45 protein-coding genes and 1 tRNA gene (1 of these 46 only partly in view) are annotated in these 41,777 nt (G+C 43.0%); 13 read left to right on the plus strand and 33 right to left on the minus strand.

The features are described 5' to 3' along the window. The 4 genes from GC098_RS16385 to GC098_RS16400 form a co-directional block, all read right to left on the minus strand. On the minus strand, nt 1–237 hold the start of the coding sequence (locus GC098_RS16385; RefSeq protein WP_171644206.1) for a YycH family regulatory protein. Its footprint begins 1,053 nt before the window's first position; the window shows 237 of its 1,290 coding nt (coding positions 1–237); the start codon lies at nt 235–237; the stop codon falls past the left edge of the window. After that, a complete protein-coding gene (walK, locus tag GC098_RS16390; RefSeq protein ID WP_171644207.1) occupies nt 234–2,066 on the minus strand; it encodes a cell wall metabolism sensor histidine kinase WalK in 1,833 nt (610 codons plus the stop codon). The genes GC098_RS16385 and walK overlap by 4 nt, the downstream gene beginning before the upstream one ends. A gap of 2 nt (nt 2,067–2,068) precedes the next feature. Next, the gene (gene yycF / locus GC098_RS16395; RefSeq protein WP_029196128.1) at nt 2,069–2,788 is read right to left on the minus strand and encodes a response regulator YycF; all 720 of its coding nucleotides are present in this window, start codon (nt 2,786–2,788) and stop codon (nt 2,069–2,071) included. 211 nt (nt 2,789–2,999) lie between these two features. Then, complete coding sequence (locus GC098_RS16400) at nt 3,000–4,544, minus strand: M23 family metallopeptidase (RefSeq protein ID WP_171644208.1); 1,545 nt, start codon at nt 4,542–4,544, stop codon at nt 3,000–3,002. A 272-nt stretch (nt 4,545–4,816) separates the two neighbouring features. Between GC098_RS16400 and GC098_RS16405 the strand changes: the two genes are divergently transcribed. Next, nucleotides 4,817–5,077, plus strand: coding sequence for a hypothetical protein (locus GC098_RS16405; protein WP_171644209.1), 261 nt, complete (start codon nt 4,817–4,819; stop codon nt 5,075–5,077). Here the strand turns inward: GC098_RS16405 and GC098_RS16410 are convergent. The 11 genes from GC098_RS16410 to rpsF all read right to left on the minus strand — a co-directional run bounded on the left by GC098_RS16410 (nt 5,074) and on the right by rpsF (nt 14,637). Further along, entirely contained in the window at nt 5,074–5,736 is a 663-nt protein-coding gene (locus GC098_RS16410) for a hypothetical protein (RefSeq protein WP_171644210.1), read from the minus strand. The genes GC098_RS16405 and GC098_RS16410 overlap by 4 nt on opposite strands. Nucleotides 5,737–5,906: 170 nt before the next feature. Further along, nucleotides 5,907–7,193 carry an adenylosuccinate synthase gene (locus GC098_RS16415; protein WP_171644211.1) on the minus strand — a complete coding sequence of 429 codons (1,287 nt, stop codon included), beginning with the start codon at nt 7,191–7,193 and terminating at the stop codon, nt 5,907–5,909. Between the two features lie 442 nt (nt 7,194–7,635). Continuing rightward, nucleotides 7,636–9,000 (minus strand): replicative DNA helicase, encoded by a 1,365-nt coding sequence (gene dnaB / locus GC098_RS16420; protein ID WP_029196133.1) that lies wholly within the window; start codon nt 8,998–9,000, stop codon nt 7,636–7,638. Between the two features lie 357 nt (nt 9,001–9,357). After that, nucleotides 9,358–9,807: a 50S ribosomal protein L9 gene (gene rplI / locus GC098_RS16425; protein ID WP_056838752.1), complete on the minus strand. Its 450-nt coding sequence runs from the start codon at nt 9,805–9,807 to the stop codon at nt 9,358–9,360. Further along, a complete protein-coding gene (locus tag GC098_RS16430; protein ID WP_171644212.1) occupies nt 9,804–11,774 on the minus strand; it encodes a DHH family phosphoesterase in 1,971 nt (656 codons plus the stop codon). Before GC098_RS16430 ends, rplI begins: the two co-directional genes overlap by 4 nt. An 18-nt stretch (nt 11,775–11,792) precedes the next feature. Next, complete coding sequence (locus GC098_RS16435; RefSeq protein WP_171644213.1) at nt 11,793–12,707, minus strand: DUF2232 domain-containing protein; 915 nt, start codon at nt 12,705–12,707, stop codon at nt 11,793–11,795. Between the two features lie 6 nt (nt 12,708–12,713). Further along, entirely contained in the window at nt 12,714–13,025 is a 312-nt protein-coding gene (locus GC098_RS16440) for a MazG-like family protein (protein ID WP_029196137.1), read from the minus strand. A gap of 73 nt (nt 13,026–13,098) precedes the next feature. Beyond that, nucleotides 13,099–13,437 carry a cupin domain-containing protein gene (locus tag GC098_RS16445; RefSeq protein ID WP_171644214.1) on the minus strand — a complete coding sequence of 113 codons (339 nt, stop codon included), beginning with the start codon at nt 13,435–13,437 and terminating at the stop codon, nt 13,099–13,101. Between the two features lie 81 nt (nt 13,438–13,518). After that, entirely contained in the window at nt 13,519–13,806 is a 288-nt protein-coding gene (gene rpsR / locus GC098_RS16450) for a 30S ribosomal protein S18 (RefSeq protein WP_029196139.1), read from the minus strand. Between the two features lie 23 nt (nt 13,807–13,829). Continuing rightward, nucleotides 13,830–14,315 carry a single-stranded DNA-binding protein gene (ssb, locus tag GC098_RS16455; protein WP_029196140.1) on the minus strand — a complete coding sequence of 162 codons (486 nt, stop codon included), beginning with the start codon at nt 14,313–14,315 and terminating at the stop codon, nt 13,830–13,832. Between the two features lie 34 nt (nt 14,316–14,349). Next, the gene (gene rpsF, locus GC098_RS16460) at nt 14,350–14,637 is read right to left on the minus strand and encodes a 30S ribosomal protein S6 (protein WP_028557223.1); all 288 of its coding nucleotides are present in this window, start codon (nt 14,635–14,637) and stop codon (nt 14,350–14,352) included. 241 nt (nt 14,638–14,878) lie between these two features. Here rpsF and GC098_RS16465 point away from each other — a divergent pair, with 241 nt between their 5' ends. From GC098_RS16465 to GC098_RS16475, 3 genes are all read left to right on the plus strand, one after another. Further along, entirely contained in the window at nt 14,879–15,067 is a 189-nt protein-coding gene (locus GC098_RS16465; protein ID WP_057304405.1) for a YjzC family protein, read from the plus strand. 33 nt (nt 15,068–15,100) lie between these two features. After that, a complete protein-coding gene (locus GC098_RS16470; protein ID WP_171644215.1) occupies nt 15,101–15,373 on the plus strand; it encodes a hypothetical protein in 273 nt (90 codons plus the stop codon). Between the two features lie 142 nt (nt 15,374–15,515). Then, a complete protein-coding gene (locus tag GC098_RS16475) occupies nt 15,516–16,874 on the plus strand; it encodes a right-handed parallel beta-helix repeat-containing protein (RefSeq protein WP_171644216.1) in 1,359 nt (452 codons plus the stop codon). Between the two features lie 162 nt (nt 16,875–17,036). Here the strand turns inward: GC098_RS16475 and GC098_RS16480 are convergent, their stop codons facing one another. The 5 genes from GC098_RS16480 to GC098_RS16500 all read right to left on the minus strand — a co-directional run bounded on the left by GC098_RS16480 (nt 17,037) and on the right by GC098_RS16500 (nt 19,144). Next, the gene (locus GC098_RS16480) at nt 17,037–17,468 is read right to left on the minus strand and encodes a hypothetical protein (protein WP_171644217.1); all 432 of its coding nucleotides are present in this window, start codon (nt 17,466–17,468) and stop codon (nt 17,037–17,039) included. 161 nt (nt 17,469–17,629) lie between these two features. Beyond that, a tRNA-Ser gene (locus tag GC098_RS16485) sits at nt 17,630–17,717 on the minus strand. Between the two features lie 69 nt (nt 17,718–17,786). Next, on the minus strand, nt 17,787–18,002 hold the full coding sequence (locus GC098_RS16490; RefSeq protein WP_029196148.1) for a DUF951 domain-containing protein: 216 nt from the start codon (nt 18,000–18,002) through the stop codon (nt 17,787–17,789). A 47-nt stretch (nt 18,003–18,049) separates the two neighbouring features. Beyond that, nucleotides 18,050–18,889 (minus strand): mechanosensitive ion channel family protein, encoded by an 840-nt coding sequence (locus GC098_RS16495; protein ID WP_312880167.1) that lies wholly within the window; start codon nt 18,887–18,889, stop codon nt 18,050–18,052. An 18-nt stretch (nt 18,890–18,907) separates the two neighbouring features. Next, on the minus strand, nt 18,908–19,144 hold the full coding sequence (locus GC098_RS16500) for a putative Se/S carrier protein (RefSeq protein WP_171644218.1): 237 nt from the start codon (nt 19,142–19,144) through the stop codon (nt 18,908–18,910). 97 nt (nt 19,145–19,241) lie between these two features. Here GC098_RS16500 and yyaC point away from each other — a divergent pair, with 97 nt between their 5' ends. Then, a complete protein-coding gene (gene yyaC / locus GC098_RS16505; RefSeq protein ID WP_171644219.1) occupies nt 19,242–19,865 on the plus strand; it encodes a spore protease YyaC in 624 nt (207 codons plus the stop codon). Here yyaC and GC098_RS16510 read toward each other — a convergent pair. The 12 genes from GC098_RS16510 to rpmH form a co-directional block, all read right to left on the minus strand. Continuing rightward, complete coding sequence (locus tag GC098_RS16510) at nt 19,840–20,331, minus strand: DUF4446 family protein (RefSeq protein WP_171644220.1); 492 nt, start codon at nt 20,329–20,331, stop codon at nt 19,840–19,842. The genes yyaC and GC098_RS16510 overlap by 26 nt on opposite strands. A gap of 15 nt (nt 20,332–20,346) precedes the next feature. Continuing rightward, nucleotides 20,347–21,507 (minus strand): aminotransferase class V-fold PLP-dependent enzyme, encoded by a 1,161-nt coding sequence (locus GC098_RS16515; protein WP_171644221.1) that lies wholly within the window; start codon nt 21,505–21,507, stop codon nt 20,347–20,349. A gap of 127 nt (nt 21,508–21,634) precedes the next feature. Next, entirely contained in the window at nt 21,635–22,507 is an 873-nt protein-coding gene (locus GC098_RS16520) for a ParB/RepB/Spo0J family partition protein (RefSeq protein WP_171644222.1), read from the minus strand. Then, nucleotides 22,504–23,262 carry a ParA family protein gene (locus GC098_RS16525; protein WP_029196154.1) on the minus strand — a complete coding sequence of 253 codons (759 nt, stop codon included), beginning with the start codon at nt 23,260–23,262 and terminating at the stop codon, nt 22,504–22,506. Before GC098_RS16525 ends, GC098_RS16520 begins: the two co-directional genes overlap by 4 nt. Before the next feature lie 161 nt (nt 23,263–23,423). Beyond that, on the minus strand, nt 23,424–24,239 hold the full coding sequence (gene noc, locus GC098_RS16530; RefSeq protein ID WP_171644223.1) for a nucleoid occlusion protein: 816 nt from the start codon (nt 24,237–24,239) through the stop codon (nt 23,424–23,426). A 337-nt stretch (nt 24,240–24,576) separates the two neighbouring features. Next, complete coding sequence (rsmG, locus tag GC098_RS16535; RefSeq protein ID WP_171644224.1) at nt 24,577–25,305, minus strand: 16S rRNA (guanine(527)-N(7))-methyltransferase RsmG; 729 nt, start codon at nt 25,303–25,305, stop codon at nt 24,577–24,579. 3 nt (nt 25,306–25,308) lie between these two features. Then, entirely contained in the window at nt 25,309–27,204 is a 1,896-nt protein-coding gene (mnmG, locus tag GC098_RS16540; RefSeq protein ID WP_171644225.1) for a tRNA uridine-5-carboxymethylaminomethyl(34) synthesis enzyme MnmG, read from the minus strand. A gap of 46 nt (nt 27,205–27,250) precedes the next feature. After that, on the minus strand, nt 27,251–28,627 hold the full coding sequence (gene mnmE / locus GC098_RS16545; protein WP_171644226.1) for a tRNA uridine-5-carboxymethylaminomethyl(34) synthesis GTPase MnmE: 1,377 nt from the start codon (nt 28,625–28,627) through the stop codon (nt 27,251–27,253). Between the two features lie 71 nt (nt 28,628–28,698). Beyond that, a complete protein-coding gene (gene jag, locus GC098_RS16550) occupies nt 28,699–29,316 on the minus strand; it encodes an RNA-binding cell elongation regulator Jag/EloR (RefSeq protein WP_171644227.1) in 618 nt (205 codons plus the stop codon). Next, nucleotides 29,313–30,080: a membrane protein insertase YidC gene (yidC, locus tag GC098_RS16555; RefSeq protein WP_376769379.1), complete on the minus strand. Its 768-nt coding sequence runs from the start codon at nt 30,078–30,080 to the stop codon at nt 29,313–29,315. The genes jag and yidC overlap by 4 nt, the downstream gene beginning before the upstream one ends. A 71-nt stretch (nt 30,081–30,151) precedes the next feature. Further along, on the minus strand, nt 30,152–30,511 hold the full coding sequence (gene rnpA / locus GC098_RS16560) for a ribonuclease P protein component (RefSeq protein WP_171644228.1): 360 nt from the start codon (nt 30,509–30,511) through the stop codon (nt 30,152–30,154). 147 nt (nt 30,512–30,658) lie between these two features. Next, nucleotides 30,659–30,793: a 50S ribosomal protein L34 gene (rpmH, locus tag GC098_RS16565; protein ID WP_029196162.1), complete on the minus strand. Its 135-nt coding sequence runs from the start codon at nt 30,791–30,793 to the stop codon at nt 30,659–30,661. Nucleotides 30,794–31,424: 631 nt separating this feature from the next. On the opposite strand from rpmH, the gene dnaA reads away from it, so the two are divergent. The 8 genes from dnaA (at nt 31,425) to GC098_RS16605 (ending at nt 41,494) form a co-directional block, all read left to right on the plus strand. Further along, the gene (gene dnaA / locus GC098_RS16570; RefSeq protein ID WP_171644229.1) at nt 31,425–32,789 is read left to right on the plus strand and encodes a chromosomal replication initiator protein DnaA; all 1,365 of its coding nucleotides are present in this window, start codon (nt 31,425–31,427) and stop codon (nt 32,787–32,789) included. Nucleotides 32,790–32,968: 179 nt separating this feature from the next. Beyond that, complete coding sequence (gene dnaN, locus GC098_RS16575; protein WP_060645524.1) at nt 32,969–34,111, plus strand: DNA polymerase III subunit beta; 1,143 nt, start codon at nt 32,969–32,971, stop codon at nt 34,109–34,111. A gap of 12 nt (nt 34,112–34,123) precedes the next feature. Continuing rightward, the gene (yaaA, locus tag GC098_RS16580; protein WP_047684005.1) at nt 34,124–34,339 is read left to right on the plus strand and encodes a S4 domain-containing protein YaaA; all 216 of its coding nucleotides are present in this window, start codon (nt 34,124–34,126) and stop codon (nt 34,337–34,339) included. Between the two features lie 28 nt (nt 34,340–34,367). Continuing rightward, nucleotides 34,368–35,486: a DNA replication/repair protein RecF gene (gene recF, locus GC098_RS16585; protein WP_171644230.1), complete on the plus strand. Its 1,119-nt coding sequence runs from the start codon at nt 34,368–34,370 to the stop codon at nt 35,484–35,486. A 5-nt stretch (nt 35,487–35,491) separates the two neighbouring features. Next, nucleotides 35,492–35,740 carry an extracellular matrix regulator RemB gene (gene remB / locus GC098_RS16590; protein ID WP_047683999.1) on the plus strand — a complete coding sequence of 83 codons (249 nt, stop codon included), beginning with the start codon at nt 35,492–35,494 and terminating at the stop codon, nt 35,738–35,740. Between the two features lie 152 nt (nt 35,741–35,892). Then, nucleotides 35,893–37,809, plus strand: a complete 1,917-nt coding sequence (gene gyrB / locus GC098_RS16595) for a DNA topoisomerase (ATP-hydrolyzing) subunit B (protein ID WP_171644231.1) — start codon at nt 35,893–35,895, stop codon at nt 37,807–37,809. Nucleotides 37,810–37,855: 46 nt separating this feature from the next. Further along, the gene (gyrA, locus tag GC098_RS16600) at nt 37,856–40,345 is read left to right on the plus strand and encodes a DNA gyrase subunit A (RefSeq protein ID WP_171644232.1); all 2,490 of its coding nucleotides are present in this window, start codon (nt 37,856–37,858) and stop codon (nt 40,343–40,345) included. 81 nt (nt 40,346–40,426) lie between these two features. After that, nucleotides 40,427–41,494, plus strand: a complete 1,068-nt coding sequence (locus tag GC098_RS16605; protein WP_171644233.1) for an HD-GYP domain-containing protein — start codon at nt 40,427–40,429, stop codon at nt 41,492–41,494. Between the two features lie 100 nt (nt 41,495–41,594). Here the strand turns inward: GC098_RS16605 and GC098_RS39565 are convergent. Then, nucleotides 41,595–41,777 (minus strand): hypothetical protein (locus GC098_RS39565; protein ID WP_216625304.1); only part of this gene is annotated, 183 nt, incomplete at its 5' end.

Genomic DNA, 41,777 nt, shown 5'->3' on the forward strand with positions numbered 1-41,777 from the left:
GTAGTAATTGTTAGGATACAGAACAGAGTGCTGCTGATTACCTAAGTGAACAATGATTTGATCAGGGAACAGCATGTCATGCAGCTCCAATTGCTTCCCTAATGTCTCCGTCTGAACATAATTACTTTGTTGAATAGGCTCAATCTTCGGCGGGGTGTAAGAAGCAAGATAGAAGCTTTGGTACAAGCTCGTCCCAATCAGGACAACAAGAAGGATGGATTTCAGACTCTCGATCATAGCTCATCTTCCTCCTCTTGCTGAATCGGCAGTGTGAACACAACACGAGTTCCTTGTCCCAGCTCCGATTCCAAAATGATAGAGCCGCCATGTGCTTTTACTATTTCCCGGGCAATTGAAAGACCTAACCCCGTACCGCCCATATTGCGTGAACGCGCTTTATCCACCCGATAGAATCGGTCAAAAATACGAGACAAATCTTTCTTCGGGATACCAATTCCGTTATCCTGAACCGAAATTTCCAGAACATCCTTCTCGATCTTCCTCGCTTCTAGCCGAATGGCCCCTTCATCACCCGTATACTTAATCGCATTCGACACGAGATTGTCGAGTACTTGATCAATTTTATCTCGATCGAGCAGTAAGCTGGTCACGCCCTGCTCCACATGAATTAGGATCTGAATCTTCCGCTGCTGCAGCTGGAAAGAGAAGCGGTCGGCCACCTCCTCCAGCATTTCGCTCACAAGCGTCGAGGATTTACTCATCATCGATTGCTTGGAATCAAGCCTCGATAGATGCAAAAGATCCGTCACTAAGCGGATCATCCTCTCCGTCTCACTGCGGGTAACGCTAATGAAGCGTGAAGCCAGCTGCGGCTCCTCGATCGCGCCATCATCGAGCGCTTCCAGATAGCTCTTGATCGTCGTCAGCGGCGTACGCAGCTCATGCGACACGTTCGCTACGAACTCACGCCTTGCCTGTTCTAGCTTCTCTTGATCCGTTACGTCTTGCAGCACCGCAATAATCCCGTTCTGCCCCTCACCTCGACGATGAATCGGCGTGAACGTGATACGTACGGATAACTGCTCATCGTCATCGGGAAGATTAATATCCAGCAGCGTCGTACTAACATGACCCTGGAGGAAACCGCGAATCGTATCCATCGGAATACCGAGTACCTCAGATATGTCCAGACCAAGCGTCGTTTCCTCTTCCGTTTGTAGAATCTGTTTCGCCCTGCGGTTAAGCACGATGACATGGCCTCTATCGTCCGTCGCAATGATTCCGTCATTCATATTCGTTAAGATCGAAGCGAGCTTCTCCTTCTCTTCTTCATTCAGCGAGAGCGCTTCTTTGAGCCTATTCATCATAAAATTAAATGTATGACCGAGCTGCCCAATCTCATCGGTCCCTTGAATAATAACCTGTTGATCAAAGTTGCCTTCTGCGACAGCTGTCGCCTGCTTCGTAATCTCTTTGATCGGATTCGTTATCGTACTGGTAAGTAGCACACCAAGAATAGCGGTTAGCCCCAGAGCGATCAAGGTTCCCGAGATGAGAATGCGGTTAATCGATCGGATCGTTTTATAAACATCTTCCATGGAAGCGATAATGTATACCGCACCCAAGACACGAGCACCGCTACCTACCGGCTTGGCGATAATGACCTTCCGATAACCATCCCCATCTGTGAAGATCCGTTGGTTATCCTTAATCCCTTGCAACGCTCTGATAACTTCGGGCTGCGTGTTTTTTTGTTTCAAATGATTAGGAACTGATGTGCTGATGACATTCCCATTCACATCTATAATTTGAATTTCCGCATTATTAATAGAAAATAAATTGCTGACGAATTCGTTCAAATCCGCATACGTCTTCTTGCCTTCGGCAGCGTTCTTGCTATCCTGATCCCCGGTGAGGTATGGACCCACAAAGCCGGCCAGCAGCGTCACCTGACTGTTGCGTGAAGCCAAAAAGTCATTCTTAAAATACGTCTCAACTGTCTTATAGAAATACACGCCAATGAGCTGCATCGCGATCAGAATGAGTAAGACATAAATAATAATCAGCTTCGCTTGAATCGATTGAAAGAAGCGGATGCCCTTCATGCTCAGAAGCCTCCGGCCTTAGGACTGCGCATTAAGTAGCCAAGGCCCCTGCGCGTCATAATATACTCCGGACGGCTCGGGTCCGTCTCCAGCTTCTCGCGTAAGCGCCGAATCGTTACATCGACTGTTCGTACGTCGCCGAAATATTCAAAGCCCCACACAGCCTGCAGCAGGTGCTCGCGTGTCATCACTTTGCCTGAATTTTTGGCCAAATACTGAATAAGCTCGAACTCCCGATGCGTCAAATCGAGCGGTGTGCCATCTTTATACACCATGTACATGTCGTTATCGATAAACAGGGCATGAATACGCATCCCATTCCGCTGCGTGTCAGACTCGCTTGGAGCCGACTGCGCTTTCGTCTGTCTGCGCAGGTGCGCCTTCACCCTTGCAAGCAGCTCCCTAGTGCCGAAAGGCTTGGTCACATAGTCGTCTGCGCCCATCTCTAGGCCAAGCACTTTATCCAGTTCTGTATCTTTCGCTGTGAGCATAATGATAGGAGTATTCAGCTTCGAGCGAACCTCTCGGCACACATCCATCCCATCCTTCACAGGCAGCATGAGATCCAGTAATATCAGATCGGGCTGCTCAGAGAAAGCAAGCTCTACCGCGCTTCCGCCGTCATACGCACAGATGACCTGGTAGCCCTCTTTTTCCAAATTAAATTTCAAAATATCTGCAATCGGTTGTTCGTCATCCACCACGAGAATTTTACCAAACAAACCTACCACCGCCTACTCAAGGATAAATGACTACGTCCTACAAGGACGAGCATGTAAAGTCAGTCTATTTCCTGCATACTACCCTCTATTTTATCATACATTCAAGTGAGAAACCCTCTACCCGATGCAAATCGAAACTTATTCTTTCTATTGTGGAAAAAAGAGACAAGGCCCCCCGAATTGTCCGGTTTGACCTTGCCTCTATCTATAATTAGCGGTTTAAATACTTTAAAGGATTTTCTAAACTACCACTTCTGTGAATCTCAAAATGCAAGTGAACACCCGTGGAGTCGCCTGTACTTCCCATAATACCGATTTTATCGCCCTTTTCGACGATTGTACCTTCGGTGGTGGTGATTTTGCTCAAATGACCATATAACGTCTCGTAACCGTTCAAATGATTAATAATAATATAATTGCCGTAATCGGATTTATAACCGGTTTCCGTGACTTTGCCGTTATCGGCCGTCATGATATTCTTATTGCCTGTGATATCAATCCCTTTGTGAAGCTTACCCCAACGCACGCCGAACGTACTTGAAATACTTGGGGAAATGACAGGCCACGCGAACTTCCCTGAGCCTTCACCTTGAACCACTTTCGTTCCTTTTTTCACCTTAGCCATAACAGGTTTATCAATGATCTCTTCATTCACAAGCTTCTCTTCGGTCATTAAACCGTCGACCTTCGTCACTTGAATCGTAACCTTCTTCAGCCCATTCTTTCCAGCCGTTATCGGTTGAACTACACCTACACGAAGTGAATCATCTTTCACATACTCCGTGTCGTATTGAATCTCCTGATTCTGTACAACCCGTTCTGTTGTCTTAACAGAGAGCGTTGGTTTGAGCACCGTCACATCAAGTTGGTTGCCAATTTTCAGCTTATCATCTTGAAGTCCGGGGTTCTTATCATAAATGAATTGCTTCGTAATCCCTAATTTTTTCGCGATACAGGAGACACAATCTCCTTCGACAACCGTATACTTGGCAGGCTGTACATCACCGGTCTTGAGCTTCTTAACGACATCATCCGGTTTAGCCAAATCATCTGGTTCGATAGGAACTTCCTTAGTATCGACTTGCTGAATAAACTCTACTTTCTCGAGTTCCGATGGTGCTGTTGTGATATCCTCACCCAACTCTGTTGATAGCGCAGCTACCTTAGCGGTTTCCTTGGCTTTAGGCGCGAAGGGTGCACTTACTTGTTCAAGAATCCGATCAGCCGTCAGCTGATCCTTCACAATTGCGATGGTTTTCCCATCTACCTTCAATTCAATGCCGACCGGTTGCGGCACAAGCAGCTTATCAAGTGTTGCCAAAACAACTGAATCATCGGATTTTACGTTGAAAGCCTTTTCAGACTCATAGGTAACTCCGTTAGTTTTCAGCACGACATGCACATCTGGGAATTTTTGTTGAACTTCTTGCGGTTTTCTTTGCTTATATTCATCAATAATCTTATTGTCACTTACAATACCTATTTCTTGGCCATCCAGCTTAACATGATACACATTCACCATGCCTGCCTCTACATATTGATGTCCAGTAAACGTAATTATCCCAGTTAGAGCGATTGCACTAACTCCCAGAGCAAGGGACCATTTATGTCGTTTCATTACCGTTAGCGTCGTTGTTGTCGTTGATTCTTCCAGCTGCTTGTCTGATATTGATTCATTTCCGGTCAAGCTTTCTCGCTTAGGCGTGAATCTCTTGATGAGATCCATGACAAAGCGCATTCCCCTGAAACCTGTCATGATCTTCTCCCTTTGAACGGTTTTGCATCCGAAGATACATAAATAAACCTTGATTAGACATAATATCCATGAAGGATGTCTTCCTTTTGTTAAATTTAACACACTTTCTCTGCCTATTTCAACAAAATACTCGATATCCATGTGATAGATTCGTGTCCATCACCAAAAGAAGGCGCTAAAAATTCATTTTTTTGTATGAAAATCCAAGAGAATATGCGCACTGCTACAAGGATTGACGAATTAGCATGAAAAATTGAAAGGGGACATCAACGATGGAAATTAATTTGTCGGCTACATTCCAAAATAGGGATAATTTAGAGCAAGCGGCGGAAGTACTTAAATTGCAAGGTGTACTAGATATCAAATTCGATAATAGCGTAGTGCCTAATTCTGATCAACAAGCTGACAGCTTCATTCAATCCGTAGACAGCTTTGCTGCTGAGTCCTCCTTTGCACTCATGGTAAGTGTTGAGAAGTCACGCTATCGCCAAGCTGAGGATACGATTATCAAATACGGCGGACAACTCCATTAATACTTGCTTAGGATATCTGTAAGCTGCTTCAATTCCTTCTCACTTAAGTACTTTTTAAGCGTGTCATTGACCTGCTTTAACTCTTCTGTGGTAATCCCATCTTCGAGCAAAACGGATAGATTCTGCACGTCACTTTGCGGCAGCTTGGCAACAACTAGAGAAAATATTTTCATCTTATCGTCGCTAGACAGTGCTTCTTTCTTTTTGGCAAAATCCTCCGTCGACATGACGAGTTCCTTTTTCTGCTCGTTCGCTTCACTTCGCGCTCTTCCCATAACGGCTACGGCATCATCCTTGGCTCCTTGGGAAGCATCTCCACCGTCATTAGAACTAACTCCACTTGTGGGAAGTTGATCGTTTGAACTAGGGTTAGATAGGCTTCCAGACGGGTTGAGACTAGGAACAGGCTTCGTTGGTGCAGGGCTTTCAGATGGGGCAGCTTGCTTCCCCCCGTCTCTACGCATAACTATATTCAGCTCACCCGCCAATCTTGCAGCAAATTCGTTAAATTGAACCTTTTTACCCAAAGCTGGGATCTGATATTGTCGAAATATATCCTCCACGTACATGTTTACAACATACCATGTCGTAAACATCGTAATCGATGTAATCAGGACTGTTCCAATGACGATCTTACTTAACCATGCTATTAATTTCATTCTCATTATCACTCCTGGCGCATAATCATGTTCCTCCCTCCCAGTATTGACGAAATCATCTCCATTAAATCCCTTTTTGATAAAAAAGAAATCCTCTAAGCCGCAAACAGCCTAGAGGATTTCTTAAGTTATTCAGGAAAAAGCGAACATTACGCCTCATTTGGTTATAATTATGCGTAGATTGGACGAACCAGGTTCGTTTGCTCACGGTTACGACCTACGGAGAAGATCGCGATTGGAATACCTGTCAGCTGAGAAACACGCTCCACATAATGTCTGGCATTCTCAGGCAGATCGCTCAGCGTACGTGCGCCGGATACGTCTTCTGTCCAACCTGGAAGCTCTTCATATACAGCTTCACACTCGGAGATAGCTTTCAGGCTAGCCGGGTAGTGCTCAATCAACTCGCCGCGGTACATGTAGCCTGTGCAAATTTTTACCGTTTCAAGACCAGTCAGAACGTCAATGGAGTTAAGGGACAAGCCCGTGATTCCGCTAACGCGTCTTGCGTGACGAACAACAACGCTGTCGAACCAACCAACACGACGTGGACGACCCGTTACTGTACCGTATTCAAAGCCTTTTTCACGAATCCAAGCGCCGATTTCGTTGTCCAGCTCCGTAGGGAACGGGCCATCTCCAACACGCGTCGTGTAAGCTTTTGCCACACCAATGATGTTGTGGATTTTCGTTGGGCCTACGCCTGAACCGATACATACACCGCCTGCGGTTGGGTTCGAGGAGGTAACATACGGGTATGTACCTTGGTCGATATCCAACATAACGCCTTGTGCGCCTTCGAACAATACTCTGCGCCCTTGATCAATGTATTGGTTCAATACAACCGACGTATCCGTTACATAGGGACGAATGACTTCAGCGTACTCGAGATATTCTTTGAGAATTGGTTCTACATCAAGACCCTGTGAACCGTAAACTTGCTCAATCACAACGTTTTTCTCAGCAACGATGCGTCTAAGCTTCAATTCGAACTCTTCCGCATCCATCAAATCAGCGATACGAATACCGTTACGAGCTGCTTTATCCATATAACAAGGTCCGATTCCTTTGCGGGTCGTACCAATTTTGCTATCACCTTTGCGATCTTCTTCCAGACCATCCATCAACAAATGATACGGCATAATGACATGCGCGCGGTCACTGATGTTGAGGTTCGTCGTCGTAAAACCATTATCATGAATGTAGTTAATTTCTTCAATGAGCGCAGCCGGGTTAATAACCATTCCATTCCCGATTACACATGCTTTATCTTTGTAAAAAATACCTGAAGGAATCATCGTTAGCTTATATTTCTTCCCACTAATAATGATCGTATGGCCAGCATTGTTACCACCTTGATAACGAGCAACGACCTCAGCAGATTCCGCTAAGAAATCCGTGATTTTCCCTTTCCCTTCATCTCCCCATTGCGTACCGACAACAACAACCGTTGACATATGCACTTACCTCCGTACGGTGACGAATCACCCATAATGAGCCGTTATGGCTTTAGTACCACAGAGAGAAGTTGGACTTCATTAAAGCGCTAAAGCGTCTAGCGTCCATCATACTTTCCCTCTGGCGATGCAAATACCTCTATACACCGTTACACACTTGGCGAACCGGTTCAGAGGGCTTACTCACCGCAAAGGAACATCCAGGTTTCTTCGGCAGTCATCTGCAGGAAGGGAACCTACCTTACGGCATGAAAAACGACCTTATTTCGAAGTTGCCTTGCGATAAGCAGGCATTCGACCAAGGTTTTTTCACCGTCTCTAGTGTAGCAGTCCCCCTGAGCAAAGTCAATTAAAAACGAACAATTACACAGGTGCCCGTATAATCGTTCGGATATTGCACAAACTAATAGGTTAGCCCTCTGAAAATTAAAAAAAGCAGCCGTCAATACTGCGCGGCTGCTGCTTCCTGATGACTTCGATCCATATTCACGAACTTATTAAATTGCTTCAAGAAGGCCAGCTCTACGGTTCCTACAGGACCGTTCCGCTGCTTAGCAATAATAATCTCGATAATGTTCTTCTTCTCGGATTCCTTATCGTAGTAATCGTCCCGGTAGAGGAACGCTACGATGTCGGCATCTTGCTCGATGGATCCCGATTCCCTAAGGTCAGACATCATCGGACGCTTGTCTTGCCGCTGCTCAACACCCCGGCTCAACTGCGAGAGCGCGATGACCGGAACGTTGAGCTCACGCGCAATTTGCTTCAGCGTACGGGAGATCTCAGAGACCTCCTGCTGACGGTTATCGCCTTTGCCGCGGCCGGCAATCAGCTGCAGGTAGTCGATGAGGATCATGCCGAGCCCCTTCTCCTGCTGCAGACGACGGCACTTCGCGCGGATGTCCGCGACCGTAATCGATGGTGAATCATCGATGTAGATGTTCGCCTCGGACAAGGCGCCAATCGCCATCGTCAGCTTCTCCCAGTCGTCGCCCTCGAGATAACCCGTCCGCATGCGGTTCGCGTCGACGTTCGCTTCCGCGCAGATCATACGCTGTACGAGCTGCGCCGCGCCCATCTCCAGAGAGAAGATGGCGACGGTTTCTTTGGCCCGTACGCCGACGTTCTGCGCAACGTTCAGCGCGAACGCGGTCTTACCTACGGAAGGACGGGCGGCCAAGATGACAAGGTCCGAACGCTGGAAGCCGGACGTCATCTTGTCGAGGTCAATAAAGCCCGAAGGGATCCCCGTTGACCCTCCCTTATTCGAGTAAAGCTGCTCAACTTTCTCGAATACTTCCATGAGCACATCGCGAATAACCACGAAGCCGCTTGAGCTGCGGCGCTGCGAGATCTCAAGGATCTTCGCCTCCGCCTCGCTGAGCATCGACCCTACATCGTCCTCATTGGCATAGCCATTGGAGACGATCTGGGTCGCCGTTCGGATAAGGCGGCGTAACATTGACTTTTCCTCGACGATAGCTGCGTAGTAGTCAATGTTTGCTGCTGTTGGCACTGCATTGGCCAACTCAGAAAGATACGTCACGCCGCCGATCTCTTCAAGCTGCTGCTTGTTCTGTAAGCGCGACGTAAGTGTGATAAGGTCGACAGGTTCCTGCTCTTCTGCGAGTTCTACGATCGCCTCGAAGATGCGTTGATGTGTACCACGATAGAAGTCGTCGCTTGATATCCGCTCCATGGCGGTAATCAAGGCTTCGCCGTGAATCAAAATAGCACCGAGTACGGCTTGCTCGGCTTCTATATTTTGTGGGGGTACACGATCCATAAACATATTATCTCCGCTCATGCTGCTGTACCCGCCTTTCTTTTCGTTAGTTAGTTTACTAGCTTTGCTTCACAAATGGATGAGAAACTCTTCAATCGTTTTCTATCATCCATGGTTCATCTTTTACTCTTACTCTATTAAACTCTCTAAACTCTTAAATATCTTTACAGACATCTAATAAATCTCCCCACAGCAAAACTACGAGAACTACCTCGTAGATTCACCAACCGCGGTATAACCTCACAATAGATAAGAGCCCCTCCAAGGGACTCTTACCTTCATCCATGTTCTTTCTCCGTAACGCTGTTTTCTCTTGCTCTGGGACGCTGTCTTCCCATGCTCCGGAACGCCACTATCCACGTTCCGTCACTCGACTTCTTACTTCTCTTCCGTCACGTGTACGTTCAAGCTAGCAGTTACTTCACTGTGCAGTTTCACAGCAACCTTCGTCACACCAAGCGTACGAATTGGATCTTCCAGCACGATTTTGCGCTTATCGATTACGATCTTGTACTGCTTCTCTAAAATCTCTGCGATTTGCTTGCTAGGGATGGCTCCGAATAGACGTCCGCCTTCACCGGCTTTCGCCTTGATTTGAACGGTCATTTCACCAAGCTTCTCACCAAGCGCCTGAGCATCGGCTTTCTCTTGATCCTTGCGGCGCTGCTCGGCTTTTTTCTGATTATCCAGCACCTTAACAGTTCCTTGTGTAGCTGGAGCAGCAAGCCCCTGCGCGATTAGGAAATTCTGTGCGTAACCCTCAGATACTTCTTTCACTTCGCCCTTCTTACCTTGGCCTTTTACGTCTTTTAGTAAAATTACTTTCATTCGAAAAGTCCCTCCTCTTCCTGCATTTCTTCAAGTACTTTCTTCAATCGATTCGTTGCTTCCTCTAAGGTGCCATCTATCTGCGTAGCTGCATTCGTTAAATGCCCGCCTCCGCCCAAACGCTCCATAACGATCTGAACGTTCATCTGTCCTAGCGATCTTGCGCTAATCCCGATCAATCCGTCCGGTCGTTCGGCGATGACAAAGGATGCCATAATATTCGTCATATTCAACAATGTATCAGCTACTTGCGCAATCATCAACTGAGAATATTTGCGATTTGGCTCAGCAACTGCCAATGCGACATGTTCGTAAATCGTTTCTGTTAGTTTAATGACCTCTGCTCTCTCGATATACGAATCGAGATCTTCCTTCAGCAATCGCTGGATTAATGAGGAATCAGCACCATTTCGGCGCAAATAGGATGCCGCTTCGAAGGTTCTTGCTCCTGTACGGAGGCTGAAACTCTTCGTATCCACCACGATCCCAGCCAGCAGCATCGTTGCCTCCAACACTTCCATGGTTAGCTTTTCATTGATATATTGAAGCAGCTCTGTCACAAGCTCGCACGTTGAGGACGCATACGGCTCCATATAGACGAGTGTCGCATCATGGATGAACTCCTCACTACGGCGATGGTGATCGACCACCACGACCCTGTGCGTCTGCTGCAGCAGCTTAGGCTCGGCTACCATGGACGCCTTATGTGTATCCAAAACAACCGCCAGCGAGCGCTGTGTCGTAATCTGCATCGCCTGTTCGGGCGTAATGAACCAACGATGCAGCCGCTCATCGGCAGCAATCGTCTCCATGACCTTCTGAATCGAGGGATTAACGCCCTCCAGTACAATGTAGCCTTCTTTGCCGACAACCTGTACAGCCTTCAAGACACCAATCGCTGCGCCAACGGAGTCCATATCGGGGAACCGATGACCCATGATGATCACTTTATCGCTATCCTTCATTAGATCACGCAAGGCGTGAGAAATAACTCTAGCTCGAACCCGCGTACGCTTCTCAACCGCATTCGTTCTTCCGCCATAGAAGGAAAGTCGCTGTCCGACTTTGACCGTTACCTGATCGCCGCCGCGGCCGAGTGACATATCTAGTCCCATCTGTGCCATTTGACCAAGTTCCATGAGCTGTTCAGCTCCTGAAGCGATCCCAATACTAAGCGTCAATGGAAGCTTATTTTCAATCGTCAGATCCCGCACTTCGTCCAGGATTTCAAAACGCGTTTGTTCCAGTTGGCGCAAAGCCTTCTGATCCATCAGAATAAGGAAACGATCCGATGACGTCCGGCGCAAATATATCTGGTACTTCTGAGCCCATTCGGTAATCTCACCAGTCACCTTAGCCAGCATAATACTGCGAGTCTGATCATCGAGACCTTGCGTCGACTCCTCTAGATTATCCATCATTACGATACCGATCGCCGTTTTCTCATCTTCATACTTCTTCGCCAAAATCGCTTGCTCCGTTATTTCACGGAAATAAAGCAGCCGCTCCTCTGGCTTAATCCATACTTGATAAATAAACTTTCCAATGGACAGCTCCAGCTTGTCACTTTTGTCGCTTTTGTCCTTTTTGTTTTTCAAATCAGGGAAGAATTCAAATAGCGACTCGCCAATGACCGAATCCTTCTCAAGCATTTTTGCCACAAATGGGTTGTGCCACTCGATGCGCTTCTCTTCATTATATAAAATAATTCCGATGGGAAGGCCACTCATGACTTCATTGCCCGCTTTTTTCACCCGATGTGTAATCGTTCCGACGTACGTATTTAACTCTCTACGAAAAGCCGTCTCCGCTTGCAGCGTAAAGTATGCTAATACCCCGCAAATCAGGAAGGCTGTAAGGCCCAGCCACCATTTGAACATATAAATAATGGCTGTCAAAATGATGAGTAGGACGAAAATCCACACGATATGTTGACCGTGCCACCGCTTTAAAAGGAACTTCGGCATTCGAACTAGCTCCTAATCCTATATATTTTTCTTGAACCGTTCTCGGATTGGAAACGCAACATCAAATACCCCTAATAAGCTGTAAACGATAAATAAAGGAGGCATGAAGCAAACTAATACAATCGCCACGATTGGCAATATAGGCTTCCACTTGTTCGCATGGGCAACAAAGAATAGAAAGCAAATCGCCTGAATAGCGAAGGCTAGCATAAGCAGCGGCATCGCATTCATTAGTAACGTAGAAATCAGCGAAATTGAAGCCGGATTAACAAATAAATCTAAAACAAATACAACCAAATAGATCCAGACAAGCGATTTCTGCAGCATCCACTCCCTCATCGGGCGTAATCCTGGAATTCCTTCTCCTGTTTTGTTGAGCAGCCAGCGGCTAATGCCGTGGGACACAAACGTGTAGAATAGAGCTACGAAAATTAAATATAAAGGAATCACTTGCACGATGAAATTGACATACCAATCCTGATCTTTCGGCAAAATATCACGAATGCCTGGAGGCATACTCGCTATACTTTCCATCATGAATAGCTTGAACTTCGCAACCGGATCAAATCCGAGCGCATACCCAATAACAAGACTCACCAGTGACTCTGCCAGAATCGTGATAATTCCTGCCGTTAACACTGATCTTGCCGCTGCTTTACGTTTGTATAAGTTACCCATGACCAGAACAGGCGGTAAGAAGAATAGAGAAACCGACATGAGGAATATCCCTTGCCATTGGGTAAGTATATAAACAACGAGCAAGCTGAGCACATAGCTAATGACGAAACGCCTTGTGCTTGATTTTACATATAACATTAAAACTGGAATCATGAGAAAACTAAATGTGAAAATAATAAAAGGCGTCATTAGAGATAGCAATGAGACGATCGTCACTGCGCTCCATATGATGCTTTGCCAACTTCGTTTCCCCAACCGGGCTCACCTCTTACGTAAATGTTCTTCTAACGATGAAATGTCGCCGTACCAATCCTCAAGTTGATGGCCCTCTTGGCGGTGCTTCTTCATTTTCTCTACAATAGCTTCGTCTAAACTGTGAAAGGAAATGCCTAGTCTTCTGCCTAGGATGTAACCGCTCGAAATTAAGCTGGCTAATCCATCTACAATTTTCACATGGCTGCCTTCCCATATGCCTTTGAGCAGATGAGCCACATGATCTACGACTTCTGTCTTGAGCCATTCAATGACTTTGGCCCGTCTGGCTAGGTCAACATCCTTTTCCCTATTCAGCAACCGTCATCTCTCCTCATTCAGCAATGACTATTGTGTCAATTATACCACAAATAGGCACAAGAAAAGAAAGCCTCTACAGAGCTGTTCGATCCCCCTGCGTTGATGGTGTTGAAATCACTAGAAATTCGACAGCTTCGAAGGATTCGTTACGAATTTGGTGCGGAATACCGGGCAAGATCGTACAACCTTCCTGCGACTTAAGGGTGATGACCGTACCATCAATCCACATCTTAGCTTCTCCACTTAAAATGAAGAAAAACTGCTTCGACTTTTGATGCACATGTTTAACTTCACATGTACCCGCTGGCATTCGCTCTTGGATAATCGTCCTATCCGCATCCCGTTCCAGGTACCAACCGTCACAACCATCGCCCCATATGTAGTGTTCGGCCTGCTCTTTGTGGATTTTCACGATTGGTTTCTCCCCCCGTCGTTTGCTTCTTGGCATACAAAAAAGACAGCCGTTAGATACAGCTGCCTTCTTGGTTTAACCCTATTCCGTTGTGTAAGGCAACAATGCGATTGTACGGGAGCGCTTGATAGCGATCGTCAATGCACGTTGGTACTTAGCGGAAGTACCAGTTACACGTCTAGGAAGAATCTTCCCGCGCTCACTGATGAACTTTTTAAGAGTTTCAATATCTTTATAGTCAATGTGCTTGATTTTGTTTACTGTGAAGTAACAAACCTTACGACGTTTACCTTTACCGCCTTTACCACGAGGAGCAAATTTGCGGTCGCCGCGATCTTCACTGTTGTTATCTCTTTTTTGGAAAGCCATTAGTTTGTTCAGTCCTTTCTACTTTAGAATGGCAAGTCATCATCGGAAATATCGATCGGTTTTCCGTCATCTATGAAAGGATCCTGCTGCTCGCGCGATCCACCGCCACGATTGCCACTGCCGCTTCCGCCGCCGTAGCTTGCGTTTGCGTTAGATGATCCGCCTTCTTCGCGATTACCGCCGCTGTTGCTGGATTCTAGGAAACGTACATTATCGGCAATAACTTCGGTCACATAAACGCGTTTGCCCTCATTGTTGTCGTAATTCCGCACCTGAATACGTCCTTCCACTGCTGTTAAACGACCTTTACGCAAATAGTTCGCGCATGTTTCAGCAAGCTGCCTCCACGTGACGATATTGATAAAGTCCGCTTCCCGTTCTTTCGACTGTGAATTCGTGAAAGGGCGGTCTACTGCAAGTGTAAATTGTGTAACAGCTACGCCAGCTGGCGTATAACGAAGTTCTGGATCTTTGGTCAATCGACCGATAAGAATAACACGGTTCAACATGGAACAACCCTCCTGACGAAAATACTGGCATGTATTAAGCTACGTCGTTTACGATTAAGTGACGAATAACTTCGTCCGAAATCTTAAGTACGCGATCAAGTTCAGTTACAACAGCAGGTTCTGCGTTGAAGTGTACCAGCACATAGTGCCCGTCACGGAACTTCTTGATCTCATACGCAAGACGGCGTTTGCCCATCAGGTCATGTTTGGAGATTTCTCCCCCACCGTTCGTGATGATGCCTTGGAACTTTTCTACCGTAGATTGAACAACTTCTTGTTCAACGTCTGTACGAATGATGTACATCAGTTCATATTTGCGCATGTATTTCACCTCCTTTTGGACTAAGCGGCTCCTCTTTAAGCTTGTCAGACAAGCGAAGGAGCAAGGAGCGAGGATTCTTATTCAAAACTCGCACCTGAATACTATAGCAAATCGAGCGACATATTACAAGTTTTTCTCTAACAAACTGCGAAGGAGGAAGCTGGTAATGGGATTCATACATGCTTCCCCTCCAAAGGGGTAATCTAAACATGATTGTTATTCTTAAGAAGAGGTGATCATCATGGGCGAATGGACACAATTCAATGCTGGCGATCATGTTCCTAACGACGGTCAGTATATCGAAGTTGGCGAAAATGCTTTTCACATGGGGATTAACAACCCCAAAATCGTGACACTGAAAAAGGGTGATACCTTCCCTGAAACGAGCAACCACAATCGGAAATGGCATCGGAAACATCTACGGCAGTAAAATTGAAGTTCAACATGAGTAGGAGAATGAGCTATGAGAACTACCACGTTTACCTGGCTGTTTACCTTCCTAGGTGCTGCCTTGTGCTTGGTTCATTATTTATTTCATGATCATGATGCCTTCTATATGCTGTTCTACGCTCTCAGTGTACCAGCATGGTTTGCATCAACATTTACGAACATCTATGAAATTTCCATGTTTCGAATGCTCATCATTTATGCGTTAACGATCGCTTCATGGGCCTTGGTTGGGTATATCATTGACCGTTTCTCTGTCAGCTACAGACGGCGGGATAGGAGTCATTAAATGTACCGACTCTATGTATTGGGAAGTACCTCTGAACGATATGTTCAGGGGTTTTTTGTATTTTTGTATGCTGCTCTTTCCGGCCAGCTTACTTTGCTTTATAATTTACTATATCTACCAATCTATGTATGAGGTGAACTTTTTGGACGAAAATAGACATACGCTGCGTGAGTCTCACTCGATTGATCTAGCCCCAACTCCCACATCCTCTTTTAGTCGTAGAAAGCTGTTATCTACACTGGGTGCCGCTGGCATTGCTTTAGCAGCCGGGGACTTGTTCATGCCTAGCAATAAGGCGCATGCGGCAACCTCTTCCACTCTCTTCTATAATGTCAAAGATTTCGGAGCCCGCGGCAACCGACGTTATGATGAAGACGACGCTCCTTATATCCAAAGCGCAATCGATACTGCTGCTTTATCAGGTGGCATTGTTTACATCCCGCCAGGCATGTACTTCCTTAAGATACCCTTACGCGTGAGCGCGAACATTACCTTAATGGGGGCCGGCAGCAGCAGCATCCTTCGGTCATCCACCCATAAATTATGTCTTCTTAACTTATCTGCGGTTCAGCATGTACATATCCAGGGGTTGTCCTTCCAAGGAATTGGATCCTTCGGAAATGCCTCAGTTCCGCGAGTTGAATGCGGAATTGCGCTCGATCAAGCTAGCGATATTACCATCACAGACTGCACCTTTTCCATGATCGATAATGGCGTTAAATCCGTTGATTCTAACCGAGTTGTTGTCGAGAACTGCACCTTCGATAACATCATCGGAACGCTGGATTACGATACCCAAGGTTATGGCATCTGGTGCAGTAATGTTAAGAATCATCATTTTGTGCAAAATCAATTCAACATGCTCTTTCAAACGTGTATCACTTTGACCAATGGCAGCAGTCGTTCTGTCATCGCGAGAAATCGCATGCAGAAGTGCTATCAGTCTGGGATTGACCTTATATCCGGTCCCAAAGAAGAACCGTGTCAGTTTAATACTCTTTCCGATAACATCATTGAGAATTTTATAAATTCAAGCGGAAATAAAGGGTATACCTATGGCATCCGTCTCAAGGGTCATTGCATCTCCAATATGATCACTGCTAATATTCTAAATGATATCGATGATATTGGTATTCAATTGGTGGGACAAGCAGACATCCAGCAAAAACGCCCTCATCGCAATATCATATCCAATAACCAGCTCCAAGCTATAGGTAATAACGGTATTGTCCTCATTAATGCTTATGATAATCAGATTCGTCAGAATTCTATTCGCAGTTGTAAAGCAGACGGCATTTTACTCGCTACTGAAGGCAAAGATAGCGGTTCGTACTCGGATAGCAATCAGTTAACGGGTAATAGCCTAAACACCTGTACCAAAGCACCAATCCGCATCTCGGATGCCAATTGCCGAGAAACCATCCTCTTTGGCAATGTGGGTTCAGGCAATGGTGAGAAAATTTTTGATAAAGGCACTAATACAACCACTTCTTCTCTATGAGAAAACCTCTATCGAGGTCATTCGAAGATGAGCGACCGCGTTTAGATGTAGGTTTTATCGCCAATAAGAAAGCGGTTTTCGGGAACCGAAAACTTATACTTTCTTATGTGGTAAGTAAAAAGGCCACACAACCCATTTGGGTGTGCGGCCTTTTTGCTCTCGTTATTTCTGATAAACTCGCTTCTCCGATATCTTCCCATCCGCAAAGAAAACGAGCTGCACATAATAACCAGGTTGATTGGATATCTCGAAATCATACGTTTTCTTTCCATTCTCATCTTTAACCAGTTTACCTTTGGATCCTGTCAGCTTCACCACGTCATCGTAGGTGCCTGTCATACTTATTTTATCTGCCTGTTCCTTCGTTATTTTAGGAAGCGGCTCATCCTTCGTCGTATTGTCGCCGGCCTTTGGTGTCGCAGTAGCGGCTGTTCCGCCCGTTGGACTGTTTGTCCCTCCTGGCGTCGCAGAAGCCCCTGGAGAAGGCTGTACAGTCACTCCAGCAGTTGGACTTGCTGTGCCTCCCTCATTCTTCTTGGAGCACCCTGTGATGACCACAGCTAGCACCAGAAGCATCATTAACCAAATTCTCATAACGATCAACCTCCTTCATTTTACCTATGCCTAGATATGGGGTTATTTTGCTTCCTTTCCTTGCCTTTTATTCCCTACCTGCAAAAGCAAAAGAGCCCTCTACGTCTTTATAGACGTAAAAGGCTCTTAATTTGTTTCAATATGTTGGTTCCACTAGAGTACGGAAAGAGTGGGAGTCGAACCCACGCACGCCTCGCGACGCCTAACTGATTTCGAGTCAGCCCCCTTGGACCACTTGGGTACCTTTCCATGAAAAGCGAGAACAGGACTTATTGTATCAAAAAAGTCAGGCTCTCGCAAGTGTTTTTCTTGAACCCCTTAGGAGGACTCTTCTTGTATCTCTGTATTCGATCGAAGTACTTTTTTTAGCTTACTTTCGAACTTCGTTCTCGGCACTAACACACTGTGTTTACAGCCTACACATTTGATCCGAATATCCATGCCCATCCGAATGATTTCCATTTCATTGGTGCCACACGGATGGGGCTTTTTCATTTGCACAATATCGCCAAGTTGATACTGCTTCTTCTCCATTCGTCTGTCACCGCCTTTTCCGAATTTATGGACATGATCTTCTTACGTTATAACACTTCTATTTGCGTGATATTGAGTTGCTTCTTAATCTCGATATTCAAAAGTCTAGTGACATTAAATTGTCTGGTTGGCTTACACTCTGCAATAATGCGAATTTTCAAATCCGCCGTACCCACCATCTGAACACCAAGCACCTCAGGTTCCTTCACAATATCATCGGTTAGCAGCTGAACTTGCTTCACCGTTTCCTTGAGGATTTCTGTCGCTTTATCAATATCCAAATGAAGAGGAATCGTTACATCAACTACAGCAAGTGAATTGTAGGTAGAAAAATTGGTGACTTGTTTGATATTCCCATTCGGAATAATATGCACTTCACCGGTCCAGCTCTTAATCCGGGTCACTCTAATCCCGATTTCTTCCACTGTACCTTTGAATGAATCAATCTGAATGACATCCCCCACCCCGAATTGATCCTCAAAGATGATGAAGAAACCTGTTATTACATCTTTCACCAAACTCTGTGCCCCGAAACCAATCGCTAGCCCGAGTACACCTGCACCAGCAAGTAATGGGCCTATATTCAACCCCACTTGCCCTAGTATCAGCATAATGCATATGAGATTGATCGTGTAAGCTATTAGATTATGTATGAGACTTCCTATTGTGTTCGTTCTTCTTCTATCAAATTTCAACGGAGACTTATCTCTTGCTGAAATCATATGAGCAATTGTTTTATCTGCGATTTTTATGCAAACTTTAGCTACTACATAGATTAATATAATTTTAACAACAATCCAAAATATCGAAGCTATCATTTCCGGTTTCGTTATATGTTCGTTTATCCATTGACCTAAATCCGCAAAAAACTTAGTTACTAAGGCCACGTGCAGCCCCCCTTAATTTCATTCCATCGTAACATATTTATCCTCAATTTTAAAATAGATACCTCTTATTTCCACATTTTCAGAATGAATAATGTCTCTTACTTGTTCTAAACTCTCTCCCGGAAATTCGATAGACAGTGCGCAGCCTGCAGTGATTTCTTTCGGAGTTGGTCTTATGTCGATCTCGATATCTGCATACTCTAGCAGCATTTCTGCTCTTAGTGCTTGTTGAGTAGAATCAAACGCTAGCAACATAATTGAAAGTTTCAGGGAAAGTCCCCCTCTTCTACGTATAAATGTCCCTATCTCTCCATATACTAGTAAAAAAAGTAGTAACATTTGGAGGGATACGATGAAATTCCAATTTGGTTTCGATGGAGTGAAAAATACGGTTCTAGAGCCACTGAAGATTCAACATACAGATGCCGATACTCCTTATCTTCTCTCAAAGCATTTACACACCATCTTTAGCAAACTACCAACCTATCAACCTATCGTTGTCATATGTGTAGGGACAGATCGTTCGACTGGTGATTCCTTAGGTCCATTAGTTGGCTCTCATTTGAATCGTACAACCAACCTCCGCAACCTCCATCTTTTTGGTACATTAGATGAGCCTGTCCATGCTATGAATTTAGCTGAAACCGTGGATAAAATCCATAACCAGTTTCAAAACCCCTTCATCGTTGCCATTGATGCTTGTCTTGGTCAAGTATCCAGTGTCGGTTGCATTCAGGTTGCCGATGGCCCACTTAAACCTGGCGCTGGTGTTAATAAAGATTTGCCTCCAGTTGGTAACATCCATGTAACCGGAATTGTAAATGTCGGTGGATTTATGGAGTATTTCGTCCTGCAGAACACGCGGCTTAGCTTAGTCATGAATATGGCCAATATTATTGGTGATGCTCTTCATTCAGCTTTGCGCCGCACACAATCTTATTCACCTAATGCTACGGCTGCTTTAAAGTTTGATTAATCGCTTCTTTTTCTTCAGAACTTAGCGTATACGTTGATTGTGCATTCTGAATTGGCTTAGCATATAAATACATTTGCTCGCGACTGTGTATTCCCGTTAGAATGACCCCATCTTGATAATCATCTAATATAGCAATTGTAAAACTTAAATCACTTCCACCTTCATTGAAGGCATTATAGCGATGGATCGCGATTTTTGACTTCGTCTTCATCAATGCTTGACGAATCGTTTCAACCTTGGCTGAAGTCGCTACTGATTCGGCCTTTTGCTCGTTCAATCCTTTTTGCATGTCAATAATGATCTGTTCCATATTCTCTGCTTTTGAGCCGTTCATCATTTGTGTATATTGTTTACGCAAGGTAGCTAATTTAATGGAAACAACTAATATGAAAATAAACAGCACAACGATTAATGCGAAACAAGTTAATACGATGACCCCACCATCAAGGCCAAACAGTTCCCCCATGATTTATCCCTCTTTCTACTTCGCATACTGCGTTTGAATCTCTTTTACAGCATCAATCAAGGCAACCACTTCATTATCCGTTGTGAAATAGCCAACGCTCGCTCTTACCGCACCTTTAGCTAAAGTTCCAGCAGCTTCATGCGCAAGTGGCGTACAATGATAGCCTGAACGAACGGCAATCTGAAAAGATTGATCCAGGATAAAGGCCACCTCCGATGAATCCGCATCGTTGATATTAAAGGAAACAATTCCTGTTTTATTTTGTCCAAGCGACGGCCCAAGAACCGTGACTCCTTCAATTCCCAGTAACCCTTCCATTAGGAGCTGAGTTTGACGCCACTCTTTTTCATGAATCTTTTCTACGGTTTCAGCCAAGACAAATTTCACGCCTTCATTCAGTCCCGCTATTCCAACGGTATTTTGAGTGCCAGCTTCATAGCGATCTGGTCGCACGGTGGGTTGATGAATGGCCTCCGATTGACTCCCCGTTCCTCCATGTAATAGCGGCTCTAAATCAATGCCCGGATGAATGTATAAACCACCAGTCCCCTGAGGCCCTAGGAGCCCCTTGTGGCCCGGAAATGCCAACATATCAATATTCATACCGGCTACATCAATTGGCAGTATACCGGCACTCTGAGCCGCGTCTACGAGCAGCTTAACGCCTTGAGCACGACAGATGTCTCCTATTTCACCAACTGGCATAATTGTCCCCAACAGATTTGAACTATGATTGACAACAACTAGTGTTGTATTGGATTGAAATGCCTTCTTCAATTCATCTAATCGAATATTACCTTGTTCATCACTAGGGATATACGTAAGTTCGACCTGAGCTGAAGCTTTCAAATATTCAAGCGGTCTTCGTACGGAGTTATGCTCGATATTGGTGCATATCACGTGGTCCCCGGCTTTAACGAATCCTTTGATCGCTTGATTCAGCGCATGGGTTGTATTCAATGCAAACGATATATCATTAGGGTTTCTGATGCCGAATAGACGTGCCGTATTTTTTCGTGTCTCAAATAATACCCTACTGGCTTTCACTGCCATCTGATGACTGCCTCTGCCTGGATTAGCTGCGAACTCATGCATACATTGCATCATGGCATCCATAACGGCTGGCGGCTTTGGCCACGAAGATGCCGCTTGATCAAAATACATAACACCCTTCATTTTGTCACCCTCTCTCCATGGATAAACAGCTTACGTCTACCTTAAACTTACTCATCAACTCATAAATATAGCATACCTTAGTTTGATCTTTCAGTTCGAAAGAAAACCATCGGTATGCTATCTAATTTTAAGAGATTTTTCCTTGAAGTAATTCTAGTAGACGGTTTAAATCGTCTTTGGAATAGTAGAGAAGTTCAATCTTACCTTTATCCTGCTGATGTTTAATTTTCACCGTCGTGCGGTATATATCTCTCAACTGATCTTCGGCTTGATTAATATATGGATCTCTATTCTTTTCTTTTTGCTTACTTCTTTCTTTTTCTTGCCCTGGTGTCTCTTCCAACGTTTTCACAGCTTCTTCTAGCTCACGTACACTCCATTGTTTACTAATGGTCGTTTCTGCGAGTTCTTTCTTCACCTTATCGTCCTTCACACCCACAATAGCTCTAGCATGTCCCATTGATAATGTTCCACGTGAAACATATTGTTTAATGGATTCAGGAAGTTGCAGCAACCTCAGAAAATTAGCAATATGCGATCTACTCTTTCCAACCTTTGCAGAAAGTTCTTCTTGTGTGAGAGAAAACTGATCAATGATACCTTGATAAGCAAAAGCAATTTCCATCGCATTGAGATCTTCACGTTGAACGTTCTCAATCAAAGCGATTTCCATAACTTGTTGATCTGAAAAGTTCCTTTCAACAGCAGGAATCGTCGGTATCCCTGTTACTTGAGAAGCACGGAACCTCCGCTCACCTGCAATAATCTCGAAACCCTTGAGAACTTTACGAACGATAATCGGTTGAATAACACCGTGTTCTTTGATTGAATCAGCTAGTTCTCTAATACTATCTTCATTAAAGTTTTTTCTAGGTTGATAAGGGTTTGCTCTCAACTGAGATAATGGAATTTGAATAACTTTATCACTATCATCGATATGTAAAGAAGTAATTAAAGCATCCAATCCCTTACCTAAACCTTTAGAAAGGCCTTTGGTCATACAGAGATCACTTCCTTCGCAAGCTCTAAATACACTTCCGCGCCTTTTGATCTAGGATCATACGTGATAATAGATTGTCCATGACTGGGCGCTTCACTTAAGCGAACATTTCTTGGAATAATCGTTTGATATACTTTCGTTTGGAAGTATTTCTTAACTTCCTCAATAACCTGTATTCCAAGGTTAGTTCTTGCATCGAACATAGTCAACAAAACGCCTTCAATTTGAAGCCCTGTATTGAGATGCTTTTGAACTAAGCGAACGGTATTGAGCAGCTGGCTTAATCCTTCAAGCGCATAGTATTCACATTGAATTGGGATAATGACAGAATCGGCAGCAGTTAATGAGTTAATGGTTAGAAGGCCTAGTGACGGAGGACAATCAATAAGGATGTAATCATATAAATGTTTCACTAACTGGAGGGATTTCTTTAATCGTACTTCCCTTGAAATCGTTGGTACAAGTTCTATTTCAGCTCCTGCCAACTGAATCGTTGCAGGTACTATTTTGAGATTTGGAACATTGGTATCAACCGTTGCATCTTTGGGATGAACATCATTAATTAGTACATCATAAATACAATTAACAACATCCGCTTTGTTTACACCTATGCCACTTGTTGTATTGCCTTGTGGGTCGATGTCAACAAGAAGCACCCTTTTCCCTAAAGAGGCTAGGGAAGCACCTAAATTCACAGAAGTTGTCGTCTTACCGACGCCACCCTTCTGATTTGTTATTGCAATTATTTTAGACAAAACCATTTCACCTCTATCGCTTATGTTCCAAATGCCATACTAAAGCAGTATTACTATCTTAACATATCTATGGGCGAGTTACCTTATCAATATTTGATAGTTTATGTCCATAAGATGCAAAAAAACGGCTTGCGCCGTTTAAGGTAGCAATAAATGCTTTATTATCGTTTAGGAATCTTAATTATAATTTCGTAATGATCCTCATGATCTTGCTCAGATGTATTAATATTTAAACCAGAACTCGATACCATTTCAACGGATTGGCGAATCGTATTTAAAGCTAAGCGAACATCCTTAGTAAAAGAGACGCGACGAGATTTCTTGAGTTTAGTAGCTTCCTTCAAGAAATTAATCTTAATTTCTGTTTGCTTTACATTCAGCTCTTTGGCGATGATTTCTTCAAGCACTTTAACTTGAAGTTCCTCTTGATCAAGAGCCAGCAACGCTCTGGCATGACGTTCAGTAATTTTACGTTCCATTAATGCCATTTTAACAGGTTCGCTTAGATGTAATAAGCGGATCTTATTTGCAATCGTGGATTGGCTTTTACCAAGACGCTGGGCTAAGCTTTCCTGTGTTAAATCATGCATCTCTATTAATTGTTGGTAAGCAGCAGCCTCTTCTATTGCCGTAAGACCTTCGCGCTGTAAATTTTCGATAAGAGCAATAGATGCTGCTTGAGAATCGTTGAAATCACGTACAATCGCAGGGATTGTATCGAGGCCCAACTTTTTAACAGCTCTTAGACGTCGTTCACCGGCAATTAGCTCGAACGTGTTGTTTTTAACTCTGACAACAATGGGCTGAATGATACCATGAGTTCGAATTGTTTGCATGAGTTCATCAATTCGATCATCATCAAACAGCAACCTTGGCTGATACGGACTTGGAATAATACTATTCACCGATATGTTCTTGACCTCATCAGTCGTTGATCGATCTGTTAGGCCAAATAGCTTTGAAATTTGTTCTTTCATAGGAAAACTTACCACCAACTCTTCCCGTAGTTTAAGCGACCAAAATAATCCAAAGATAGACGACCTCTTCGTCCTACACAAGGATAAACGGCACCTTCGTACTTAACGGACGAGTGCGTTTGTCAAGGTTGATGCGAAGCAAAAGTATAACCCTATACTTTTCTTTTCAACGAACGAAAACACTTTGCCAATATTACGTCGAAGTATGACAAGTGCAATCTCTTTTAAAATTACTTACCTATTAAGTTAAATTCACTCTATTATTAATTCAACATAGAGTCCCTATTTCCTTCTATTTGACACTCGAATCCATGTAAATGTTTCACGTGGAACAAATTCACAATTTGACCAAAGGCTCTTTAAGCGGGATACCTGCTTTCCTAGGGTACTTAGCCGGAGTCGATGCTAGTTTATGAATCTCTACAAAATGCCGGATCGATTCCTCGACAGGTAGCTGCATACGATTCACCTTGACTACCTTACCTCTTAACTCTGCTAAACTGAATGAAGCCTCGCTTAGTTCCTCATCAATCTCTGAACCTTTCATCGCAATGAACGTTCCACCTTTCTTAACAAAAGGAAGACAAAATTCATTTAGAACTTGCATTCGTGCTACTGCTCTAGCAGTAACCAAATCAAATTGGTCCCGATATTTAGGTAATCTAGCAATGTCTTCTGCTCTACCATGAACACATTCGGTATCCGTAAGTCCGAGTTGCGTAACTAACTCTCTTAAAAACAAAATACGTTTATTCAAAGAATCAACGATCGTGATTTTAAGATGTGGAAAAACAATTTTCAAAGGAATACTCGGAAATCCAGCTCCAGAGCCTATATCTGCTAGGGATGATACTTGGCTCACATTATAATTGAAAGAAACAGAAAGAGAATCATAGAAATGTTTTAAGTAAACTTGATCTCTCTCTGTAATACCCGTTAAATTCATTTTCTCGTTCCACTCTACAAGCGTCTTGTAATACAACTCAAATTGATTGAGCTGATCTGGAGAGAGAGAAATTTGTTGCTTCTCTAATAATTGAACGAATTGTTGTTGAATAGGATCCATGAATTAACCTCTAGCCGCAATGACTCTGTTGTAGTGTTCCAAATAAACAAGCAGGATAGATATATCCGAAGGTGTAACGCCACCGATACGAGATGCTTGACCAATAGATATCGGACGAATCTTAGCTAACTTCTGCTTAGCTTCCGTCGCAATCCCGTGTATTTCGCTATACTCGATGTCATCCGGAATTTTCTTCTTTTCCATCTTACGCAAACGTTCCACTTGATTGCTTTGTTTTTCGATATAGCCAGCATATTTCACTTGAATCCCTACTTGTTCTTTCATTTCATCGTCAAGCTCAAGCGGAGAAGGAGTCATCTGTTCAATATGCTTATATTCAATCTCAGGACGACGAAGCAGCGAAATGGCTGGTACTGAATTGTTCAACTGCACACTTTCCAAACTCTCTAGTAATTCCTGCACATGAGGTTCTGGTTTCACCTTAACGTTAGTCAAACGTTCAATTTCTTGATCAATCAAACCCTTCTTATTTAAAAATGCAGCATATCGTTCGTCAGAAATAAGCCCAATTTCATGCCCAATTGGCGTTAATCTTAGGTCAGCATTATCATGGCGAAGAAGTAAACGATACTCTGCGCGTGAGGTTAATAGACGGTAGGGTTCATTCGTACCTTTTGTTACAAGATCATCAATTAAAACGCCGATATATCCTTCCGATCTATCCAGAACAATAGCTTCTTTCTCTTGAACTTTACGAGCCGCATTAATCCCAGCCATAACCCCTTGACCTGCAGCTTCCTCATATCCCGATGTTCCATTAATTTGCCCAGCAGTGAATAGTCCACTTACCAACTTCGTCTCCAAAGAAGGTTTCAGCTGAGTAGGAACTACCGCATCATATTCAATCGCATATCCGGTACGCATCATTTCCACTTTCTCTAATCCAGGAATTGAGCGCAGAATACCTAATTGAACATCTTCAGGCATGCTCGTTGATAACCCTTGAACATAATATTCCGAAGTATGACGTCCCTCTGGCTCAAGAAAGATTTGATGCTTAGGTTTATCAGCGAATCGAACGATTTTATCCTCAATGGATGGGCAATATCTTGGACCTGTTCCTTCAATAGCCCCCGAGAACATCGGAGCACGATGTAAATTAGAATTAATAATGTTGTGCGTTTCCTCAGACGTGTACGTTAACCAACAAGGTAGCTGTTCATTACCACTAATTTCAGCTTTTGTCTCAAATGAGAAAAATTTAGGCTCATTATCACCCGGTTGAATTTCCGTTTTGCTAAAATCAATTGAATCCTTGTGAACGCGCGGCGGTGTCCCTGTTTTGAATCGAACAAGATCAAATCCAAGTTTGCGCAAGGATTCCGATAATTTAACAGAAGGCTGTTGATTATTGGGTCCGCTCTCATACATTAGCTCGCCCATAATAACTTTCCCTCTTAAATAAGTCCCTGTCGTTAACACGATCGCCTTGGAGTAGTATTCAGCGCCTGTTTTAGTGATAACACCTTTGCATACGCCGCCTTCAACAATGAGCTCTTCCGCCATACCTTGACGTAACGTCAAATTTGGAGTTGCTTCAATTGTTTCTTTCATTTTATGCTGATACGCAAATTTGTCCGCTTGTGCGCGCAGGGCATGTACCGCAGGGCCCTTCCCTGTATTCAGCATTCGCATCTGAATATACGTTTTGTCGATGTTACGACCCATTTCGCCACCAAGCGCATCAATCTCACGAACAACGTGGCCCTTCGCAGGACCACCAATAGATGGATTGCAAGGCATGAATGCAACCATGTCTAAATTAATCGTTAATAAAAGCGTATTACAACCCATGCGTGCTGAGGCCAGTGCAGATTCACAACCTGCGTGTCCAGCGCCGATGACAATAACATCATAATCACCTGCATGATATCCCATAATAAACGTCCCTCCCTCTTTTATGAAAACGCAAATGCTGTCGTTTTCATTTTCCTAAGCAAAATTGTGTAAATATTTGATCGATCAATGATTCTCCTACGGAATCGCCAATAATCTCTCCAAGCTGCTCCCAAGCTGCTCGTATATCAATTTGTATCATATCAATAGGTATATATTGTTCATTAGCATCAAGTGCATCTTGTAACGAACGTTTAGCTTGCTTCAAGAGTGAAATATGTCGAACATTACTAACATACGTCAAATCACTTGATTCTAGTTTACCCTCAAAGAAAATTGCCGAGATCGCTTTTTCTAAATCTTCAATACCTTTATTCTCAATCAGTGATAACTCAACAATACGTTCCTGTGGAAAATAACTCAGAACCTGTTCGACATTCAGCTTTCTAGTTAAATCCGTCTTATTTAAAATGACAATCGTTTGCTTATCCGCTAATTGTTTCATCAGTGCGATTTCATCGAATTCAAGCTCTTCATTACTATTCAGCACTAACAAAATAAGATCTGCTTCTGCTAAAGCAGTCTTCGAACGCTCAACTCCGATTTGTTCAACTAGATCTGACGTTTCTCTTATGCCCGCAGTATCAAGCAGCTTCAAAGGAATACCGCCAATATTCACGAATTCCTCAATAACATCCCTTGTTGTACCTGGAATATCCGTTACAATTGCACGATTCTCCTGTGCTAATTCATTGAGAAGCGATGATTTGCCGACATTTGGCTTCCCGACAATGGCCGTTTCAATACCTTCTCGCAATATCTTCCCTTGCTCGGCGGTTACCAAAAGACGGTCAATTTCAAGCATTACCGTATCACACTTGCTCTTTATGAAAGTGTTCGTCATTTCTTCTACGTCATGCTCAGGATAATCAATATTCACTTCAACGTGAGCCATCAATTCCACTAATATATAGCGTAAATGCTTGATTTGCTTCGACAGATTTCCTTCTACTTGCTTCAAAGCTACCTTGAAAGCTCTATCCGATTTGGCCCGGATTAAATCGATCACCGCTTCAGCCTGGGTCAGATCAATCCGACCATTTAAGAATGCTCGCTTCGTGAACTCACCGGGTTCAGCTAACCGAACTCCCTGCTGCAGCAATAGATCGAGTACCTTCTTCACAGATACAATGCCCCCGTGGCAGCTGACCTCCACGACATCTTCCATCGTAAATGAACGTGGAGCTTTCATTAACGTAACTAGAACCTCCTCTACCTTTTGGGCAGAAGCAGGTTCTATTATGAATCCATAATGTACCGTATGCGTCTCAGCAACAGATAATTTCGTTTTAGAGCGAAAAATACGTTCCACGAGTGGAACGGCTTCGTCTCCGCTCACACGAATAACCGCTATCCCACCCTCACCAAGCGGTGTAGAAATAGCAGCAATCGTATCATTTAACATAGTATTTACACCTCGAATTTACCTCATCTTAAAGAAAAAGCAATGACATGATCAAAGTCATTGCGGTAGCGTTATTTGACAGCGATAACCACCCGACGGTTCGGTTCTTCGCCTTTACTGTATGTTTTTACAACGGGATGTCCCTGTAATTCAGCATGAATAATCTTTCGTTCCTGAGAATTCATGGGTTCAAGAATCACTTCTTTTTTCGACTTAATCACACGATTGGCAAGCCTAACTGCGAGCTCCTCCAACGTTTTCTTACGTCTATCTCTGAAATTTTCCGCATCTAAGATAATACGAAAATGAGAATTCGCATACCGGTTTGCAACGATATTCACCAAATACTGCAAAGCATCCAGTGTTTGTCCTCTTTTGCCGATCAGAATACCTAATTCAGAGCCACTCATGTTCAAGATGTAGCCTTCACGATCTTTGCGCGTATCTATGGTGATGGAAATCTGCATCGCTTCGAACATATCTTGTAAGAAAGCAATGGCTTCCTCAAGTGGATCTGGAATCAATTCAAGCTCTACTTTAGCTTCTTTGGTACCAATAAATCCGAACAACCCTCGAGAGGGTTGCTCCAAAATATGAATGTTTACACGATCCTCGGAAACTTGCCATTGAGATAAACCGGATTTAACAGCTAGCTCAATAGTCTTTCCAGTCACCACAATTTTTTTCATTTGGACAGGCCACCCTTATTTTTTTGCGCCGCCTTTTGCGATGCAGGAGAACCATAAATAAAGTAAGACTGAATGATTGTGAAGATGTTACCGTAAATCCAGTAAAGCGGAAGCGCAGCTGCGAAATTCATGGACATCACGAAAATCATAACTGGGAAAATATATAATAAGCTTTTCATTTGTTGATTCATTTGGGAAGACATAAACATTTGTTGAACGAATGTCGTTGCCGCGGCAATCAGCGGAAGAATATACAGGTGATCCGGTTGTCCAAGATTCATCCATAGGAAAGTATGTTCACGGATGTGATCATTACGCATAATCGCTTGATAAAGAGCAATTAGAATTGGCATTTGAACAATGATTGGGAAACATCCTGCTAATGGATTCACACCATTTTGTTGAAACAGCTTCATTGTTTCTTCCTGCTGTTTCTTCGCATCATCTTTATACTTTTCTTTGAGCTTCTTCATCTCTGGCTGTAGATCCTGCATCCGTTTGGAACTTTTATACTGCTTAAGTGTAAGCGGCAGAATAATTAAACGAATGATCAAGGTAACGACCATGATGGATAATCCGTATTGACCCCATAAATGATCAGCGAACCAGTCCAGCGTCATCGAAAGCGGGTACACGAAATATTTAACGAAAAAACTTGCGGTATTCGGATCAATAGGTGCCATAGCTGAACTTGACGGACTACATCCGGACAGTAATAAGATCAACGCTGAGAGTGAAGCTAGCATATAAATTCGACGAGTCAAAATGAGATCCTCCTAAATATCTTTTCCATCATAAACTATAACACATCTTCAGCTTGCAAGGAAATATTACGTTACTTTTTAATGACATCATTTCTTTTTAATAAAGAAGCTTTGCGAATGACATGCCAGATACTTTTCTCCATCTCGGCATAGTCCATTTCAGTCACTGGTTTTCTAGCCAATAAGATGTAGTCATAATGTGGCGTCATATTCTCTTTTTTCAACCGGATAATTTCCTTCATCATTCGTCTGAGCCGGTTTCGAACAACAGCATTGCCTACCTTTTTACTCACAGACACCCCAAGGCGAAATTGTTCCAATTTAGGTTGGGGTAAATAATATAGTACGAATTGATGATTCGCCATCGACTTCCCATATCGATATACCTTATTGAAGTCTTCTCTTTTAGCTAATCTATATATTTTCTCCACGATTATGTACGCTCCAGACAGATGACTCCGTGATTAAATTAGGTTCACTACAATATTAGTTAGCTTATATAGTTTTAACAGAATTATCCCCATATAAACCAATCCCTCAAAATGCAAAAAAAAAAGCCCCTTCCGGAGCCTCATTTTTTACGCGCTAAGAATTTTTCTTCCTTTAAGACGACGAGCTTGCAGAACTTTACGACCGTTCTTCGTGCTCATTCTTTTACGGAAACCATGATTCTTCTTACGCTTTCTCGTATTCGGGTTAAACGTCGGACCCATCTATAGCACCTCCCTACCTGAGGATATCCATCCTACAAAATTTCTACTACTCATTAAATCATTTCTACAGCAGAAAGTCAACCTACCCGAGTGTTCAGGTGAAGAAGGCATTTATTCAGTAAAAATCAAAAAAAGAATAACCTGTGTATAAAATTTCACCTCTCCACAGAGAAGCTTGTCGAAAATTAACATAATATCAACAATATCTTGTGTTGTGAACAAAATCTATGCACAACTTGTTGTAAATGTGGATAATATCAAACAATCCGTTGATTAACAAGTAATCTTTTGATAAGATGATAATGTTTCTGTTGTGGATAGACACCACTAACTCTCCGACTTATCAACAACCTGTGGATAACAATGTGCACAATTTTCCCTCTACAAGAATAAGTCATTTCAGCCGATCCTTAATAATGTGGATAAAATCGACAAAAATCGTCCTTTCTTGACCGCATCAGACATAAAGGTTCTTTTCGTTGTTAATCGCACAAGCTATATACAGATTTCGATTAAGCCGAACGTTTAATGTGAATTGCTTATATTCGAGATTTTACAATAAAGCTTTATAAACCGAACATATCTTTACTGGCCTTATGCCACATGTTTGATTTCAAAGGAGTGAATTACTGTGGAAGGCCATTCTACGGACTTATGGCAGCAAATTTTAACAATTATTCAAACTAAGCTCAGTAAACCAAGTTTCGACACTTGGCTTAAATCCACGAAAGCGACAGTATTCAATGATTCAACTGTCGTTATTTGTGCGCCCAACAATTTTGCTCAGGAATGGCTCGAAAGCCGCTATACCAAGCTAATTGAAGGAACCATTTATGACTTTACGGGTAAACAGGTTTCTGTGAAATTCATCATTGAAACGGAAGAGCAGAAATCTCAGTCAACAGCGGTTCAACCAACTGTTTTCCCTCCTAAAGGTCCTGCGATCGTTACAGGTGAAGAAAATTTCACCAATATGATGAACGCTAGGTATACCTTTGATACGTTCGTTATCGGATCCGGCAATCGATTCGCTCATGCTGCATCCTTAGCTGTTGCCGAGGCACCTGCTAAAGCTTATAATCCCCTCTTTCTATATGGAGGAGTTGGTTTAGGTAAGACACATTTAATGCACGCCATCGGTCACTATGTGTTAGAACATAACCCTGGGGCACGTGTTTTATATATTTCATCAGAAAAGTTCACGAATGAATTTATTAATGCGGTCCGTGATAACCGCGGCGAAGGATTTCGTAATAAATATAGAACGATCGATGTATTGTTGATTGATGATATTCAATTCCTCGCTGGTAAAGAAGGTACGCAGGAGGAGTTTTTCCATACATTTAATGCGCTTCATGAAGAAGGCAAACAAATTATTATCTCTAGTGACCGGCCGCCTAAAGAAATTCCAACCCTGGAAGATCGGTTACGCTCTAGATTTGAGTGGGGATTAATTACAGACATTCAGCCCCCTGATTTAGAAACACGCATAGCCATTCTCCGCAAGAAAGCGAAAGCAGAGAATCTGGAGATTCCGAATGAAGCGATGATCTATATCGCGAACCAAATCGATACGAATATTCGTGAGCTTGAAGGTGCTTTGATTCGAGTTGTTGCGTACTCATCCCTTATTAATCAGGATATTAGCGTGCATCTAACAGCCGAAGCATTGAAAGATATTATTCCATCGAATCGACCGCGTGTAATCACGATACAGGATATTCAGCAGCGGGTTGGAGAATTCTATGGATTAAAGCTAGAGGATTTCAAGGCCCGTAAACGAACAAAAGCCGTCGCATTCCCTAGACAGGTCGCGATGTACCTGGCACGTGAGCTGACGGACTTCTCTTTGCCGAAAATCGGAGATAATTTTGGTGGACGTGACCATACAACGGTTATCCATGCCCATGATAAAATATCACAACAATTAAAAGTAGATCAGGATCTTTACAAGATCGTTCATAATCTGACAGAACGCATCAAGAACCCCTCTTGATAACATTTAATTTTGGGTGAGCCTATGCACAATCTATTCACATGTGGATAGGCTTGATTTATATAAGGTTCATCCACATATCCACATATCCAGAGCCCCTACTGCTATTACTAATAAAGAATGTTATTATATAATGATTATGCTAACGCAATGAAAAAAAGAACCACAGGAGTGAAATCATGAAATTAACCATCCTAAAAGACCATCTAATTGAATCCATTGGTCACGTTTCCAAAGCCATATCCTCTCGTACAACCATACCTATCCTTACAGGGATCAAAATAGATGCAACCTTAAGCGGTGTAACCCTTACAGCAAGCGATACGGATATTTCCATTCAAAGCTTTACCCCTAGTGAAAATGACAAGATTAAAATTATTGAACTATTTCAAGCCGGTAGTGTCGTTCTTCCAGCCAAATTCTTCGTCGAAATTATTCGTAAGCTACCTGCACAATTAATCGAAATCGAAGTAAGAAATAACTTTCAAACCATTATTCGTTCAGGTTCTTCTGAGATTCAAATCATGGGGCTCGATCCCGATGAATATCCGCTGCTGCCCGAAATCGAAGAAAGTAAAATGCTTCGTTTGCCCAGCGATTTACTGAAAACGATGATTAAGCAAACTTCTTATGCCGTATCAACGAATGAATCGACGCCTATTCTCACAGGTGTGCTATGGAACATCTCAGGCGATAAACTGAAATTTATTGCTTGTGATCGCCATCGACTAGCTAGCAGAGAAGTAACGGTTGATAATGATAATGCGCATCAACTTCCTAACATTGTTATCGCAGGCCGAACTCTCAACGAATTAAGCAAAATTTTGCCTGATCAAAACTCCCTTATAGATATAGTTATTTCAGACAATCAGGTTTTATTCAAAATTCATTCGATTTTGTTCTATTCTCGCATTTTAGACGGAACTTACCCGGATACATCTAAGCTGATTCCGCAATCTTTTCAAACCGAAATGGTCGTACCAACCAAAGAATTGGCTGAAGCCATCGACCGTGCTTACTTACTTTCCAGAGAAGATAAGACCAACATTGTGAAAATGATGATGCTTGAAGACCAGACGATTGAGATTTCTTCAAGTTCTTCCGAGCTTGGAAAAGTAACTGAGCAAATTAACCTGCAGCATATTGCTGGTGAGTTACTCAAAATTTCTTTTAACTCCAAATATATGCTCGATGCGCTTAAAGTTCTTGATTCCGAGTTCATTCACATCGGATTTACTGGAGCTATGCAGCCAATCATCATGAAGCCTCAAGATTCCACAAACATTCTGCAGCTTATTTTGCCGTATCGAACAACGAATTAAGGAGTGCGCTATATGAAACAGATCCCCATAAATACGGACTATATTACACTTGGACAGTTTCTAAAATTATCGGACTGTATATCCACAGGTGGACAAGCCAAATTTTTTGTTGTGGATACAAAAATTGAAGTAAACGGACAAGCAGAAAATCGTAGAGGCCGGAAACTCGTGCCGCAAGATGTGGTAACCGTGGAGGGTTTCGGACAATTCGAAGTCGTTAGCTCCTGATCGGATTAACCCAGGAGGATGGCCGCCCATGTTTTTGAACAGACTCGTACTCAGTCATTACAGAAATTACGATCAGATTGAGCTAACAACGGATAGCAATGTGAATATATTCGTTGGACCTAACGCCCAGGGAAAAACTAATTTGTTGGAATCAATCTATGTAATGGCCATGACGAAATCACATCGCACCCATCAGGATAAAGAATTAATTGGCTGGAATGGTGAGCAGACGCAGCTGCACGCGGAAATTCAGAAGCGATATGGCAGCTGTAAACTAGATCTCTCCATTTCGACCAAAGGTAAAAAAGCGAAAATCAATGGCCTCGAACAAAAGAAGCTTAGTAACTTTATCGGTGCTTTGAACGTCGTCATGTTTGCTCCGGAAGACTTAGAGATCGTCAAAGGAACTCCTGGTGTTAGAAGGCGTTTCCTAGATATGGAGATTGGCCAAGTACAGCCCTCCTATCTGCATGATTTATCGCAATATCAGAAAATATTGGTGCAGCGGAACAATTATTTAAAGCAATCTTTCCCAGGAAAAACCGCACCAGACGCGATGTTAGACATTTGGAATGAACAATTAGCACAGTATGGTGTTAAAATTATGAAAAAACGTCAAAGCTTTATTAAGAAGCTACAACAATGGGCGGAAACGATCCATAGAGGGATTACGAACGATAGTGAGGAGCTTCTTATTCGCTACTCCCCCTCTTTTGATATGACACCGTTTGAAGATGAATCTGTTTTATTAAACCAATTTATGATAAAGTTATCTTTGGTTAGGGATCAGGAATTCCGAAGAGGTGTTACGCTAGTGGGCCCTCATCGTGACGATCTTCTTTTTTACATCAACGACAAAGAAGTCCAAACGTATGGATCACAGGGTCAGCAGCGAACAACAGCGTTATCACTTAAGCTTGCAGAAATAGAGCTTATTCATGAGGAAGTTGGCGAGTATCCCCTATTATTGCTGGATGATGTGCTATCCGAGCTTGATGAGTATAGACAGACACAACTGATCCGTACGTTTCAACAGAAAGTCCAAACTTTTATTACAACAACAGGTCTAGAGAGTGTCCATTTGGATCAACTGGATCATGCTTCCGTGTTTCATGTTTTGAAAGGAAATGTAAGCGGCAGGAGCTGAGGAGCATGTTTATTCATTTGGGTGGAGAGAAAATTATTAGGGCATCCGAACTGATTGCTATTTTCGATATCTCGATTGAGAAATCTTCCAAAATATCGAAACAATTCATACAGCAAGCATTAAAAGATAAAAAAACAGAGCAAATCGGCGAAGAAGATTGCAAATCACTCGTTGTTACGAAGAGTAAAGTGTATTATTCTCCAATTTCCTCTACCACGCTCAAGAAAAGAGCGCATCAATTGTTAACGAATTAACCTTTTCTCCCCACATAAGAAAGTATAGGATTTCGGAATTCCGAAAGCAGCTTACTTATTGGTGAATATACTGTCCTCTAAGCGCGGTCGCTCATTTTCGAATGACTGCGATAGAGGTTTCTCTCACTATAGAAAAGCAGGTGAAGATTAACATGTCTGTGAATCAAAATGCGTACGATGACAGTCAGATTCAGGTTCTGGAAGGTTTAGAGGCCGTTCGCAAAAGACCGGGTATGTACATTGGTTCAACCAGTGCCCGTGGACTTCATCATCTAGTATGGGAAGTTGTCGATAACAGTATCGATGAAGCTTTGGCCGGATTTTGTACGAAAATTGATGTAATCGTTCATAAAGATAATAGCGTTACTGTTATTGATAACGGGCGCGGAATTCCTGTCGGTGAAAATGCAAAACTGAAAAGACCAACACTCGAGGTTGTACTTACCGTACTCCACGCAGGTGGTAAATTCGGTGGCGAGGATTCCGGTTACAAAGTATCCGGTGGTCTGCACGGTGTAGGTATTTCCGTGGTTAATGCGCTGTCTGATCACTTAACTGTGCAAGTAAAGAATAAAGGCCAAATTCATCAACAAGAATACCGCCGCGGAACGCCGCAATATGATGTGAAAGTCGTAGGTGAAACCGAAGAAACGGGCACCAAGGTTACGTTCCATCCGGATCCGGAGATTTTTAAAGAAACGACCGAATATGATTTCGATACGTTACAATCCAGAATTCGTGAGCTTGCTTTCTTGAATAAAGGAATCGAGATTAATCTGATCGATGAGCGTACAGACACGGCAAATACGCATATGTATGAAGGTGGAATCGTTTCCTTTGTGCAGCATTTGAACCGTAATCGTGAAGTCGTCAATGAAACGCCTATTTATGTGGAGGGTTCGAAGGATAATATCTCCATCGAGATCGCGCTTCAGTACAACGATAGCTATACCGAAAACATTTACTCCTTCGCGAATAATATCAATACGCATGAGGGCGGAACGCACGAGTCCGGTTTTAAAAGTGCGCTAACGCGGATTTTGAATGATTATGCCCGTAAAAGTAATTCACTGAAAGAAAGTGATTCTAACCTTTCAGGAGATGATGTGCGCGAAGGTCTTGCAGCCATTATTTCTGTGAAAATTCCAGAGCCTCAATTTGAGGGTCAAACGAAGACCAAACTAGGAAATAGTGAAGTCCGTGGTATTGTAGAATCTCTATTTGCCGAGAAGCTGCAAACATTTATGGAAGAGAACCCCTCGGTTGCGAAGAAGATTCTCGAAAAAGGGATTCAAGCGGCAAGAGCAAGAGAAGCTGCGCGTAAAGCGAGAGAATTGACTCGTCGTAAAAGCGCATTGGAAGTAAGCGCGCTGCCAGGTAAACTAGCAGATTGCTCATCCAAGGATGCTTCGATCAGTGAGATTTACATCGTAGAAGGTGACTCTGCAGGTGGATCAGCTAAGCAAGGACGTGATCGTCACTTCCAAGCGATTCTTCCACTTCGCGGAAAAATTTTGAATGTAGAGAAAGCTAGATTGGATCGAATTCTATCCAATACAGAAATTCGTGCGATGATTACAGCCTTTGGCACAGGGATCAGTGACGATTTCGATATCACTAAGGCACGTTATCACAAAATTATTATCATGACCGATGCTGACGTTGACGGAGCGCATATTCGTACGCTTCTGCTTACTTTCTTCTACAGGTACATGAAAAAATTAATCGAAACCGGTTATGTGTATATTGCACAACCTCCACTTTTCAAGCTCGAAAGAAATAAAACGGTTCGCTATGCGTATAACGAAAAGCAAAGAGAAGCCATCATGCAGGAGTTCGGTGAAGGAGCCAAAGTCAATGTACAGCGTTACAAAGGACTTGGCGAGATGAATCCAGAACAATTGTGGGAAACGACGATGGATCCAGAAAGCCGTACATTCCTTCAAGTAACGATTGAAGATGCGATTGAAGCAGATACGCTCTTTGATTCATTGATGGGAGATAACGTAGAACCTAGAAGAGATTTCATCGAGGAACATGCGAAGTACGTGAAAAATCTAGATATCTAAACGTCCTAGACGTTGCTAACGATGTAAGCTTTCAGGAGGAACATTCATGAGCGAAGAATTACATTCGCAAGTCAAAGAAATTGACATTTCTACCGAAATGCGTACATCTTTCTTAGACTATGCGATGAGTATCATTGTCAGTCGTGCACTGCCAGATGTAAGAGACGGTCTGAAGCCTGTTCATCGTCGTATCTTGTTTGCGATGTCTGAGCTAGGCATGTCTCCAGATAAACCACATAAGAAATCGGCGAGAATCGTCGGTGAAGTCATCGGTAAGTACCATCCGCACGGAGACACTGCGGTATATGAGACGATGGTTCGAATGGCGCAAGATTTCTCACTTCGCTATATGCTGGTAGATGGTCATGGTAACTTTGGATCGATCGACGGTGATATGGCAGCGGCCATGCGTTATACCGAAGCTCGCTTGTCGAAGATCGCGATGGAGCTTCTTCGTGATATTAACAAAGAGACAATTGACTATAAACCAAACTATGATGGCGAAGAACATGAACCGGTTGTCCTCCCTTCTCGTTTTCCGAACTTGCTTGTGAACGGAAGCTCCGGGATTGCGGTAGGGATGGCTACGAACATTCCTCCTCATAACCTTCGTGAGGTTATCGAAGGTATCCAAATGATGATTGAAAATCCGGATATTACACCGCTTGAATTGATGCAAGCCATCAAAGGACCGGATTTCCCAACAGCTGGCTTTATCCTAGGCCGTGAGGGGATTAGACAAGCCTATCAAACAGGCAGAGGTTCTGTTACGATGCGTGCTAGAACTGTTATTGAAGAAAACAATAATAAAGCTAGAATCATTGTTAATGAACTGCCTTATCAAGTAAATAAGGCTAGATTAGTTGAGAAAATTGCGGAACTTGTTCGTGAGAAAAAGATTGATGGTATCACGGATCTTCGAGATGAATCCGACCGTAATGGTATGCGAGTTGTCATCGAGCTTCGTCGCGACGTCAATCCGCATGTTGTTCTGAATAACTTGTTTAAACATACGGCCATGCAATCAAACTTCGGTATTATTATGCTTGCACTTGTCAACGGCGAACCAAGAGTACTAAATCTTCGCGAGATGCTGCATTATTACCTCAAGCATCAGCAAGAAGTCATTCGCCGTAGAACTGAGTTTGATCTGCGCAAAGCGGAAGCGCGCGCTCACATTTTGGAAGGCTTACGTATCGCACTTGATCACTTGGATCAAGTTATTGCCTTGATTCGTGCTTCCCGTACAACGGAAGAAGCTAGAGAAGGGCTCATGACTACGTTTAATTTGAGCCTCGACCAAGCTCAAGCTATTCTCGACATGCGTTTACAGCGTTTAACTGGCTTAGAGCGTGAGAAGATCGAAGCTGAGTATGCCGAACTTATGAAGAAAATCACTGAGCTTAAAGCGATTCTTGCTGATGAGAATCTGATTCTAGCCATCATTAGCGAAGAATTGAATGAAATTAAAGAGAAATTCGGCGATGAGCGACGTTCCGAAATTACGGTTGGTGAGGAAAGCATCGAAGATGAAGACCTTATCCCGCGTGAAGATGTCGTTATCACGATTACGCATACGGGTTACATTAAGCGTCTTCCGGTTACGACGTATCGGAACCAGAAGCGTGGAGGACGTGGCATTGTCGGAATGGATACCAAGGACAATGACTTCGTCGAGCATTTATTCGTGACGAATACGCATCATTATTTGATGTTCTTTACGAATAAAGGTAAAGTATACCGTTTGAAAGCTTATGAGATTCCGGATTTGAGCCGGACAGCTCGTGGAACACCAATCATTAACTTAATCCAGATCGAGCAAGGTGAGACGGTTAACGCGGTGATTCCGGTAGAAAGCTTCGAAACAGAGCAGTACTTATTCTTTGCAACGAAGCAAGGTGTTGTGAAGAAAACACCGATTGACGATTATTCAAACATTCGTAAAGGCGGCCTAATCGCCATTAATTTACGGGAAGATGATGATCTCATTGGCGTTAAACTGACTGACGGTAACCAAGGCATTATTATGGGAACCAAGCTCGGGATGTCCATCCACTTCCCAGAACAAGATGTTCGATCCATGGGTAGGTCTGCTACTGGGGTAAAAGGGATACACCTGGATCCAGAAGATACGGTTATTGATATGGACGTTGTCCATGAAGATAATAGTGTACTCATTGTAACGACCAAAGGTTTTGGTAAGAGAACGCCTGTTGCTGAATATCGGATCCAGTCACGCGGTGGTAAAGGGATTAAGACCTTGAACGTCACAGATAAGAACGGCCCTATTGTCGGTCTTAAAGTGGTGCAAAATGATGAGGATCTTATGATTATTACAGCATCGGGTACTGTTATTCGTACAAGTATGGACGGGATTTCTATGATGGGTCGTAACACGCAGGGTGTACGCTTAATCAATATTCGTGAAGACGATGAAGTTGGAACCTTAGCTCGCGTGCAGAAAAATGAAGAGCAAAGCGAGAATGAGGAAGACGGCGACTGGGAAGAAACAGAAGTAACAGATACAGAAGAATAATATGTCGGGATGGGGCTTACAAACCCATCCCTTTTACTTTACAATAAGAAGTATAAGAAAAATTAAGGTGAGTGAGTGATTGTGCCGACAGTAGCCGTTTCTCAATTAAAATATGGTGAAAGATTAGGCGATAACGTAATAACGAAATTGGGGAATGTACTTTTCAACAAAGGAAAAGTTATTAGTGAAAGAGAGATTGAGATTCTAAAAGCATTTCTCATTTCATCTGTCTTTATTGAGTCTAAGAATGGTATAGAATCCGAAGCCACGAGTGAAGAAACGAAACCGAATGAAGTTGCAACCGTTCATCCCTTTTTTTTGGAATACCAGAATATGTTGAAGCTGCTCAAACGCGTCTTTTATCTCGCTAATGGTGGACAACCGCTTCCCATTTTAGATCTTCGAAACGGTCTTGAAGCACTCATTCAACATATTGATGCCTATAAAGTACTTACCTTCACACCGAAAAATCGCAGTTTGCAAGATTACATGTATCACAAAAGTATTCAGGTCAGCTTAACCGCTTATTCATTAGCTAGATGGCATGGTCTTCCTCAGAAAGATCTGATGCAAATAGCGTTAGCTGGTCTCTTACATGACATTGGTATATCCAAAGTTGATCCTGCCATTCTTGAGAAGAAGAGTTCCCTAACAGCATCTGAAATGGATGAGATTAAACAACACACGCTAATCGGGTATCAGATTCTTAAAAATATTTCCGGTATTAACGAAGGTGTCAAATTAACGGCCATTCAGCATCATGAACGTGAGGATGGTTCGGGTTATCCTTTAGGAGTTAAAGGTGACAAGATTCACATGTATGCCAAAATAGTAGCGATTGCTGATATTTATAACGCCATGACCAATGAGCGTTACTATAAAACGGCTTTATCGCCGTATGTTGTACTAGAGCAGCTCTTCACAGAATCATTCGGTAAAGTAGATCCAACCCTGGTTCAAGTATTTATGAACAAGTCCACACAAATCAGCAATGGAACAATCGTAAAACTAAGCGATAACCGTGTAGGTGAGATTATTTTCTCCGATCGCTCGCATCCTACAAGACCTTGGATTAACGTTAATGGAACGATCGTAAATTTAACATTAGAAAGAAGCCTGTTCATTCAAGATGTTATTGGTCATATTTAAAAGCCATAGAGAGTAATGTTTACCCCCTACTACAGGGGGTTTTCTTTATTATTAAGAAATGATAAAGAAAAGCTTGCATTCCGCTTTTAGATTTGTTATATTACTCCTTGTCGCTTCGGCGGTCGAACGAAAGAACGAAAGAAATTAAAAAAAGTTCTTGCAATCGAATAGGCTGATGTGGTATATTAATCAAGTCGCCTTTGAGGGGCGAAGGATTAAAACGAAAGAAATTGATCTTTGAAAACTGAACAACGAGTGAGTAAGCACGAACGAGAAATCGTTC

Source organism: Paenibacillus phytorum (assembly GCF_013141715.1).
Lineage (GTDB): Bacteria > Bacillota > Bacilli > Paenibacillales > NBRC-103111 > Paenibacillus_E > Paenibacillus_E phytorum.

Excerpts from the sequence above, each read along its gene's own strand:
- walK (WP_171644207.1), bottom strand. The coding sequence starts at position 2,066 with ATGAAGGGCATCCGCTTCTTTCAATCGATTCAAGCGAAGCTGATTATT.
- GC098_RS16400 (WP_171644208.1), bottom strand. The coding sequence starts at position 4,544 with ATGACAGGTTTCAGGGGAATGCGCTTTGTCATGGATCTCATCAAGAGA.
- GC098_RS16405 (WP_171644209.1), top strand. The coding sequence starts at position 4,817 with ATGGAAATTAATTTGTCGGCTACATTCCAAAATAGGGATAATTTAGAG.
- GC098_RS16410 (WP_171644210.1), bottom strand. The coding sequence starts at position 5,736 with ATGAAATTAATAGCATGGTTAAGTAAGATCGTCATTGGAACAGTCCTG.
- GC098_RS16415 (WP_171644211.1), bottom strand. The coding sequence starts at position 7,193 with ATGTCAACGGTTGTTGTTGTCGGTACGCAATGGGGAGATGAAGGGAAA.
- dnaB (WP_029196133.1), bottom strand. The coding sequence starts at position 9,000 with ATGAGCGGAGATAATATGTTTATGGATCGTGTACCCCCACAAAATATA.
- rplI (WP_056838752.1), bottom strand. The coding sequence starts at position 9,807 with ATGAAAGTAATTTTACTAAAAGACGTAAAAGGCCAAGGTAAGAAGGGC.
- GC098_RS16430 (WP_171644212.1), bottom strand. The coding sequence starts at position 11,774 with ATGCCGAAGTTCCTTTTAAAGCGGTGGCACGGTCAACATATCGTGTGG.
- rpsR (WP_029196139.1), bottom strand. The coding sequence starts at position 13,806 with ATGGCTTTCCAAAAAAGAGATAACAACAGTGAAGATCGCGGCGACCGC.
- ssb (WP_029196140.1), bottom strand. The coding sequence starts at position 14,315 with ATGTTGAACCGTGTTATTCTTATCGGTCGATTGACCAAAGATCCAGAA.
- rpsF (WP_028557223.1), bottom strand. The coding sequence starts at position 14,637 with ATGCGCAAATATGAACTGATGTACATCATTCGTACAGACGTTGAACAA.
- GC098_RS16465 (WP_057304405.1), top strand. The coding sequence starts at position 14,879 with ATGGGCGAATGGACACAATTCAATGCTGGCGATCATGTTCCTAACGAC.
- GC098_RS16470 (WP_171644215.1), top strand. The coding sequence starts at position 15,101 with ATGAGAACTACCACGTTTACCTGGCTGTTTACCTTCCTAGGTGCTGCC.
- GC098_RS16480 (WP_171644217.1), bottom strand. The coding sequence starts at position 17,468 with ATGAGAATTTGGTTAATGATGCTTCTGGTGCTAGCTGTGGTCATCACA.
- GC098_RS16490 (WP_029196148.1), bottom strand. The coding sequence starts at position 18,002 with ATGGAGAAGAAGCAGTATCAACTTGGCGATATTGTGCAAATGAAAAAG.
- GC098_RS16500 (WP_171644218.1), bottom strand. The coding sequence starts at position 19,144 with ATGTTGCTAGCGTTTGATTCTACTCAACAAGCACTAAGAGCAGAAATG.
- yyaC (WP_171644219.1), top strand. The coding sequence starts at position 19,242 with ATGAAATTCCAATTTGGTTTCGATGGAGTGAAAAATACGGTTCTAGAG.
- GC098_RS16510 (WP_171644220.1), bottom strand. The coding sequence starts at position 20,331 with ATGGGGGAACTGTTTGGCCTTGATGGTGGGGTCATCGTATTAACTTGT.
- GC098_RS16515 (WP_171644221.1), bottom strand. The coding sequence starts at position 21,507 with ATGAAGGGTGTTATGTATTTTGATCAAGCGGCATCTTCGTGGCCAAAG.
- GC098_RS16520 (WP_171644222.1), bottom strand. The coding sequence starts at position 22,507 with ATGACCAAAGGCCTTTCTAAAGGTTTAGGTAAGGGATTGGATGCTTTA.
- noc (WP_171644223.1), bottom strand. The coding sequence starts at position 24,239 with ATGAAAGAACAAATTTCAAAGCTATTTGGCCTAACAGATCGATCAACG.
- rsmG (WP_171644224.1), bottom strand. The coding sequence starts at position 25,305 with ATGGATCCTATTCAACAACAATTCGTTCAATTATTAGAGAAGCAACAA.
- mnmG (WP_171644225.1), bottom strand. The coding sequence starts at position 27,204 with ATGGGATATCATGCAGGTGATTATGATGTTATTGTCATCGGCGCTGGA.
- mnmE (WP_171644226.1), bottom strand. The coding sequence starts at position 28,627 with ATGTTAAATGATACGATTGCTGCTATTTCTACACCGCTTGGTGAGGGT.
- jag (WP_171644227.1), bottom strand. The coding sequence starts at position 29,316 with ATGAAAAAAATTGTGGTGACTGGAAAGACTATTGAGCTAGCTGTTAAA.
- rpmH (WP_029196162.1), bottom strand. The coding sequence starts at position 30,793 with ATGGGTCCGACGTTTAACCCGAATACGAGAAAGCGTAAGAAGAATCAT.
- dnaN (WP_060645524.1), top strand. The coding sequence starts at position 32,969 with ATGAAATTAACCATCCTAAAAGACCATCTAATTGAATCCATTGGTCAC.
- yaaA (WP_047684005.1), top strand. The coding sequence starts at position 34,124 with ATGAAACAGATCCCCATAAATACGGACTATATTACACTTGGACAGTTT.
- recF (WP_171644230.1), top strand. The coding sequence starts at position 34,368 with ATGTTTTTGAACAGACTCGTACTCAGTCATTACAGAAATTACGATCAG.
- remB (WP_047683999.1), top strand. The coding sequence starts at position 35,492 with ATGTTTATTCATTTGGGTGGAGAGAAAATTATTAGGGCATCCGAACTG.
- gyrB (WP_171644231.1), top strand. The coding sequence starts at position 35,893 with ATGTCTGTGAATCAAAATGCGTACGATGACAGTCAGATTCAGGTTCTG.
- gyrA (WP_171644232.1), top strand. The coding sequence starts at position 37,856 with ATGAGCGAAGAATTACATTCGCAAGTCAAAGAAATTGACATTTCTACC.